Origin of the sequence: Streptomyces sp. NPDC059897, assembly GCF_042730865.1 — a bacterium.
Taxonomy (GTDB): Bacteria; Actinomycetota; Actinomycetes; order Streptomycetales; family Streptomycetaceae; genus Streptomyces.
Genome location: NZ_JBHWKQ010000027.1, coordinates 55,967 through 104,706 on the forward strand (window position 1 = coordinate 55,967; position 48,740 = coordinate 104,706).

The 48,740-nt window shown below is 71.9% G+C and carries 44 protein-coding genes (1 of these 44 cut by a window edge); 25 read left to right on the top strand and 19 right to left on the bottom strand.

The window, feature by feature from the left end; translation table 11 throughout:
* The 6 genes from ACFV9W_RS26605 to ACFV9W_RS26630 form a co-directional block, all read left to right on the top strand.
* A protein-coding gene (locus tag ACFV9W_RS26605; RefSeq protein WP_385765218.1) for an IclR family transcriptional regulator crosses the window boundary here: on the top strand, positions 1 to 604 show its 3' portion. Its footprint begins 203 nt before the window's first position; 604 of the gene's 807 nt are visible here — the last part of the coding sequence; its start codon lies beyond the left edge, outside the window; its stop codon occupies positions 602 to 604.
* 76 nt (positions 605 to 680) lie between these two features.
* Positions 681 to 1,553 carry an alpha/beta fold hydrolase gene (locus tag ACFV9W_RS26610; RefSeq protein WP_385765220.1) on the top strand — a complete coding sequence of 291 codons (873 nt, stop codon included), beginning with the start codon at positions 681 to 683 and terminating at the stop codon, positions 1,551 to 1,553.
* Between the two features lie 117 nt (positions 1,554 to 1,670).
* Positions 1,671 to 2,453, top strand: a complete 783-nt coding sequence (locus ACFV9W_RS26615; RefSeq protein WP_385765222.1) for an IclR family transcriptional regulator — start codon at positions 1,671 to 1,673, stop codon at positions 2,451 to 2,453.
* A 183-nt stretch (positions 2,454 to 2,636) separates the two neighbouring features.
* A complete protein-coding gene (locus tag ACFV9W_RS26620) occupies positions 2,637 to 4,697 on the top strand; it encodes an FAD-dependent oxidoreductase (protein ID WP_385765224.1) in 2,061 nt (686 codons plus the stop codon).
* A 20-nt stretch (positions 4,698 to 4,717) separates the two neighbouring features.
* Entirely contained in the window at positions 4,718 to 5,977 is a 1,260-nt protein-coding gene (locus ACFV9W_RS26625; RefSeq protein ID WP_385765226.1) for an SRPBCC family protein, read from the top strand.
* A complete protein-coding gene (locus ACFV9W_RS26630; protein WP_385765228.1) occupies positions 5,974 to 7,002 on the top strand; it encodes a 2Fe-2S iron-sulfur cluster-binding protein in 1,029 nt (342 codons plus the stop codon). The genes ACFV9W_RS26625 and ACFV9W_RS26630 overlap by 4 nt, the downstream gene beginning before the upstream one ends.
* A gap of 30 nt (positions 7,003 to 7,032) precedes the next feature.
* On the opposite strand, the gene ACFV9W_RS26635 is transcribed toward ACFV9W_RS26630, so the two are convergent.
* Positions 7,033 to 7,407 carry a cupin domain-containing protein gene (locus ACFV9W_RS26635; protein ID WP_385765230.1) on the bottom strand — a complete coding sequence of 125 codons (375 nt, stop codon included), beginning with the start codon at positions 7,405 to 7,407 and terminating at the stop codon, positions 7,033 to 7,035.
* Positions 7,408 to 7,480: 73 nt separating this feature from the next.
* Between ACFV9W_RS26635 and ACFV9W_RS26640 the strand changes: the two genes are divergently transcribed.
* Both ACFV9W_RS26640 and ACFV9W_RS26645 read left to right on the top strand, forming a co-directional pair.
* Positions 7,481 to 7,954: a MarR family winged helix-turn-helix transcriptional regulator gene (locus tag ACFV9W_RS26640; protein WP_385765232.1), complete on the top strand. Its 474-nt coding sequence runs from the start codon at positions 7,481 to 7,483 to the stop codon at positions 7,952 to 7,954.
* Between the two features lie 136 nt (positions 7,955 to 8,090).
* Positions 8,091 to 8,825: a hypothetical protein gene (locus ACFV9W_RS26645; RefSeq protein ID WP_385765234.1), complete on the top strand. Its 735-nt coding sequence runs from the start codon at positions 8,091 to 8,093 to the stop codon at positions 8,823 to 8,825.
* 22 nt (positions 8,826 to 8,847) lie between these two features.
* Here ACFV9W_RS26645 and ACFV9W_RS26650 read toward each other — a convergent pair whose 3' ends face one another.
* Genes ACFV9W_RS26650 through ACFV9W_RS26665 form a run of 4 tightly spaced genes read right to left on the bottom strand, consistent with a single transcriptional unit; the run spans position 8,848 to position 12,987 of the window.
* Positions 8,848 to 10,326: a sialate:H+ symport family MFS transporter gene (locus tag ACFV9W_RS26650; protein ID WP_385765236.1), complete on the bottom strand. Its 1,479-nt coding sequence runs from the start codon at positions 10,324 to 10,326 to the stop codon at positions 8,848 to 8,850.
* A gap of 59 nt (positions 10,327 to 10,385) precedes the next feature.
* Complete coding sequence (locus ACFV9W_RS26655) at positions 10,386 to 11,081, bottom strand: N-acetylmannosamine-6-phosphate 2-epimerase (RefSeq protein WP_385765238.1); 696 nt, start codon at positions 11,079 to 11,081, stop codon at positions 10,386 to 10,388.
* The gene (locus ACFV9W_RS26660) at positions 11,081 to 12,031 is read right to left on the bottom strand and encodes an ROK family protein (RefSeq protein ID WP_385765240.1); all 951 of its coding nucleotides are present in this window, start codon (positions 12,029 to 12,031) and stop codon (positions 11,081 to 11,083) included. Before ACFV9W_RS26660 ends, ACFV9W_RS26655 begins: the two co-directional genes overlap by 1 nt.
* The gene (locus tag ACFV9W_RS26665; RefSeq protein ID WP_385765242.1) at positions 12,028 to 12,987 is read right to left on the bottom strand and encodes a dihydrodipicolinate synthase family protein; all 960 of its coding nucleotides are present in this window, start codon (positions 12,985 to 12,987) and stop codon (positions 12,028 to 12,030) included. The genes ACFV9W_RS26660 and ACFV9W_RS26665 overlap by 4 nt, the downstream gene beginning before the upstream one ends.
* Positions 12,988 to 13,182: 195 nt before the next feature.
* Between ACFV9W_RS26665 and ACFV9W_RS26670 the strand changes: the two genes are divergently transcribed.
* On the top strand, positions 13,183 to 13,899 hold the full coding sequence (locus tag ACFV9W_RS26670) for a FadR/GntR family transcriptional regulator (protein WP_385765244.1): 717 nt from the start codon (positions 13,183 to 13,185) through the stop codon (positions 13,897 to 13,899).
* Between the two features lie 13 nt (positions 13,900 to 13,912).
* Here the strand turns inward: ACFV9W_RS26670 and ACFV9W_RS26675 are convergent, their stop codons facing one another.
* Both ACFV9W_RS26675 and ACFV9W_RS26680 read right to left on the bottom strand, forming a co-directional pair.
* On the bottom strand, positions 13,913 to 14,785 hold the full coding sequence (locus ACFV9W_RS26675; protein ID WP_385765246.1) for an oxaloacetate decarboxylase: 873 nt from the start codon (positions 14,783 to 14,785) through the stop codon (positions 13,913 to 13,915).
* Positions 14,786 to 14,821: 36 nt separating this feature from the next.
* Positions 14,822 to 15,757: an MBL fold metallo-hydrolase gene (locus ACFV9W_RS26680; protein ID WP_385765248.1), complete on the bottom strand. Its 936-nt coding sequence runs from the start codon at positions 15,755 to 15,757 to the stop codon at positions 14,822 to 14,824.
* 131 nt (positions 15,758 to 15,888) lie between these two features.
* Here ACFV9W_RS26680 and ACFV9W_RS26685 point away from each other — a divergent pair, with 131 nt between their 5' ends.
* The 3 genes from ACFV9W_RS26685 to ACFV9W_RS26695 are packed head-to-tail and all read left to right on the top strand — an operon-like array spanning position 15,889 to position 18,052.
* Positions 15,889 to 16,059, top strand: coding sequence for a hypothetical protein (locus ACFV9W_RS26685; protein ID WP_385765250.1), 171 nt, complete (start codon positions 15,889 to 15,891; stop codon positions 16,057 to 16,059).
* Positions 16,046 to 17,437, top strand: coding sequence for an amidase (locus ACFV9W_RS26690; protein ID WP_385765252.1), 1,392 nt, complete (start codon positions 16,046 to 16,048; stop codon positions 17,435 to 17,437). Before ACFV9W_RS26685 ends, ACFV9W_RS26690 begins: the two co-directional genes overlap by 14 nt.
* Positions 17,438 to 17,485: 48 nt before the next feature.
* Complete coding sequence (locus tag ACFV9W_RS26695; protein WP_385765254.1) at positions 17,486 to 18,052, top strand: TetR/AcrR family transcriptional regulator; 567 nt, start codon at positions 17,486 to 17,488, stop codon at positions 18,050 to 18,052.
* A gap of 93 nt (positions 18,053 to 18,145) precedes the next feature.
* Here the strand turns inward: ACFV9W_RS26695 and ACFV9W_RS26700 are convergent, their stop codons facing one another.
* The 3 genes from ACFV9W_RS26700 to ACFV9W_RS26710 all read right to left on the bottom strand — a co-directional run bounded on the left by ACFV9W_RS26700 (position 18,146) and on the right by ACFV9W_RS26710 (position 21,661).
* Positions 18,146 to 18,574 (bottom strand): hypothetical protein, encoded by a 429-nt coding sequence (locus ACFV9W_RS26700; RefSeq protein WP_385765256.1) that lies wholly within the window; start codon positions 18,572 to 18,574, stop codon positions 18,146 to 18,148.
* 9 nt (positions 18,575 to 18,583) lie between these two features.
* A complete protein-coding gene (locus tag ACFV9W_RS26705) occupies positions 18,584 to 20,881 on the bottom strand; it encodes a hypothetical protein (protein WP_385765258.1) in 2,298 nt (765 codons plus the stop codon).
* A 198-nt stretch (positions 20,882 to 21,079) separates the two neighbouring features.
* On the bottom strand, positions 21,080 to 21,661 hold the full coding sequence (locus tag ACFV9W_RS26710; protein WP_385765260.1) for a TIGR00730 family Rossman fold protein: 582 nt from the start codon (positions 21,659 to 21,661) through the stop codon (positions 21,080 to 21,082).
* Between the two features lie 367 nt (positions 21,662 to 22,028).
* Here ACFV9W_RS26710 and ACFV9W_RS26715 point away from each other — a divergent pair, with 367 nt between their 5' ends.
* The 11 genes from ACFV9W_RS26715 to ACFV9W_RS26765 all read left to right on the top strand — a co-directional run bounded on the left by ACFV9W_RS26715 (position 22,029) and on the right by ACFV9W_RS26765 (position 33,547).
* Positions 22,029 to 22,232: a cold-shock protein gene (locus ACFV9W_RS26715; protein WP_385765262.1), complete on the top strand. Its 204-nt coding sequence runs from the start codon at positions 22,029 to 22,031 to the stop codon at positions 22,230 to 22,232.
* Between the two features lie 202 nt (positions 22,233 to 22,434).
* Entirely contained in the window at positions 22,435 to 23,874 is a 1,440-nt protein-coding gene (locus ACFV9W_RS26720) for a DEAD/DEAH box helicase (RefSeq protein ID WP_385765308.1), read from the top strand.
* A gap of 45 nt (positions 23,875 to 23,919) precedes the next feature.
* The gene (locus ACFV9W_RS26725; RefSeq protein ID WP_385765264.1) at positions 23,920 to 24,231 is read left to right on the top strand and encodes a CBS domain-containing protein; all 312 of its coding nucleotides are present in this window, start codon (positions 23,920 to 23,922) and stop codon (positions 24,229 to 24,231) included.
* A gap of 49 nt (positions 24,232 to 24,280) precedes the next feature.
* Positions 24,281 to 24,592 (top strand): SCO5918 family protein, encoded by a 312-nt coding sequence (locus tag ACFV9W_RS26730; RefSeq protein WP_385765266.1) that lies wholly within the window; start codon positions 24,281 to 24,283, stop codon positions 24,590 to 24,592.
* 362 nt (positions 24,593 to 24,954) lie between these two features.
* Positions 24,955 to 27,282, top strand: coding sequence for a penicillin acylase family protein (locus tag ACFV9W_RS26735; RefSeq protein WP_385765268.1), 2,328 nt, complete (start codon positions 24,955 to 24,957; stop codon positions 27,280 to 27,282).
* Between the two features lie 189 nt (positions 27,283 to 27,471).
* Complete coding sequence (locus ACFV9W_RS26740) at positions 27,472 to 28,860, top strand: DUF1932 domain-containing protein (RefSeq protein ID WP_385765270.1); 1,389 nt, start codon at positions 27,472 to 27,474, stop codon at positions 28,858 to 28,860.
* Positions 28,857 to 30,194 carry a TRAP transporter large permease subunit gene (locus ACFV9W_RS26745; RefSeq protein ID WP_385765272.1) on the top strand — a complete coding sequence of 446 codons (1,338 nt, stop codon included), beginning with the start codon at positions 28,857 to 28,859 and terminating at the stop codon, positions 30,192 to 30,194. Before ACFV9W_RS26740 ends, ACFV9W_RS26745 begins: the two co-directional genes overlap by 4 nt.
* Positions 30,195 to 30,228: 34 nt before the next feature.
* Positions 30,229 to 30,510, top strand: coding sequence for a hypothetical protein (locus tag ACFV9W_RS26750; protein WP_385765274.1), 282 nt, complete (start codon positions 30,229 to 30,231; stop codon positions 30,508 to 30,510).
* Between the two features lie 94 nt (positions 30,511 to 30,604).
* Entirely contained in the window at positions 30,605 to 31,357 is a 753-nt protein-coding gene (locus tag ACFV9W_RS26755; RefSeq protein ID WP_385765276.1) for an IclR family transcriptional regulator, read from the top strand.
* Between the two features lie 17 nt (positions 31,358 to 31,374).
* The gene (locus ACFV9W_RS26760; protein WP_385765278.1) at positions 31,375 to 32,346 is read left to right on the top strand and encodes a cyclase family protein; all 972 of its coding nucleotides are present in this window, start codon (positions 31,375 to 31,377) and stop codon (positions 32,344 to 32,346) included.
* 190 nt (positions 32,347 to 32,536) lie between these two features.
* Positions 32,537 to 33,547, top strand: coding sequence for a mechanosensitive ion channel family protein (locus ACFV9W_RS26765; RefSeq protein ID WP_385765280.1), 1,011 nt, complete (start codon positions 32,537 to 32,539; stop codon positions 33,545 to 33,547).
* Positions 33,548 to 33,600: 53 nt separating this feature from the next.
* Here the strand turns inward: ACFV9W_RS26765 and ACFV9W_RS26770 are convergent, their stop codons facing one another.
* Positions 33,601 to 34,461 carry an arylamine N-acetyltransferase gene (locus ACFV9W_RS26770; protein ID WP_385765282.1) on the bottom strand — a complete coding sequence of 287 codons (861 nt, stop codon included), beginning with the start codon at positions 34,459 to 34,461 and terminating at the stop codon, positions 33,601 to 33,603.
* Positions 34,462 to 34,528: 67 nt separating this feature from the next.
* The gene (locus ACFV9W_RS26775; RefSeq protein WP_385765284.1) at positions 34,529 to 34,651 is read right to left on the bottom strand and encodes a hypothetical protein; all 123 of its coding nucleotides are present in this window, start codon (positions 34,649 to 34,651) and stop codon (positions 34,529 to 34,531) included.
* Between the two features lie 60 nt (positions 34,652 to 34,711).
* On the opposite strand from ACFV9W_RS26775, the gene ACFV9W_RS26780 reads away from it, so the two are divergent.
* Positions 34,712 to 35,323 carry a hypothetical protein gene (locus ACFV9W_RS26780; protein WP_385765286.1) on the top strand — a complete coding sequence of 204 codons (612 nt, stop codon included), beginning with the start codon at positions 34,712 to 34,714 and terminating at the stop codon, positions 35,321 to 35,323.
* Positions 35,324 to 35,337: 14 nt separating this feature from the next.
* Here ACFV9W_RS26780 and ACFV9W_RS26785 read toward each other — a convergent pair whose 3' ends face one another.
* Complete coding sequence (locus ACFV9W_RS26785; protein ID WP_385765288.1) at positions 35,338 to 35,793, bottom strand: STAS domain-containing protein; 456 nt, start codon at positions 35,791 to 35,793, stop codon at positions 35,338 to 35,340.
* 205 nt (positions 35,794 to 35,998) lie between these two features.
* On the opposite strand from ACFV9W_RS26785, the gene ACFV9W_RS26790 reads away from it, so the two are divergent.
* Positions 35,999 to 37,228 carry a nitrate/nitrite transporter gene (locus ACFV9W_RS26790; protein WP_385765290.1) on the top strand — a complete coding sequence of 410 codons (1,230 nt, stop codon included), beginning with the start codon at positions 35,999 to 36,001 and terminating at the stop codon, positions 37,226 to 37,228.
* On the opposite strand, the gene ACFV9W_RS26795 is transcribed toward ACFV9W_RS26790, so the two are convergent.
* From ACFV9W_RS26795 to ACFV9W_RS26820, 6 genes are all read right to left on the bottom strand, one after another.
* The gene (locus ACFV9W_RS26795) at positions 37,200 to 38,579 is read right to left on the bottom strand and encodes a hypothetical protein (protein WP_385765292.1); all 1,380 of its coding nucleotides are present in this window, start codon (positions 38,577 to 38,579) and stop codon (positions 37,200 to 37,202) included. The genes ACFV9W_RS26790 and ACFV9W_RS26795 overlap by 29 nt on opposite strands.
* On the bottom strand, positions 38,576 to 43,690 hold the full coding sequence (locus tag ACFV9W_RS26800; RefSeq protein WP_385765295.1) for a hypothetical protein: 5,115 nt from the start codon (positions 43,688 to 43,690) through the stop codon (positions 38,576 to 38,578). The genes ACFV9W_RS26795 and ACFV9W_RS26800 overlap by 4 nt, the downstream gene beginning before the upstream one ends.
* Positions 43,690 to 45,765, bottom strand: coding sequence for a CHAT domain-containing protein (locus tag ACFV9W_RS26805; protein WP_385765297.1), 2,076 nt, complete (start codon positions 45,763 to 45,765; stop codon positions 43,690 to 43,692). The genes ACFV9W_RS26800 and ACFV9W_RS26805 overlap by 1 nt, the downstream gene beginning before the upstream one ends.
* Before the next feature lie 86 nt (positions 45,766 to 45,851).
* Positions 45,852 to 46,682 carry a hypothetical protein gene (locus tag ACFV9W_RS26810; RefSeq protein ID WP_385765299.1) on the bottom strand — a complete coding sequence of 277 codons (831 nt, stop codon included), beginning with the start codon at positions 46,680 to 46,682 and terminating at the stop codon, positions 45,852 to 45,854.
* 177 nt (positions 46,683 to 46,859) lie between these two features.
* On the bottom strand, positions 46,860 to 47,207 hold the full coding sequence (locus tag ACFV9W_RS26815; protein ID WP_385765301.1) for a VOC family protein: 348 nt from the start codon (positions 47,205 to 47,207) through the stop codon (positions 46,860 to 46,862).
* A gap of 124 nt (positions 47,208 to 47,331) precedes the next feature.
* Positions 47,332 to 48,597 (bottom strand): MFS transporter, encoded by a 1,266-nt coding sequence (locus tag ACFV9W_RS26820; RefSeq protein WP_385765303.1) that lies wholly within the window; start codon positions 48,595 to 48,597, stop codon positions 47,332 to 47,334.
* Positions 48,598 to 48,740 lie beyond the last annotated feature (143 nt).

The window sequence follows — 48,740 nt, forward strand, 5'->3', positions numbered from 1 at the left end:
CGGCCGTTACCGGATCGGGCACCCGCTCACCGAACTCGCCGCCGCTGCGGTCGCCGGGACCACCGACCTGTTCCTCGTCAGTCGCCCCGTCTGCCAGGAGCTGGCACAGGCCGCCGGTGACACCGTGAACGTCTCGGTCCGCGAGGGCCGGGACGTGGTCACCGTTGGACAGGTGGCCGGTGAGGCCGCGATCGCGAGCGTCGACTGGGTCGGCAGGCGCTGCCCGCTGCACGCCACCGCCGCGGGCAAGATCTTCCTCGCCCACCCGGCCCCCGACCGGCACGGACGGCTGCCCGCGGAACCGCCGAACGGGGAGGCGCTGGAGCGGTACACCCCGCACACCATCACCGTCCAGGAGCACCTCGCGGCGGACCTCGCGACCGTACGCGAACGGGGCTACGCCGTCTCGTTCGAGGAGCACGAGATCGGCCTGGTGTCCCTGGCCGCGCCGGTCCACGCCCTCGACGACACGGTCGTCGCCGCCGTGACCCTCTCAGGGCCGGCCTTCCGCATCCGCGAGGACACCGTCCCCGGCCTGGCCGGGCAACTCCTCGCGGCGGCCGAGCGGATCTCCTGGCGGCGGGGGCAGGTCAAGCGGGGCTGAGGGGGAGGGATCGGCGCAAGGGGTGTGAGTGGATGCGCGGATCCGTGGGACACGTGGGGGAAGGAGGGAGAACTGCATGCGACACCTCACCACCCGGGTCGGCGGAATCGAGACCTTCTACCGGGAGAGCGGCCCCCACGACGCGCCGGTGGTCCTGCTGCCGCACGGCTATCCGGGGTCGTCGTTCGTGTACCGGCACCTGATGGCCGAGCTGGGCGACCGCTGGCGGCTCGTCGCCCCCGATCTGCCCGGTTTCGGGTACAGCGGTACCCCCGCACCGGACGAGTTCGGGTACACCTTCGACGCCTACGCCGACTTTCTGTACGACTTCGCCAAGGCCCTGGACCTGCGGCGGTATGTGATCTGGCTGCACGACTACGGGTCCCAGTTCGGCCTGCGGCTCGCGATGCGCGAACCGGACCGGGTGGCCGGACTGATCATCCAGAACGGGGACATCTACGAGGACGAGTTCGGGCCCAAGTACGACGCCCTGCGGCGCTTCTGGGCCGAACCGGGACCCGAGTCGCGTCGCGGGATCGCCGCGAACGTCACGCTGGAGGGCTTCCGCGACGAGTTCGCCGGAGAGCTCCCCGAGCACGTCGCGGACCGGGTACCGCCCGACCTGTGGACGCTGCACTGGGCGCTGATGCGGGACCCCGACCGGGTGGCGAACCTGGTCCGGCTCCTCGAGGACCAGCCGAGCACGCTGGCGTGGTTCGAAAGCCAGCGGGCCTACCTCCGCGACCAGCGGCCCGAGACGCTCATCGTGTGGGGCCCGCACGACGGGTACATGCCCGAGGCCGCCGCCCGCGCCTATCACCGCGACCTCCCCGAGGCCGAGCTGCACCTGCTCGACGGCGGGCACTGGCTGCTGGAGACCCACCTCGACGAGGTGGTCCCCCTGGTCCGCGACTTCCTCGGCCGCGTTCTCCCGGGCCCCAAGGACTGAGCACCCGAGGCCTGAGCCCCAAGGACTGAGCCCGCGAGGGCGGGGACGCCTGCCGTGTCCGCGCCCGGCCGCGATCGCCACCGGTGTGCGCAGGCGCTTCCTGGATAGGCTCCCCGTATGAGCAGCAAAGGTCGCGCGCGGGACACGTCGGTGCAGTCGGTGGACCGGGCGGTGTCGATCCTCCAAGTGCTGGCCGTGCAGGGCCCGTCCGGCGTCACGGAGATCGCCGACGCCCTGGACATCCACAAGTCGACCGTCTACCGGCTGCTCGCCACGCTGGAGTCGCGCGGCCTCGTCGAGCAGGACAGCGAGCGCGGCAGCTACCGGATCGGCTACACCGTCGTCGAGCTCGCGGGCGGCGCGACCAAGGGCAACGACCTGTCGCTGCTGAGCCGTCCTGTCTGCCAGGAGCTGGCCGCGGCCGTCGGTGAGACGGTGAACGTGGCGGTCTACGACGGCGAGGCCGTCATCAGCATCGACCAGGTGCTCGGCAACGCGGCCATCACCAGCATCGACTGGGTCGGCAAGCGCACGCCCCTGCACGCGACGTCGGCGGGCAAGGTCTTCCTGGCGCACATGGCGCAGCCGGAGGCCGCCGAGATCCTCGAGCGGCCGCTGGAGGAATTCACGCCGCACACCATCACGGACCCGGCGCTCCTGAAGGAGCAGTTGCAGGGCGTGCGTGAGCTGGGCTACGGCGTCATCAGCGAGGAGCTGGAGATCGGGCTCGCCTCGCTGTCCGCCCCCATCAGGTCGTTGAACGGCGAGGTCATCGCCACCGTGACGGTCTCCGGACCGACGTTCCGGATCAACGACCACACGATCTCCGGGCTCGCCGAACAGCTGGTGGCGGCCGGCGAGAAGATCTCGTGGCGCAAGGGCTCCATCCGGCGCGGCTGATTACGCAACGGTAGGGGTTGACGACGGGCTTTCGCGCGCCGCACATTTGTCTCGCATCGCGTTGTTGTTTCATATCGCGAAACGGGACGTGGCGACGCCGTCGTCACGCAGCCATCCCCGTTGCCCCTCCCACGTGTCATCACATCCGGGCCACAGAGCTTCCCTGCCTCCCTTGGAGCTGTCGTGCGCGCACCGAACACGAACCTGGATCCCCTGCTCCAGCCCTTCCGGCTGAAGCACCTCACCCTGCGCAACCGGGTGGTCAGCACGTCCCACGAGCCCGCCTTCGGCGAGGACGGACTGCCCAAGGACCGCTACCGCGCCTACCACCTGGAGAAGGCCCGCGGCGGCGTCGGCCTGACGATGATCGGCGGTTCCGCGGTCGTCTCCCCGGACAGCCCGCCCTCCTTCGGCAACCTGCTGCTCCACCGCGACGAGATCGTGCCCTGGCTGCGCCTGCTCGCCGACGACGTGCACGCGGCGGGCGCCGCCGTCATGTGTCAGGTCACCCACCTCGGGCGCCGCACCAGCAACTACACGGGGGACTGGCTCCCGGTGGTCGCCGCTTCCCCGCTGCGCGAGCCCGCCCACCGCGCGTTCCCCAAGGCCGCCGAGCACTGGGACCTGGACCGGATCGTCGCCGACTACGCCGCCGCGGCCGTGCGCTGCAAGGAAGGCGGCCTGGACGGCATCGAGTTGCAGTCCTACGGCCACTTCCTCGACGGCTTCCTCTCCCCGGCGACCAACCACCGCGACGACGAGTACGGCGGCGACCTGGAACACCGGATGGCCTTCCCCCGCCGCGTGATCCGCGCGGTGCGCGAGGCGGTCGGCCCCGAGTTCGTCGTCGGCATCCGCATGTCCCTGGACGAGGACCTGCCCGGCGGCCTCACCCTCGCCGAAGGCCTCGCCGCAGCCGGGCAGTTCACCGCCGACGGCATCGATTTCATCAGCGCGATCCACGGCACCATCGAGTCCGACGCCTCGCTGTCGAGGACGATCCCCTCGATGGGCACCCCGCTCGGCCCCTTCCTCGACTTCACCGGCGAGATCCGCCGTCGCCTCGACATCCCCGTCATGCACGCCGCCCGCATCGCCGACCCCGCCACCGCCCGGCACGCCCTGCGCGAAGGCCTCCTCGACCTCGTCGGCATGACCCGCGCGCAGATCGCCGACCCGCACCTCGTCGCCAAGATCCGCTCGGGCGACGAGGACCGCATCCGCCCCTGCGTCGGGGCGAGTTACTGCCTGGACGCGATCTACGACTCCGGGGACACCAAGTGCATCCACAACCCGGCCACCGGCCGTGAACTCCAGATCCCGCACACCGTCCCGCCTTCAACGGGGCCGAAACGCCGGGCAGTTGTCGTCGGCGGCGGCCCCGCGGGCCTGGAGGCGGCCCGGGTCCTCGCCGAACGCGGCCACGACGTCGTGCTGTTCGAGGCTGGCGACCAGGCGGGCGGGCAGATCCGGCTCGCCGCACAGAATCCCCGCCGCCAGGACCTCCTCGGCATCGTCGACTGGCGCGTCGCCGAGTGCAAACACCTCGGCGTCGACCTGCGCCTCGGCACGTACGCCGAAGCCTCCGACGTGCTCGCCGAACACCCCGACCTCGTCGTCGTCGCCACCGGCGGCCTCCCCAACCGCTCCTTCCTCACCACCGGGGAGGGGCTCGTCGCGGACACCTGGGACGTGATGTCCGGCTCGCTGCGCCCGCGCGCCGGCAGCGAGACCCTGATCTACGACGACCACGGCGGCCACCCGGCCATGGACGCCGCGGAACTCCTCGCCACACACGGCGCCCGCCTGGAGTACGTGACACCGGAACGCACGCTCGCCCCCGACGTCGGCGGCATGAACTCACCCGCGTACCTCCGGGCGTTCACCGAGCACGACGTCACCGTCACGCTCGCCCGGCGCCTGCGGTCCGTGCGCAGGGGCGGGGGCGGCCGGCTCGTGGCGACCCTGTTCAGCGAGTACACCGGCACCGAGACCGAACGCGCCGTCGACCACGTCGTCGTCGAGCACGGCACCCTCCCCAACGACGAGCTGTACACCGACCTGCTGCCCGCCTCCCGCAACCTCGGCGAGGTCGACCACCGAGCCCTCCTCGCCCGCGAGCCACAGGCCGTCGTCCGCAACCCGGCGGGCCACTACCAGCTGTTCCGCATCGGCGACGCGGTCAACAGCCGCAACATCCACGCCGCCGTGTACGACGCGCTGCGCCTGTGCCTGCCCGTCTGACGAGTCTTCGGAGCGACATCATGACCGTGCACGCCTCCTCCGACACCAGCCCCGCCGAGCTCGTCGCCCGCCGCGCCGCGGGCCACAGCCTCGAAGCCCCCTTCTACGTCAGCGACGCGTTCTTCCACCTCGACGTCGACGCCGTCTTCGCCCGCAGCTGGATCTTCGCCGCCGCAGAGGCCGAACTCCCCGAACCCGGCGACTACATCACGCTCACCGTCGGCCCCTACTCCGTCATCGTCGTCCGCGACGACGACGAGGAGGTGCGGGCCTTCCACAATGTGTGCCGCCACCGGGGCGCCCGCATCCTCAACGACGAGCGCGGCTCCGTCGGCAACATCGTCTGCGGCTACCACCACTGGACGTACGGCGTGGACGGACAGCTGCTGCACGCGGAATCGCAGCCGCCCGACTTCGACCGCTCGTGCTTCGGCCTGCGCTCCGTCCACCTGCGCACGGTCGCAGGACTCGTCTTCGTGTCGCTCGCGGCCGAACCGCCCACCGACTTCGACGAGTTCGCCGCACACGTCGAGCCCTACCTCGCGCCGCACGACCTGGCACGCGCCAAGGTGGCCGCGCAGATCGACCTCGTCGAGCACGGCAACTGGAAACTCACCATGGAGAACAACCGCGAGTGCTACCACTGCGCGGGCCACCCCGAACTCCAGCGCTGCTACTTCCCGCTCTACAACTTCACCGAGGACGAGGTCCCGCCGGGCATGCGGGCCACCTTCGAGCGCTTCCAGAAGGCAGACGCCGAGGCCCGCGCCACGTACGAGTCCCTCGGCCTGCCCTACGCCACCATTGAGGAACTGGACTCCCGCCCCACCGGCTTCCGTATCCAGCGCGAACCGCTCGACCTCGCGGGGGAGTCCTTCACGCCCGACGGCAAGGCCGCCGTACGCCGCCTGCTCGCCGACTTCCCGACGGCGCGCCTCGGTCACCTCGGCCTCCACCTGCAGCCCAACGCCTGGTTCCACTTCTCGGCGGACCACGCGGTGCTGTTCTCCGTCGTCCCGCTCGCCGCGGACCGCACCCTCGTACGCACCACATGGCTCGTGCACGCGGACGCCGAGGAGGGCGTCGACTACGACCTCGACACCCTGACCGGGGTGTGGGTGGCCACCAACGAACAGGACGCGGTCTTCGTCTCCCGGGCCCAACTGGGCGTGAGCAGCCCCGCGTACGCACCGGGCCCCTACAGCCCGACCGAATCCCAGGTCGAGTCCTTCGTCACCTGGTACATCACCCGGCTCAAGGCGCACATGGAGGGGCCATGACGACCGCGACGCTGACGGCGGCGGGGTCCCCGCCCGCCTGGGCCGACAGCCTGCTGGTGTGCCGGCAGGTGCACGACGTGACGGCGGACGTGCGGACCTTCGTGCTCGCGCCCACCGAACCGCGGCTCTTCCGCCACGACCCCGGCCAGTTCCTCACCCTCTGCCTGGACATCGACGGCGAGCCCGTCGAGCGCTGCTACACCCTCTCCTCGGCGCCCACCCGCCCCGACCTCGCCACCATCACCGTGAAACGCGTCCCCGGCGGCCACGTGTCGAACTGGCTGCACGACCACCTGACACCCGGCGGCACGGTGTGGGCGCGCGGCCCCCTCGGCCGGTTCACGATCAACCAGCACCCCGCCCCGAAGTACCTGTTCCTCTCGGCGGGCAGCGGCGTCACCCCGCTCATGTCGATGACCCGCACGCTGTACGACCTGGCCCACCCCGTCGACGTCGTGTTCATGCACAGCGCCCGCACCTTCGACGACATCATCTTCCGCCGCGAACTGGACTTCATCGCCGCCGCGTCCCCCAACTTCCGGATCCGCCACCTCCTCGACGACCACGGCGAGCAACTGAACGCCCAGGTGCTGCGCGCCGAGGCTCCCGACCTGGCGGAACGCGAAGTCTTCACCTGCGGCCCGGCCGGCTACATGCGGGCGGTACGAGAGATGCTCACCTCCGATGGCTTCGACATGACCCACCACCATGAGGAGAGCTTCACCTTCGAGCCACCGGTGACCCCCGTCGCCGAGCCCGGTACCGGCTTCAAGGTCCAACTGGCCCGCACCGGACGCACCATCGAGTGCGACGCGGACACCCCCGTCCTGTCGGCCGCGGCCCGCGAGGGCATCACGCTCCCCGCGTCCTGCGCGCAGGGCATGTGCGGCACCTGCAAGACGACCCTCCTGTCCGGCACGGTCGACATGCGGCACGCGGGCGGCATCCGCCCCCGTGAGATCACCAACAACAAGATCCTGCTGTGCTGTTCGACGCCGCGGGAGGACCTGGTGATCGACGTGTAGCGCCCGTCACCGCGGCCGTCACGGCGGCCGTCACTCGGCCCAGGGGAGCGGGATCCTGTCCTCGCTGCCGGGCAGCATCGCCCTGCCACCGACCGCCATGGCGACCAGCGCCTGGGCCGGCCCGCCCGCCGCCTTCACCTGCCGCACGACCCCGGCGGGCAGGACGACGGCCTGCCCGGCAGTCGCCCGCTCCACCTTGCCCTCCACGTCCACCTCGAACTCGCCGCCCAACGGCATCCAGACCTGCTCGCGGTCGATGATGTGCACCGGCGTGGCGGAATCGGCGTTCAACTCCACCCGCCACGTACTGACTTCGGTACTGCCCTGGCTGGGGGCCGCGAGACCGAACATCGCCCCGGCCGGGCTCTGGGTCGTCCGCTGCGCACTTTCACTGATCACGTTCATGACGTCTCCTATGTAAAGTGGCTTTACTCGCGCCGAGTAAAGCCACTTTATTCAGTTGTGTCAAGATGAGGACATGGAGACCAACGACCCCCTCGAGCGCACCGAACTGACCTTCCTGCTCGGGATGGCGTTCCAGTTGGTCCTCACCGAGTTCGTGAGCCGCGTGGACGCGGCCGGCTACTCCGACCTGCGTCCTGTGCACGGACTGGTCTTCCAGATGCTGAAGGACTCCGGCGCGACCAGCAGCGAGCTCGCCGAGGGCCTCGGAGTCACCAAGCAGGCCGCGGGCCAGATCATCGACGACCTGGAGAAGCGGGGATACGTCGAACGGCGGCCGCACCCCGCGGGCGGCCGCCGCAAACTCGTCGTCCTGACCGACAAGGCCACGGAGCACCTCGCCGTGGCGGGGCGCATCCTGCACGACCTGGAGGGACAGCTGGCCGAGCGTCTCCGGGCGGCCGGGCGGGAGCTGCCGCGGGCCGAACTCGCCGCCATCGTCCGTACGTTGGCGGGCGACGCGATTCCGCCGTTGCGGCCGGTGTGGTGAACGATTCCGAGCAGCACGAACGCGCCGCCCCCGTTCAACCGGGGAGCGGCAGGACGTTGAGTAAAAGGCAGTAGTGGGAGGAACCGGGGTACCTGGGGAGCGTGGCGCCACCCATCAGCGGATCGCGCCCTGTTTCATGGCCCGCATGTTTGGCACCGCCGTACACGAAGAACACCCGCCCACACCTCAGGAGCAGTCCCTCGACCGCAAGGGCGGTCCCGGACACACGCTCCTGATGGCGCTCGCCCTCGCGATCCCCACCGTGAAGGTCGCCTACACGGTGGGCGGCGGGGAGCCCGCCCGTGATGTGTTCGTCGGGATGGAGCTGGGCAACTGGCCGGACGTGCTCATCGGCATGCTGCTCACCGAGCCCGCCCTCGGCTCGGTGTTCGGCGTCGTCGTGTCCCGCGTCGTCTTCGCCCTCTTCGCCGCTCGCGGGTCCGTGCCGAAGGGGAGCGGGGTGGCGCAGGCGGCGCGGCGGGTGGCGCTCACCCTCGTCAATCCCGTCGCCGTCGGGATCATCGCCGCCTGCTTCTACGGTCCGTGGTGGGGGCTCGGCACCGGGGTCGTGGCGTACGCGCTGCGGCTGGGGGTCGTCGGCGGACACCGGTGGGAACAGGGTCTTTCGCTGTTGCTGACCGTGGTCGTGCTGCCGCTGCTCGCCTTCGGCTCGGCCCTCGACGGGAAGGCGTGGACGTCGGTTCTGGAGTGCCAGGTACAGGAAGGGACGCGGAACACGCCCCAGCGCCTCATCGAACTCGGCCGCAAGGGCAACGGTGTCGTCGGCTGGAGCCTGGACACCGAGGAGGTCGTGAACGGCGCCGGGTGCGTGGACACCGGAAGCCTGCGGGTGCGCAGCGCCTGGTGGTGACCGGCGCTGCGCACCCGGTACGTCAGGCCTTGCTGCCCGCCCCGTTCGGCTGCGGCGTGTCCGCCACCGGCGCCGCAAGGTCGACCGCCAGGTGGTCGTGCGTGGCGTCCGGGTTCGTCAGGCGGTTCAGGCGGGCCGGGACGTCGAGGCCGACCAGGGCCACGACGATGATCGTGCCCGCGAAGGTGAGGACGGCCAGGGCCCGGCCCAGTGGCATCCCGTCGGCCAGTGAGGCGCCCAGGACCGGGGCCACCGCACCGCCGAGCGCACCGACGTTGTAGGTGAAGCCGAGGGCGGCCGCCCGGTTCTCGGTGGGGAAGTGGCCGCCGATGTAGCGCGGCAGCAGACCGGAGATGCCGAAGCTGAGCCCCTGCAGGACGAACAGGAGCGCGCCCAGCAGGAGCAGGTTGTCCTTGACCGCGAACACCGGGAAGACGAACACCATCGACGCGATCAGGGTGAGCGCGTACGCCTTCTTCGTGCCGATCCAGTCCCCGACGAACCCGGCGAGCCAACAGCCCGCCATCGTCCCGAAGCCCGCGAAGAACATCGCGTTGCTGACCTGGCCGGGGGAGTAGCCGAGGTCCGACTTGAGGTACGTCGGCAGCAGCGCCTGGATGGGCCAGGTGTAGAGGAACGCGAAGAACACCGTCACGGTCATCGCCACGTACAGAGTCCAGTTGCGGCGCCCGCCCAGCTGCGCGGCGAGCGCGATGAGCCCGACACCCGCGACGACGGACAGTACGGGCACGTACCCCGACCCGACGGGGGTGAACACGGCGAACAAAGAGATCGTCGCCGCGACCGCCAGAACGGTGTTGGCCGTGGCCCGGGCCGTCGTCGCGAACAGTGGGCGGAAGGGGTTGGGCTTGGTTGCCCGCTGCTCGACCGTCTCGCTCCACTCGGCGGCCTCCGGCAGCGCCCGGCGCAGCCACAGGGCCACCACGATCGGGAGGATCCCGATGTAGAACATCCACCGCCAGCCCAGAGCCGGCACCACCCATTTGTAGACCTCGGCGGCCAGCACCGAACCGACCGAGAAGCCGGAGATCAGGAACCCGCTCGCCCGGTTGCGCAGGCGCGCCGGCCAGCTCTCCATCGCGTACGTGGCGCTGGCGCTGTACTCGCCCGCCATCCCCATACCGATGGCGAGCCGGGCCACGAACAGGCTGGTGTAGTCCCAGGCGAAACCGCAGGCGAAGGTGCCCAGGGAGTAGAGCAGGATGCTGACCACCATCGACAGTTTGCGGCCGTAGCGGTCGCCGAGGGCGCCGAGCACGGCGCCGCCGATCCACCGGGTGATGAACGCGGCGGACACCAGGCTGGCGCCCTCCACCGTGCTCAGCCCGAAGTCGTCACTGATCTCCGTGAGGACGAGGGTGATCAGGACGAAGTCGAAACCGTCCAGGACGTAGCCGACCCAGGCGGCGAAGAACGACTTCCACTGGGTACCGGTCACCTCGCGGTACCAGGGACGTGTGTCGTGGGATGCAGTGCGCACGATGTCTCCATGATGTCGGACCGCCTCGGCATTGAGCACGGGCCGCGGGCGGTGATGTGTCAGCGCTGGGTGAGTCCCGCGACGAATTGGCCGGTCAGGGCGGTGGGAGCGGTGATGGCTGTGCCGACCACGACGCTGTGGGCGCCGCACGCGAGGGCGCGCGCGGCCTCCTGCGGGGTACGGATGCGGCCCTCGGCGACCACCGGGATGTCGACGGCTGCGGCGAGCGCGGCGACGAGGTCGAGGTCCGGGCCGTCCTGCGGCGGCGTGCCGGGGACGTAGCCGGAGAGCGTGGTGGACACCAGGTCGGCTCCCTCGGCGGCCGCGGTGACACCTTCGTCGTACGTCGACACGTCGGCCATGACGAGGGCGCCCGCCGCGTGCACCGCCTCGGCCGCCGCGGCGAAGGTGCCGCCGTCGGGGCGGGGGCGGTCGGTGGCGTCCATCGCGACGACATCCGCCCCCGCCTCGGCGATCGCCAGGGCGTGCCGGACGGACGGCGTGATGTAGACGCCGGTGTCGCCGTCCTTCCACAGGCCGATCAGCGGCAGGTCGACCGACGCACGGATGGCGGCCACCACCTCGGGTTCGTTGGCGCGAATGGCGGCCGCGCCGCCCGCGGCGGCGGACCGTGCCAGGCGAACGAGGGTGGTGGTCTCGCGCATCGGGTCGCCGGGCGGGGCCTGGCAGGACACGATCAGCCGGCCCGAGAGGGCTGCGGCGAGAGCGGCGGAGGAGGGAGGGATGGTGGTCATCACAGGCTCTGCTTCTGGTGTCGGGGTTGGTGGAGGGGTGCGGTCGCGGTGAGCGCGGCGGCGCCGAGCACGGCCGCGTCCGCGCCGTTCCTCGGCCCCTCCGGCTTCAAGTGGCGTAGCAGCGGCAGGAGTTCACCGGCGAACGCGCGGTCCAGTGCGTCCCGGTACAGCGGTCCGATCCGCGGCACGCCGCCGGCGATCACGACACGGTCGGGGCCGAGCGCGTTGGCGAGCCCGCCGAGGGTGCGCCCGGTCGCCGTCGCGCCGATGATGATTGCGCGGGCCGCGTCGTCGTCCCCCTCCGCCGCGCGTTCGGCGACGGTCTGCAGTCGGTCGACGGTGCGCCCCGTGAGCCGCTCGTACAGTGCCGTGATTCCCGGCCCCGAGGCGACGGCCTCCAGATGCCCGCTCGCGCCGCAGGTGCACGGAAGGCCCGCGGCCTCGGGGCTCGGCAGATGCCCGATGTGCCCCGCCACGCCCGCGACCCCGTGCAGCATGCGGCCGTCCGTGGCGACCGCGCCCCCGACGCCCGTGCCGACGGCGACGAACAACAGCGTCCCGGCGCCGCCGAGCGCGGCGAGTTCGGGTGCGGCCGTGGCCCGCACGTCGTTGTCGCAGGCGACCGGGAGTCCCGTGCGGTCCGCGAGGCCGGCGGCGAGCGCGGTGCCCGCCCACCCGCGGATCGTGTCGGTGGAGGCAGTCACCGTGCCCGTACGGGGGTCGATGACACCTGCGGCGGCGACACCGACGGCCACTGCGCCTTGGTCGACGGCCCGTGCCGCCTCGCCGAGCGCGTCGAGGACGGCAACGGGCCCCTCGGCGGAGGGGGTCGGCCTGGTGTGGCGGTCGAGTACGGACCCGTCCGGGCCCACCAGAGCGGCGTCGATCTTCGTGCCGCCCAGGTCGAGCCCGATCACGGGACCGGACACGGGAAGGGGGTCGGTACTCATCGGACCGGCGCGAGCCCGGCGGCCCGCAGGCGCACGGCGATGCTCTCGACGGACGGCGCGCCCAGCTGGATCTGCGGGAACGCGGTGTCGCCGTTGTCGATGACACCGAGCAGCCGCAGCGCGCCCTTGAAGGAACCGAGCGCCGACGAACTGCGCCCCATGTCCACCTCGGGCCCGACGTCGACGATGCCGAACAGCTCGACGAGCCGCTCCTGTTCCTTGGCCGCCAGGTCCCAGTCACCGGCGCGGGCGGCCTCATAGAGACGTACGTACGCGGCCGGATCCACGTTCCCGATGCCCGGCACGACACCGTCGACGCCGGCCAACAGGGCCGCGTCCACAGTGAGTTCGGAGCCGGTGAGGATGCTGAAGTCCGGCGCGGGGCCCGACTTCCTGCCGTGCCGGCCGCCCAGCTCGACGATCAGGCGGCGCAGTCCGCCCTCGTCTCCGCTGCTGTCCTTGATGCCCGCCAGCGTGCCGTCCTGCGCCAACTCCCGCAGCAGCGCGGTGGACAGCTTGCTGTGCACTGACACCGGCAGGTCGTATGCGAACAACGGCAGATCGACACGCGCGCGGATGCGCCGGAAGTGCCGGGCGATCTCCAGGGGGTGCGTGCGCGTGTAGAACGGCGCGGTGGCCACGAGCCCGTCGGCGCCCAGCTCCGCCGCCTTCGCGGCGTGGTCGAGGACGCGCGGCGTGGTGGTGTCGATGACACCGGCGAGTACCGGCACCCGGCCCGCCGCGGCGCGCACCACCGTCTCCAGGGCCGTGCCGCGCTGCGCGTCGGTGAGGTAGGCGACCTCGCTCGTCGAGCCCAGGGCGAAGAGTCCGTGCACGCCGCCGTCGACGAGGTGCTCGACGAGCCGGGACAGAGAGGCGGTGTCGATGTCGCCGTGCGCGTCGAGCGGCGTGCAGACGGGCGGGACGATCCCGCGAAGAGGGCTGGTGAGAGGCATTGCGGTGCTCCAGTGCTGCTGCGGAGGCGCGGCCAGTGACCGGCCACGAGGTAAGACGTAAGATGTCTTACGTCAGGCGTCACCATAGACTCAGCTGGGCGCCACAGGTCAAGAGCGTCGTACGTCACACCCGGGAACCATGCCGGGAAAGCAACACCGGGTCGTCACGTCCCGGCCGATCGGAAGGAGTCGTCGGTGGCCCGCTCCACGCTGACCGCGGACGTGCAGGAGAGCATCAAGCAGCTGATCCTGGAGCGCGGTCTCGCGCCGGGCAGTCCGCTGCCGCCCGAGGGTGAGCTGGCGGAGCTCTTCGACGTCAGCCGGGTCTCACTGCGCGAGGCCCTGAAGGCGCTGCAGGCCCTTCAGGTCATCGAGATCCGGCGCGGCTCCGGCACCTTCGTGGGTTCGCTCTCCCTCGACCCCTTCGTCAAGGGCCTCGCCTTCCGTGCGGCCGTGCGACACCGCAACGGCGAGCCGAGCCTGTACGAACTCATGCGCGTGCGCGAGGCGTTGGAGGCCGGGCTGATCGAGAGCGTGGCGGTGTCCCTGCCCGAGGAGGACCTCGAGGCCCTGCGGGGGATCGTCGCGGAAATGGAGAAGGAGGCGGAGACGGGGCGCGTCGCGCGGGCCACGGACCGCGCCTTCCACGTGGCGCTGTACCGCTCCCTCGACAATTACCTGCTCAGTGAGGTGCTCGACGCGTTCTGGGCGGCCATGGACCAGGTCCGTGACGACATCGGCGACAGCCACCAGGTGGGTGCCGTCACCGCCGCCCACCACAAGGCGATCGTGGAGGCCCTGGCCGCGGCGGACGGGCCCCGCGCGGCGGCGGCGATGCGCACGCATTTCGACGGGATCCGGGAGCGGCTCGCACCGGGCGGCGTGGCCGCGGCCGTCCGCCCGGTGGACTGAATCGGGCGTCCGGTCAGTCTCGGGGCCCCGCCCCCTTGTCGTACCGGCCCCGCAGGTCCTCCCAGAATCCGAGCCCCACGGAGTCGAACAGCCCGCGCACCGGCGGCTGTCCCGCGGTGTCGAGGTCGCCGGTCGCCGCGCGGGCCAGGGCGTCGCGCATCGCGGCGGCGGCGCTGCCCACGTTGAGGAGCGGCATGATGACCAGCGCGTATCCGGCCTCGCGCAGCACGTCGAGGCCCGCTTCGGGTGTCTTGCCGCCGGGGACGAGGTTGAAGAGCGCGGGCGCGGCGACCTCGGACGGCACCCGCCGCACCTCCTCCAATGACTGCGGTGCCTCTACGAACACCATGTCGGCGCCCGCCTCGACGTACCGGTTGACCCGCCGCACGGCCTCGTCGAAGCCGTGCGTGGCCCGGCAGTCGGTGCGGGCGATGAGGACGGTGCCCGGATCGCGGCGCGCCTCGGCCGCCGCCTCGATCTTCGCGGCGAACTCCCCGGCGTCCACCACGCGCCTCTCGTCGAGGTGTCCGCAGCGCTTGGGGAACTCCTGGTCCTCCAGCTGGATCGCGGCGACCCCGGCCCGCTCGTACAGCTGGACGGTCCGGTAGGTGTGCGTGATGTCGCCGAACCCGGTGTCCGCGTCGGCGATCAGCGGGATGTCCAACACCCCTGCCAGCAACCCGGCCTGACGGACCATCTCGGTCTGCGTGGCGAGCCCGATGTCCGGCAGCCCGTTCGCGGCGGCCACGGCCGCGCCCGACATGTAGGCGGCGCGGAATCCGGCGCCCGCCGTCAGGGACGCCGACAACCCGTCGTACACACCTGGCGCGAGCACCGCCGACCGCTCCCGCAGGATCTCCCGCAGCCGATTGCGCGTGTCCGTCATGAGTCTGCCTCCACCGGGTTGGTTCCTCGTTCGAGATCAGTTCCCTATTCGACCCTTCGAGGGGCCGTCGGGGGAAGTGGGCGAGTGCGGGCCGGCCGGGACGGGGGAGAGTCGGTAGGTGCCGTCGTGGGTGACGACGCTGCCCGCCGTGGGCGGGGCGAAGTGGGTGCCCAGGACGAGTGTGTCCGTGCCGGCGAGTGAAGCGAGCAGCGCCCGGCGCGTGCGCTCGGACGCCTCCGGGTCGATGTCCACGCAGGCGCCGATGGCGGGGTGGGAGAACTGTACGGGGTGGTGGACGCAGTCACCCGTGATGAACGCCGTCGCCCCGTGGTCGGCGAGTTCGACGGCGACGTGGCCCGGGGTGTGTCCCGGCGTGGGGAGCAGCCGCAGGCCGGGGGTGACGGTGAGCCCCTCGGCGGGGACGTCGACGAGGTCGAGCAGCCCTGCCTCCTCCACCGGGAGCACGGAGTCCCGGAACATCTGCTCGCGCGCCTCGTCCATGTCGTACGCGGCCCAGAACTCGCGCTCCGTGCGGGAGACCAGGTAGCGGGCGCGCGGGAAGGTGGTCACCCATGCGCCGTCCACGTTCCGGGTGTTCCAGCCGACGTGGTCCGCGTGCAGGTGGGTGAGGATCACCAGGTCGACCGATTCCGGTGGGAAGCCGGCGGCGGTCAGGGTCTCCAGGTAGTCGGTCCGCAGGTCGTGCCAGGCGGGGTTGGCCCGCACCTTGCCGTTCCCGATGCCGGTGTCGACGAGGACGCGCAGGTCGCCGACGATGCAGGCGAAGGTGTGGCTGTCGAGGCGGAGGGCGCCGTCGGCGTCGGCGAAGTGGGGGTGCAGCCAGTCCTGTTCGGCGACGAGGCCCGGGGTGGCGCCGGGCAGCAGCCACGGGCCGGTGGCGGGCGGCAGGGGTGTCTCGTCGATGCGATGGACGGTGATGTCACCGACGGTCCAGGAGGGGGTGGTGGTCATGCGACGGCTCCTCAGAAGTGGCGGTGGGTGGCGGTGGACACTAAAAGCCATTCGTTTGCGTTAGTGGACCGTAGGGGCTACGGTCCACTAACGCAAATGGTTAGCGTTTGGAGTGCAAGGGAGAACCGTTCATGTCCGATGCCGAGCGGCACGCCGCCGCCGTCGCGGCCACCGCCGAACACATCCGCTCCGTCGTCTCGGTCCTGCGGGAGCTGGACTTCGGGGACACCCCGCCCGCCCTCGCCCACCGCGCGGAACAGCTGCGGTCGCCGGAACAGGAGAAGCCCGTTGCAGCCGTATGAGATGTCCTTGAGCGAAGCCGCCGATGCGATCGGGGAACGGCGTTTGTCGCCCGTCGAGTTGGCGGATTCCGTCCTGAGCCGCATCGCGGAGACGGAACCGGGCCTCGGGGCCTACGTCACCGTCACCGCCGACCGCGCCCGTGACGCGGCACGCGCGGCCGAACGCGAGATCGCGGCCGGTCACCGCCGCGGGCCGCTGCACGGCATCCCCATGGGGCTCAAGGACATGATCGACGTGGCGGGGCTGCCGACGACGGCCAGCTCCCGGGTGCGGGCCGGTCATCGCGCGCAGGCCGACAGTACGGTCGCCGCCCGCCTGGCGTCGGCCGGTGCCGTGCTGCTGGGCAAGACGCACACCCACGAGTTCGCCTACGGCCTCATCACCCCGCAGACCCGCAACGCCTGGGACGCCGACCGGGTCGCAGGCGGCTCCAGCGGCGGCTCCGCCGTGGCCGTCGCCTCGGGCATGGCGACCTTCGCGCTGGGCACCGACACCGGCGGTTCGATCCGGGTGCCCGCCGCCCTCAACGGCGTCGTCGGGCTGAAGCCGACCTACGGTCTTGTTCCCCGCCGGGGTGTCACCGCCCTGTCCTGGTCGCTGGACCACGTCGGCCCGATCACCCGCACCGTCGAGGACGCGGCGCTGGTCCTGAACGTGCTGGCCGGCCACGATCCGCACGACCCGGCCTCGCTCCAGGTGGCACCGACGGACCACCGGCCCGGTGCGGACGGACGCCTCACAGGGCTGCGGGTCGGGGTGCCGCGCACCTACTACTTCGACCACGTCCAGCCCGAAGTGCAGGCCGAAGTCCGGCGCGCGATCGACCAGTTGGCGGAGCTCGGTGCCCAACTCGTCGAGATCGACATCCCGATGACCCGCTACGTGCAGGCCACGCAGTGGGGGCTGATGGTCCCCGAGGCGACCGCGAACCACGAGCGCACCCTGCGTACGGTCCCCGAGCTGTACCAGGCGGACGTCCGCACCCTCCTCGAAGCGGGCGAGTCGATGCCCGCCGGGGACTACCTGCGTGCCCTGCGCTCGCGGACGCTCATGCGCGAGGAGTGGGCCCGGGTGCTGCGACAGGTCGACGTGGTCGCCGCGCCCTCGGTCCCGGCGACCGCCGTCGAGTCCTCCCAGGAGACGATCACCTGGCCCGACGGCACGGTGGAAGCGGTGTCCGACGCCTACGTACGTCTGTCGGCCCCGGCCAACATCACCGGGCTGCCGTCCCTGTCCGTCCCGGTCGGCCACGACACGGCCGGACTGCCGATCGGCATGCAGCTGCTCGGCCGCCCCCTCGGCGAGCGGACCCTGCTGCGGGTCGGACACACCTACGAGCGGACCCGCCCCGCGCGCACGCTCGCGCAAGCGGCGTGAGCGAGCGCGACCCCGTAGACGCAATGATTTCGCTTTAACATGGGAGTCATGAGCAGGCAGATGGCACGCCCCGGCGGGCGCAGCGCCCGGGTCCAGGCGTCCGTGCACGAGGCCGTCCGCGCACTCGCCGCCGAGGTGGGCAGGGACGCGGTGACGGTGCCGATGGTCGCCCAGCGCGCGGGCGTGACACCGTCGACGATCTACCGCCGCTGGGGAGACCTCCAGGCGCTCCTGTCCGACGTGGCGGTCGAGCGGCTGCGGCCCGACACGGAGCCGCAGGACCACGGCACCCTCTCCGCGGACCTGACGGCCTGGGCCGAGCAGTTCCTCGACGAGATGGCCGCACCCGCGGGGCGCGCCTACATCCGCGACGCGCTGCTCGGCGACCCGGACGGCAGCAACGCGGGCCAGTGCTCCGCCTACGCCGCGGAACAGATCGACGTCGTCCTCGCCCGCGCGCAGGGACGCGGCGAGCGGACACCCGACGTCGAGACCGTCATGGACCGCGTCGTCGCACCCCTCATGTACCGGATCCTCTTCCGCCCGGACGGCATCGACGCCGCGTACGCCCGCCGCCTGACGAGGGAGACGCTCGCAGCGGCCGGCCCTTGCTGACGTAGTGGTCGGTGTACGTCGATCCGGGGGCGCAGTCCTCGAAGTACCGCTTCTCGTCGGGCGTGTTGGAGTCGGGACCGTGTCCGGCATCGGTCACGCGGTGCCTTCGCTGCCGAAGCGGCGGCGGAACTCCTCCGCGAGGGTGCCGCCGGCCGCCGTCACCAGCTGGCCGACCACCGGGTGGATGACGAGGCTGGTGACGGCGCCCGCGAGTGCGGGGAGGTGGCGGGCGAACCAACGGCGCACGTACTCCATGGTGGAGAGGTCGGGTTCCGGCGCGGTCGCGGACTCCTCCAGCTCGTCGAGGAGTTCCCCGGCCCGCTCCGGGGCATCGTCGGGCAGCAGCGCCCGTACGCGGGCGAACTCGGCGCGCAGCTCGGCCAGTTGCTGCTCGCTCACGGCGGAGGGGACGGCGGGCCCCTCCACCCGGGAGACGGTGTTGTCGCGGCCGACGACCACCTGGCCGGACACACCGCCCTCGGTCCGGATCTCGTAGCGGTCGCCGCCTGGTGTGTGGGACATGGGCTCTCCTCAGTCGATGCCCGGAGTGGGCTCCGGGGATGGTTCCGTGTCGGTAGGGGTCGGAGAGGGCGTCGGTGGGGGCGGCGGGACGGGAGAGACCGGGCCGGTGGGCGCGGTGACGGCCGACCCGGTCACCTGCATCGTCACGTCCTGCTGCCCCGCGTCGTCGGGCATGGTGACCAGCGCCTTGTGCGGGCCCGGCTTCTTGGGGGCGAAGGTGACCCGGAAGACGCAGTCGTTCGAGCCGGCCGGGGGCGGGCACGAGGTCAGTGCGGTCCTCCAGTTGGCGGGGTCGCTGGACTTCAGGGCCTGCTCGTTGTCGCACTTGAGCCACGAGGTGAAGTGGACGGTCTCGGTCCGCGTGGCGCCGACCTTGACGACGCCGAAGTCCCGTGCGGGCAGCCCGACCGGCGGGCAGTCGCCCGAGTTCGGCAGCGGCGTGCCGCCGCGCGGGCCTGTGGGAGTCGTGGTCGCGGGGGACGGCTGCTGCGTCGGGCTCTGGCTCGGGCTCGTGGCCGACCCGGTGGGGCTCGCGCTCAGTGAGTGGGTGCCCAACGAGGAGGTGGGCTTGGGCAGGGGGATGGCGCCCGGCGGAGCGCCTCCGGCGAGAGTGGCGGCGCCGAACGCCACGCCTGCTGCCGTCAGCGCGCCACCGACACCGACACCGACGGGATGGGCCGCGACGACATGCTGCACGGAGTGGCGCGCCCGGTGCAGGCCCCAGCCGCGGGGGTGCGGCATTCCGGCGCCGACCGGGTCGGGACCGCCCGCGCCGACCGGGTCGGGACCGCCCGCGCCGGGCTGGGCGGCCGGACCGCCGCCCTGGCCGGGACCCGGCACCCCCTGGCCACCGAGCCCGCCACCCCCGCCGCCCGCCTGTGCCGCCGCGTAGCCGATACCTCCGCCACCGCCCACGAGTCCCGAGGACGCCGTGCTCAGCGCGACGACCCGGACGTGCACCTCGTGGGCGAAGTACGACTCGTCCGCCACGGCGCCCAGGAACTGCGCCGCCGCCCTGCCGTAGCGCAGGACCTGACCCCACACGCCCCAGCGCAGCGAGAGCGCGAGCAGCGGAGCCGCGGCCCGCGCGAGGTCCCGCACGCCCCGGTGGTCCTCGATCATGGCCAGATTCCCGAGGACCCGCCGGATCGCCGCGGCCTCGGCGCACGCCTCCTGTCGGGTGGCGCGGGTCCGCAGCCAGTGGGTGAGGGCGGGCGCGAGCTGGGCGGCGCCGGGCAGCGCCCCGGACTGCTGGGCGACGAGCACCGCGAACGGCCCGCAGGGGCAGAGGTCGTCCCCGTCGGCCTCGACCAGGCGCAGCGCGGTGAGTTCGGCGAGCGCCGCCGGATCGGGGCGCACCCCGAGCGCCGACAGCAGGACGGGGGACGAGGGCAGCGGGGCGAGGGTGCACAGCGGTCGCAGCAGCCCGACCGCCCGTTCCGACAGGCGGGCCGCGGTGCCGACGGCGAGGGCGGTGTCGTCGACCGGGAAGAATCCGGGTGGCCAGGGCGGGCCGCCGTGGGCACCCCGTCGCTGCGCGGCGTTGAACGCGGCGGCGGCCTGCAGGATGGTCTGCGGGTGCCCGTGGACGGCCGCGATCAGGTGCCGTGCGGCGTCGGCCGCGGGCCCCGCCGGCCAGTGCCCCACCTCCCGGGCCAGCAGCTCGAACGCATGCCGTTCCTGCAGTCCCTCCAGACGCAACGGTCGGGCATCGGGCCGCTCGACGCGGTCCACGGCGGCCGTGAGCAGCCCGCACCCGGGTGTCGCCTCGATCAGCGAGCCCAGGTCATCGGGGGAGACCTGGAGGTCGTCGACGACCAGCACCATGCGCAGGGCGCCCAACAGCTGCCGCAGAGTGGCCGGTTCGGGTTTGTAGCCCTCGACGGGGCGGCCGTCGGGAAGCTCGTAACAGGCCTGGAAGATCTCCTGGAGCAGGTCCTCCGCAGTCCTGTCGGCGGCGTGCAGATGGAGGACCGACCGCCCCAGCGCGAGCTGCTCGGCGGCGCAGCGGCGCAACAGCGCGCTCTTTCCGATGCCGGGCGGCCCGAAGACCTGCACCCGCCGTCCAGCCCCCAACCAGCCGCCGATCGCCGCCAGTTCACTGTCCCGGCCGAGCGGCGCCTCGCGCTGCCCGCGCAGCGCGGAGCCGCCCGGATACGGACGCGTCCGAAGCCGCAACTGTGGTGGACCCTCGGGCCGGTAGGCGACGTACGCGCCCTGTTCGGCGTTGATGACGACGTTGTTGCGGCCGACGACGACCTGCCCGTTCAGTTCCCCGCGTACGTCGACCCTGCCCACATCCCCCATGGGCTCGTCCTTCCCCCGTTGCGCCTTGACAGCGTTCTACGCCGACCGGGCGCCCCCTTCAAGGCAGTTACGGCAGATAGGGGCAAGGGGTGGAAATTGGGGTGGAAGTGGGGGAGGGGGGGGCTGGTCGGCCGGTGTCCGCGCGTGCCTCGGGCCGGCCGGTTGTCGAAGGCTCTCGCCGGGCGACTGCCGGGCCGACTAGCGAAGGCTCTCCCCGTGTGCGGGCTCCGGGCTGTTGCGCAGCCGCTCCTCCAGCGCCTCCAGCAGGCCGGGCAGATCGGGGGCGACGGCGAGGTCGTCCAGCGTGGCCGCGGGGAGCAGGCCGGAGTCCGCGATGCCGCGCAGGGCGCCCAGCAGGGGCGACCAGAAGCCCCCGGCGTCCAGGAAGCCGACGGGCTTGGCGTGGAAGCCGAGCTGGCGCCAGGACCACACCTCGAAGATCTCCTCCAGCGTGCCGAGACCCCCGGGCAGGGCGACGAAGGCGTCGGCGTGGTCGGCCATCAGCGCCTTCCGCTCGTGCATCGAATCGCACATGAGCAGCCGCGTCACACCCTCGTGCGCCCACTCCCGCTCGACCATGCTGCGCGGCATGACACCGATGACCTCGCCGCCGGCGCGCAGGGTGCTGTCGGCGATGGCGCCCATCAGGCCGCGCCGGCCGCCGCCGTAGACGAGCCCGATTCCGCGCCGGGCCAGCTCCGCGCCCACATGGACGGCCAGTTCGGTGTGTGCCGGGTCGATTCCGTCGGACGAGGCGAGGAAGACGGCGAGGCGGCGCATGGTGATCTCCGGGTCGGCAGCGGCGGACGTTCTGGTCTACCACGGGCGCGGTGCGGCGGACCCGCCGAACCCTGTACTTCGAGTGACTCAATATCTGTGTCCGCGCGATGAGAATTTCGTCGACCGTGTAGTGAGGGTTTTTGCCGGGGCGGGAAAAGTGGATTTCCGTGGTGGGTGCATCCTGATCTTGCGTGCTACTGTCGTTCCTAGTTGCAGTTGTGGTTCCCAAGACTTCAAGTGCTCCTGACCTGCTCTTGCAGGTGGGAGCGCTCGTGTATTTCCGGTCATTTCCGGTCGGGGCAATCATCGCGGCGACACGGTGTTCGCACGGTGCGGATTCCGATGTACTGCCCCAAGGAGATATGACATGGCTACTGGAACCGTGAAGTGGTTCAACTCGGAAAAGGGCTTCGGCTTCATCGAGCAGGACGGCGGCGGCGCTGACGTCTTCGCCCACTTCTCGAACATCGCCGCCCAGGGCTTCCGTGAGCTGCTCGAGGGCCAGAAGGTGTCCTTCGACATCGCCCAGGGCCAGAAGGGCCCGACGGCCGAGAACATCGTAGTGGCCTGACACTGACGCGTACTGTGCAGCTGGGGCCCGCATCCTTCGGGGTGCGGGCCCCAGCTGTATTCCAGCATCCGGGCCCGCGTGGGTTTCCGCCGGTCGGCTCTGCCTGCAATAGCAATCGGTCCATACTTGTAATTCTCCATGCCGCTCATCGCTGCGGGAATTCCTTGATATGCGCCGCATCGAGGAAGGTTCCCGCATGAGCATGAACCGCACACGTACGAACGACCGTTCCGCCCGTAACCGCCACGGTCGTCCCTTTGCCGGAAAGAGCGGCGGCCGCTCCGGCGGTCACGGCCGCCGGCCCGCCGCGGTACAGGGCGAGTTCGCGCTCCCCGCGACGGTCACCGCCGCGCTGCCCGCCGTCGAGAGCTTCGCCGACCTCGGCATGCCCGCGCAGTTGCTGGCCGAGCTCGGCAGGCAGGGGGTCAGCGTGCCGTTCCCGATTCAGGGCGCGACGCTGCCGAACTCCCTGGTCGGCCGGGACGTCCTCGGACGCGGGCGCACCGGCTCCGGCAAGACCCTGGCGTTCGGCCTCGCGCTGCTCGCCCGCACCGCCGGACAGCGCGCCGAGCCCCGACGTCCCCTGGGGCTGGTCCTCGTACCGACGCGCGAGCTGGCCCAGCAGGTGACGGACGCGCTCACGCCGTACGCCCGCGCCCTCAGGCTGCGGTTGGCCACGGTGGTGGGCGGAATGTCGATCGGCAGGCAGGCCAGTGCGCTGCGGGGCGGCGCCGAGATCGTCGTCGCGACCCCGGGGCGGCTCAAGGACCTCATCGACCGTGGCGACTGCCGCCTCGACCAGGTCGGCATCACCGTGCTCGACGAGGCCGACCAGATGGCCGACATGGGGTTCATGCCGCAGGTCACCGCGCTGCTCGACCAGGTGCGTCCGGAGGGGCAGCGGATGCTGTTCTCCGCCACCCTGGACCGCAATGTGGACCTGCTGGTGCGCCGCTACCTGAGCGACCCGGTCGTGCACTCGGTCGACCCGTCGGCCGGTGCGGTCACGACGATGGAGCACCACGTCCTGCACGTGCACGGCGCCGACAAGCATGCCGCCACCACGCAGATCGCCGCCCGCGACGGCCGCGTGATCATGTTCCTCGACACCAAGCACGCCGTCGACCGGCTCACCCAGGACCTGCTCAACAGCGGGGTGCGGGCCGCCGCGCTGCACGGCGGCAAGTCCCAGCCGCAGCGCACTCGTACGCTGACGCAGTTCAAGGCCGGGGACGTCAGCGTGCTGGTCGCGACCAATGTCGCGGCGCGCGGCATTCACGTCGACAACCTGGACCTCGTCGTCAACGTCGACCCGCCGACCGACCACAAGGACTACCTCCACCGGGGCGGGCGCACCGCTCGCGCCGGTGAGTCCGGCAGCGTCGTCACACTCGTCACCCCGAACCAGCGCCGGGCCATGGTCCGCCTCATGTCGGACGCGGGAATCCGCCCGCAGACCACTCCGGTCCGCTCGGGCGACGAGGCCCTGCACCGGATCACCGGCGCCCAGGCCCCGTCCGGCGTCCCGGTCGTCATCGCAGCCCCGGCGGCCGAACGCCCCAGGCGCGGCGGCTCCTCCCGAGGCCGCCGCCGTCCCGCTTCCGCACCCCGGCGCGCCCCCGCCCGCAAGCCCGCCGCGTAGCAACTACGCGATCAGCAAGCCGACCCATCTCTGCAGGAGGCACCTTTGACGCTGGTTCAGACGCAGTCCCGCCCCGCGACCGCCGGCTCCGTGCACCGACAGGTGACCGAATCGGTCGACAGGGCCGGTCCCCGGGTCCGTGTCGACATGAGCGTCGAGGTGGCGCTGTCCGTCATGGCCGCCGCCCGGACAGACCGGCTGGTCGTCTGCGATCAGGACGACCAGGGCATCGGCCTGGTCACCCGGGCCGGCCTCACCGCCGCCCGCGACGGCTCCGCGTACACGGACCGCGTCTGCCTGCGCGACCTCCTCGACGAGCAGGGCACGGCATCGCCGGCCTTCGCTCTTTCCCGTTGAACCCGTCCCTCTCCGGCCGAACCGTTCTTCCCTACCCCTGTGAGGACCCATGCGCTGCGTCATCGCCCGCTTCCCGTTCGATCTCACCAAGAACGGCGTGCTGGAATCGATGAAGGGCATCAAGCCCGAACCGACCACTGGTGAGACCGTGACCATCGGTCGCCGCCAGTACCCCGTCAAGCAGGTCGGCCAGGTCGTCACCCGCCAGGACCGCCGCGACTTCACCGCCGCCGAGGTCCTGCGGGCCATGACCAAGCTCGGCTTCACCTGCCACACCGCCGCCCCCGAGCCGGCGCCCGCGCCCGTCCTCGACCCGCTGGAGCGGGCCTCCGCGATGCTCGGCACCACCACGCCCGTCTGAACCGGCGCGCAGGGGTGCTGACCCCTGGATGATGACAGTGGGGCCCGACCGGCACGACGGTCGGGCCCCACTGTCATCCAGGGATCGGGTGGGCGAAGGAACTGAACACCGCATCAGTAGGACCGGCGTGCCGCGAGGCGGTCCACGGTCAATATGAACGAAACGACACACCCCTCGTCCCGCGTTCCGCTTCCTCCTAGCCTCATGGCGTCCGTGCAAAGGATCTTCCGCGCACTGATGCGCGGTGGTGTGCCGGGCAGTTGACCGACGAGGAGGTTGGTGTGGCGAATGCCGGGCAAGCGCGATTCTCCAGACGACAGGTACTGGCGGCGACGGCCGCCGGAGCGGCCGGGGCCGGTGTGATGGCTCCGACCGCGGGTGCGGCGGGCGCGGCTCCCGCCGCCGCGCGGGACTACCGGGTGCCGGGCCTGCGGGCCCCGGTCGAGCTGATCGAGGACCGCTACGGCGTACCGCACATCTACGCCGCCAACGAGCACGACGTCTTCCTCGCCCAGGGCTTCAACGCCGCCCGCGAGCGCCTCTTCCAGATCGACCTGTGGCGCAGGCGGGGCCTCGGCGAACTCTCCGCCGTACTGGGCCCCGACCACGTGGCACAGGACCGGGCCACCCGCCTGTTCCTGTACCGGGGTGACATGGACGTCGAGTGGGCGCGCTACGCCGAGGACGCGCGGGCCATCGCGACACGGTTCACCGCCGGGATCAACGCCTACGTCGACTGGCTGGACGCCCACCCCGACCAACTCCCGGAGGAATTCCGCCTCCTCGGCTACCGGCCGGCCCGCTGGCGGCCCGAGGACGTCGTCCGTATCCGCAGTCACGGCCTGACCCGCAACCTGACCAGCGAGGTCAAGCGCGCCCAGGTCGCCTGCGCCGCCGGGGTGGACGCCGACCTGGTGCGCCAGGGGCTGCAACCGGACCACAAGGCGACCGTGCCGGACGGCTTCGACCCGTGCCTGCTCCCCGACGACGTGCTCAAGGTCTTCGAACTCGCCACCCAGGAAGTCGAGTTCAAGGAAGGGGCGATCCGGCAGGCCGTGGTGCGTGACGCCACCACCGAGGGCAGCAACAACTGGGTGATCGGCGGCGGGCGCACCGCCACCGGACGCCCGATCCTCGCCAACGACCCGCACCGCTCCTACTCGGCGCCGTCCCTGCGCTACCTCGCGCACCTGAGCGCCCCCGGCCTCGACGTCATCGGCGCGGGGGAGCCCGCCCTCCCTGGCATCTCCATCGGGCACAACGGCACCGTCGCCTTCGGCCTCACCATCTTCCCGATGGACCAAGAGGACCTGTACGTATACGAGTTGGACCCCGACGATCGCACCCGCTACCGGTACCAGGGCGACTGGGAGCCGATGAAGGTGCTGCGCGAGCGGATCCCCGTCGCGGGCCAGGACGACCACCCCGCCGAGCTGAGCTTCACCCGGCACGGCCCCGTGATCCACGTCGACGAGGAGCACGACCTCGCCTACGCGGTGCGCACCGCGTGGCTGGAGCCGGGCACGTCACCGTACTTCGGCAGCGTCGCCTACATGCGGGCCCGCAACTACCGCGAGTTCACCGAGGCCATGCGCAACTGGGGCGCCCCGACGGAGAACCAGGTCTACGCCGACGTCGACGGCAACATCGGCTGGGTCCCCGGCGGCCTCGCGCCCAAGCGCGTCGGGTACGACGGGCTGCTCCCGGTGCCCGGCGACGGCCGCTGCGAGTGGGACGGCTTCCACTCGGGCGACGACCTGCCGCGGACCCTCAACCCGGCCGCCGGCTTCATCGCCACCGCCAACCAGTTCAACCTGCCACCCGACTACCAGGACATGGGGCTCGGCTACGAGTGGACCAACCCCTTCCGGCACCAGCGGATCGTCGAGGTCCTCTCGGAGCAGCACCGGCACACCGTCGCCGACTCGCAGAAGCTGCAGCACGACCAACTGTCCATCCCCGCACGCCGGTTGACCGCCCTCCTGTCCCGGCTGCGGAGCAGCGAACCCGACCGCCGCCGCGCCTTGCGTCTGCTGGCCGACTGGGACGCCGTCGAATCGCCCGAATCCGCCCCGGCTGCCCTGTTCGAGGTGTGGCTCTCCCGGCACCTGGGCCCCGGCTTCGTAAGGGCCGCGGTGCCGAAGGCCGCCGAGCTGATCGAGGACGCCGACACCCTCGTCCTGCTCGGCGAGTTGGAGAAACCGGGCCGGTGGCTGAAGGATGCGGCGGCCCGCGACCGGCTGCTGCTCGACACCCTCGGGACGGCCTACGCCGAGGTGCGGAAGCTGCTGGGTGACGACGAGCGCGCGTGGCAGTGGGGCAAGCTGCACCACAGCCTCTTCCAGCACCCGGCGTCCGCGGCGCTCAGCGAGGCGGACCGGGCCCGCTTCGACGTCGGCCCGATGCCGAGCGGCGGCTCCCCGGACACGGTCAACGCGGCGACGTACCGCACCAGCGACTTCCTGCACACCAGCGGCCCGTCCTTCCGGGTCGTCATGGACGTCGGCGACTGGGACTCGTCGGTCGCGGTCAACACACCCGGCCAGTCCGGCGACCCGGACGACCCGCACTACCGCGACCTGGCCCAACCGTGGCTCAAGGGCGAGTACTTCCCGCTGGCCTACACCCGCGCGGCGGTCGAGAGGATCGCGGAGCGCCGCGTACGGCTGCTCCCTGCCGAAGGGAACTGAGCCTCCGCAGACACCACCCGAACCACCTGCCGCAGGGCCGAGCCAGTCTCGGCCCTGCGGCCTTTTGGTGTGTCCCAACGCCGCCCCTTTTGATCGATCATTCGTCAGCTCTTGACGTGCTCGTCATGCCCAAGCAACATCCTCCTGCGCACAGTGATAGCACTTATCATTCTATGAGAAGGAGTTCAGGTGAAGGCAGGGATCATCGGTCTGGGTGAAGCGGGCGCGCTCTATGCGGCCGGGTTCGTGGAACAGGGCTGGCAGGTCGTCGGCTTCGACCCGGTCGACGTGCCCACGCCGGACGGCGTCGAGCGAGCGGCGACACTTGAGGAAGCCGTGCGGGACTGCTCTCTCGTGCTGGGACTGACCGGCGCCAAGGCCGCGCTCGCCGTGGCCGAGGAGGCCGCCGCGCATCTGCCCGCGACCGCGGTCTACGCGGACATGAACGCCGCCGCCCCGGAGTTGAAGAGGAGGATCGCCGCGGCCGTCGGAGCCGCCTCGTCCGCGGTGTTCGCCGATGTGTCGGTGATCGGCTCCGTACCGAAGTACCGCCACCGCACCGCGCTCATGGCCAGCGGGGCGGGCGCCTCGGCGATCGCCGAGCACTTCGGCGCGCTGGGCGCACCCGTCGAGGTCCTCGGGGACGACCCCGGTGCCGCATCCGCCCGCAAGCTGCTGCGCAGCCTGTTCATGAAGGGGCTCGGCGCCGTCATCGTCGAGGCCGTGGACGCGGGGCGCGCCGCCGGTGACGAGGCATGGGTCAGGCAGCAGGTCGCGTCGGAGCTCGCGGACGGCGACGCCACGCTGGAGCGGCTCTACGAGGGGACCATCAAGCACGGCGAGCGGCGGGCCCGCGAGGTGGCCGCCGCGGCCGACCTCGTCGGTGAACTCGGCCTCGACGCGCGCCTCGCCGACGCCATCGGCCACGTGCACACCTTGGCCGCACGCCCCGAAGGACTGCGCGACACCTCACGTGTCACCGCCGAACTGCTCGCCGGATACGAGGGCCTCGCGACGGCGAACATCGGCGACGCCACCGACCGCCTCGGTCTCCTCGACTCCGGCATCAGCGCCCTGTGGACCGGCGCCCGGACCGTCGGCCGCGCCCTCACCGTATGGACCCGGGCCGGTGACAACCAGGCGCTGCACCAGGCCATCAAGATCGCCCAGCCGGGTGACATCATGGTCGTCAATGGGCAGGGGGACGTGTCCCGTGCCCTGGTCGGAGAGCTGATCGCCGAGCGCGCCCGAGCCCGTGGCGTGGTCGGCATGGTGCTCGACGGCGCCGCGCGCGACGTCGAGGTGCTCGCCGAGATGGGCTTCCCCGTCTGGGCGCGCGCGGTCACTCCGGCGGGCCCCTACAAGTTCGGTCCCGGCCATGTCGGGGTCCCGGTCGCCGTCGGCGGAGTCGTCTGCACACCCGGGGACCTCGTCGCGGCCGACAGCGACGGCGTGGCCGTCGTCCCCGCCGAGCGTGCGGCGACGGTACTGGCCGCCGCCCGCGAGGTGGAGGCCGAAGAGGCGCGCCGGCGCACCGACATCCGCGCCGCCGCGGCCACCCCAGGAGGAACATCGTGATCGCCGTATGGGCACTGGGCTGCTACATCGCGGCCATCATCGTGTGGAACGCCGTCCTCAAGCGGAACATCGGCGAGGCTCTCATCGTCGGCTTCCTCGTCACCGGCCTGTTCGCCGGCGGCGACATCGCCCATGTGATGTGGCACGGCCTGGTCGAGGCGATGCAGGAGGAGGTCACCTTCGCGGCCCTCGCCTTCGTCTTCATGAGCTATCTGCTGGCCCGCACCCCGGTCCTCGACCACCTCCTGGGCATCCTCAACTCGGTGCTCGGCAGGCTCCGCGGCGGCCCGATCTACACCTCGACCGTTGCGGCCGGTCTCTTCGGGGCCATCGCGCACGTCGGAGCCGCGGTGACCGCGGCGGTCGGCTCGGTCACCATCCCGTGGATGAAGAGGTCGAACGTCAGCGGTGAACTCGCGGCCACCGTCGCCGCGGGCGGCGCCGGCATGGGTGTCACCTTCCCGTTCAGCTCGACCATGTTCATCCTCATGGGCTCGGCGGGCGTCGCCTCGGTGGCCACCACCGACGACATCGTGCTGCCGCTCGCCATCGGCGGCCTGTGGTGTCTCGGCTACCGGCTGGTCGCGGCGTTCGTCATGGTGCGCCGCCACAAGGTGCAGCCCATCGACCGCGGCGACCTGCTGCCCCTGCGGACCAGCCTCGGCGCCGGCTGGACCAGCCTCTTCCTGTTCCTGGCGATGGCGATCCCGCTGGTGCTGACCAAGGGGCCCGTCGGTGCCGCGCTCGACGGCTACGTAGGCCTCGAACTGTCGGACGCGATCAGCCTCATCACCTGGATACCCGTCCTCCTGATCGCCACCGTTCTCGTCCTCGGGCGGCGCCACCTGCCGCGCTCGGGCCGCGAGTGGTGGAACGTGCTCGGCGGCGCCGCCCCGCACTTCGGTGTCATCGGCGTCACGATCGTCGCGGCGTTCTCCGCCTCCAACGTCCTCGGCGAACTCGGACTGCCCGCGCAGCTGACCGCGCTGCTCGCCGGGGTGGAGGCACCGAAGTGGGTCATGGCACTGATCGTCGGGGTCCTCGTCGTCGGCGTGGCCATCCCGCTGACCGCCTCCGCGACCATGGCCGCCATCGGACCCGTCGCCGTCACCTCGCTGGTCGGCGCCGGAGTGCCCCCGGCCACCGCCTGTGTCGCGGTGCTCATCTTCGCGTCCACCGAGGGAGCCTCACCCCCGTCCGGGGCTCCCATCTACGTCGCCAGCGGCATCGCCGGCATCGACCCGGCCCGCACCTTCCTGCCACTGGCGACTTACTACTGCGTCCCCATCCTGCTCGTCGGCGCCGCGGTGGCCACCGGCGTCCTCCCCGTCTGACCGCACCCGACCCGCCCGAACCGGAGGCCCGCTCATGACCCAACGACTCCTGCAAACGCTCTTCCGGCTGAGCATCGTCGTCTTCCTTGCCGGTGGCGCCGTGACCGTCGTCGGCCAGGCACTCGGCCTGGTCCTGGGCGACGCCGCCTGGGTGGAAGGCGTCGCCGCCGACGCCGGACCGGCCACCTGTATCGCGGCGAGCATCAGCGGCATGCTCTCCTTCGCCCTCTCGTACCGGACGCAGGACGCCGAGCGGCAGGACGACGCGAACGGTTCGGAGGCGTCCCGGCCCGCCGCGTCCGCCACCACGCACTGACCGGCAAGTGGCTCCTGAAGCACGGCACGTGCTCGCGGACTGATAAGTCTTATCGGGTCCGTGCGTGCCGACCGACCAGCCAGGAGCCGCCATCATGCCCGCCGAGTCCTCCTCCACCATGCGCTCCCTCGACCGGGCCTTCGACGTCCTGGGCGTACTGGAGGACAGCCGCCAGCCCCTGCGCCTGAGCGAGGTCGCCCGCCGCGCGGGCCTGCACGTCGCCACCGCCCAGCGGATCCTCAACGTGCTCGTCGACCGCGGCTACGCGGCCAGGGAGGACACCGGCTACACCGCGGGCCCGGCCTCCCTCGCCACCGCCCACGCCTTCCTGGTCACCAACCGGCTCAGCCAGGTCGCCCTCCCCGTCCTGCAGGAACTCGCCGCCACCACCCACCTGGCGGCCAGCCTGTTCGTACGCGTCGGCTCGTCCCGCGTGCTGATCGCACGCGTCGAGGGCCGCAACCCGCTGCGCTACCAGCTCCCCATCGGGGAGAAGATGCCGCTCCACCTCGGAGCGGGCAAGGCACTGGCCGCCTGGCTCCCGGAACCGGAACTCGACACCTTCATCAAGGAAACCGCCCCGTTCACCCGGATCTCCGGCGAACAGGTCACCGCGGAGGAACTCGCGGCCGACCTGCGCCGGGTCCGGGAGGACGGCCACGCCCTCTCGCTGAGCGAACGCGTCCTCGGGGTCGCGGCCGTCAGCGCCCCGATCAGCACCCCCGAGGAAGTGCTCGGCGCCCTGAGCGTCACCGGCTCCAGCACCGAACTCACCGAGGACGACCACCCGCACCTCATCAGCGAGGTACGCCGGGCAGCCGACGCCATCGCGGCCCGCTGCCCCTGACAGAAAGCCCACAGCCCGTGCCACTGCCCACGTACCAGGAACTCACGGAGCGCACCGACGCACCGGCCGGCTCCAGCTGGCACCTCTTCCCGACGACCCCGGAACGCGGCATGGCCAACTTCTCGGGCCCGCACCAGATACGCCGCGCCACCGACTGCGTCCGCCGGGGCGCCGCCTTCAACCTCGATCACGCCCTGAACGCCTTCGACCCGCCCATGGCCAAGTCCCGTGGTGTGCCGCACCACCACATCACCGCCAAGCACGAGCAGGCGCGCGACGACTCGCTCGACAACTTCCACCTCCAGGCCAGCACCCAGATCGACGGCCTGCGGCACCGCCGCGCCTCGGGCCACGGCTTCTACAACGGGGTCCCCGACACCGACATCGCGGTCGGAACGGCTTCCCTGGGTGTGCAGTTGTGGGCCGAGGAGCCGCTGGCCGGGCGCGGCCTCGTGATCGACGTGGCGGGGCTGCTGCACGACCGCGGCACACCCCTGGACCACAGCGCGGGCCCGGCGCTCTCAACGGCCCTGCTCGACGAGGCACTGGCGGCGCAGGGGTGTGCCGTCGAACCCGGCGACCTGGTCCTCGTCCACACCGGTTGGGCCGAGTGGTTCCTGTCCGCGAGCCCGGAGCAGCGAGCGGCCACTCGTGCCCAGCGCCGCGCCACCGGCTTCGCGCAGAGCCGCGAGTTCGCCGCGTGGTGCTGGGACCACCGCATCGCACTCATGGCCACCGACACCTTCGCGGTCGAGGTCCTCCCGGTCGCGGCCGACAGTGACTTCCTGGACAGCGCGCCCGAGGACGCGGGCATGATGCACCAGGAGCTCATCGCCAAACTCGGCCTGCCGCTGGGGGAGTTGTGGAACCTCACCGCCCTCGCCCACGACAGCCGTCAACACGGCGTCTGGGACTGCCTGTTGACGGTCAAGCCGCTCAACCTCGTGGGCGGCGTGGGCTCCCCGGCGAACGCCACCGCGCTGCGATAGCCGCGCCGCCCGAGCGCCCGCCCCGCGTGGGCGAGGTGTTCACGAGAGGGCACCGGCCCACCGCATTCCACGTGGTGTCTCCACATTCGTGGCGGGCGCTTTGACCTCGGCGGAGACCGCTCAATAGGTTTCGGGCGCCGAGTACTTCCTCGCGTACACCCATGCCCTGCCACGAAACGGAGCTTTCCCCGTGTCATCCCTTGACGCGTTCACGTCCCACGCGCTCAGCAGCGAAAACCCGGTGACCAGCGCCCCCGAGTGGCTGCGGGACAACCTCGGCACGTTCGTCGGTGTTCCGCTGCGCATCCTGCTGATCGTGCTCGGCGCCGTACTGGTGCGGGCGCTCGCCCAGCGGGCCATCACCCGGACCGTGACCAGGGTCCTGCAAACCAACGAGCACGACAGCGAGCCGCGGCGCACCACGCGCGGTCCCGCCGTGCTGCAGCGTGATGCCTCCCGCGCGCAGGAGCGGCGCGAGCAGCGGGCCCGCACCATCGGCTCGGTGCTCAGCAGCATCGTGACCATCGTCATCTCGGTCATGGGCCTGGCCATGATCCTCGACCAGATCGGCATCGCGCTCGGCCCGCTGCTCGCCAGCGCCGGTGTCGTGGGTCTGGCGATCGGCTTCGGCGCGCAGAGCCTCGTCGCCGACTACCTGGCCGGAATGCTCATCATGATCGAGGACCAGTACGGCGTCGGTGACTCGGTCGACCTCGGCGAGGCCATCGGCGAGGTCGAGCACGTCGGCCTCCGCCTCACCCAGGTCCGCGACCTCAACGGCGGCCTGTGGCACATCCGCAACGGCGAGATCATGCGGGTCCGCAACGACAGCCAGGAGTGGGCGCGCGCGGTGCTCGACGTGTCGGTGGCCTACGACTCCAACCTGGAGAAGGTCTTCGCCGTGCTGGAGGAGACCGGCATGTCCCTGCGCTCGGACCACGAATACGAGGGTGTCCTGCTCGAGGACCCGTCGGTGTGGGGTGTGCAGTCCATCGAGGCCGACGGCATCGTGGTCCGGCTCGTCGTGAAGACCGCGCCGCTGAAGCAGTGGGCGGTCACTCGTGAGCTGCGCCGCCGGGCCAAGGAGGCCCTCGACGCCGCCGGCATCGAACTGCCCTTCCCGCAGCGCGCGGTGTGGGTGCGGGGCGCCAAGGACGCCGACGCGCAGGACGGCCGCGCGGAGGTTCCGATGTCCCGCTGACGGACATCCGGCCTCGACCCGGGCGGGCCCCCGCCCGGGTCAAGGCCGTGGGACTACGGGGCCGGGCTCCGGGCGGCGTCGAGTTCCGTCAGCCGTGCCACCAGGAGAGCGGACTCCTCGGGATCCATGCGGATGTCGAATACGTCGTCCAGCAGTTTGGGCACCTCGTGCGGGAGCACGGTCTGGGTCACCGGCTCCTGCCCCGGTCGCTCCGTCTTCCACGCCAGTGCGTCGAGTGTGTCGTACCGGTCCGTGCGCAGCCGCTGGGTGAACGGACGGGTGACGAAGGGCGAGCGCTCGTGCGTGGACACGAAGTGGTTCCCGAGCGTGTAGTCGATGGGGTACTGCGGGTTCTCGATGAAGACCTGCCGCACCGTCCAGCCCTCAGGCCCCTCGCCCCGCTGGTGCACCGCCCAGCCCTCCGCGCCGTGGGTGATGACCTGCCACCGCAGCAGGTACGGCCACGGCCCGCCCTCGCTGCGAGCGCCGTCGACCAGCTCGATGGGCTCCAGGGGACTCGCGCCGAAACCGATGTCGACCAGCCAGCGCCTGTCGTCGAGGTCCACGATCAGCATCGCGTGGGTCGGCGGACGGGGCGTGGTGGAGTCCGCGCCGATCTGCACCCGCGCGGAGACGGCGGTGAACCGGAAGCCGAGCGCCTCCAGCGCGGCGGCGAACAGCACGGTGTGCTCGTAGCAGTACCCGCCCCGGCCCCTGCGCACCAACTTGTCCTGGACCGACGGCACATCGATCCGCACCTCGCGGTACAGGAACGAATCGTAGGTGTCCCACCGCAGGGCCAGCACATGCGCGCGCTGCAGCGCCCGCAACGTCGCCAGGGTGGGCGCACGGTCTCCCGTGTACTCCAGGCGGGCGAGATAGGCGTCCAGGTCGAGTTGCTCGCTGCTCCACATGTGAGGGACAACCCCGGCGGACTCGACGCCTATTCCGGGCAGCACACCCGAACCGTGCCCGGCAGGTTCACCCCTTCAGCATCCGCTCGCTCAGCTCCCACAGCCGCCGCGCGGAGTCGGGGTCGAGGGAGTGGGACATGGCGTCGGCCGGGACGCTTTCGGCGGTCAGCGGGCGTTCCTCGTCGCCCACCGGTGTGACCCGCTGGCGCGCCGCCCGCCCGGGGCGACGGCCGGACCGAAGACTGGCGGGATGACTTCGCGCCCCTCCTCCGCCCGGTTCCTGCGGCGTGCCGCCCTGGTCGCCGCCACCGCGCTGACGACCGCCCTGTCCGCCACTCTCGTCGCCGCGCCCGCGGCGTCGGCAGCGCCCTGCGCCGACGGCTCCTGCGGCGGCGCCGCCGTCGTCGCCCCGCTGTCCCAGGAGCCGCCCGCCGTCGGCGCGTGCACGAGCCCGGAACCCGTGGTGTGCGAGATCCGCAGCTCCACGCCCGAGGAGCGGGTGGAGCAGCGCGACATCCGCATGCGGTACCTCGACCTCATCGGCGACATGGACCGCGTGCGGTGCGCGATGCGCGCCGAGGGGCACACCCCCGAGGAGATCGCCCGCCGCCTGGTCGACATGCGCAACGACGCCAAGGAGATCACCCGGGCGGGGATGACACCGGAGGAGGTCCGGGTCCTCGAAGCGCGCAACATGGTGAAGTACGGCAATCCACTTGGCCCCACGGCCGACCAGCTCCACGCCAAGTACGGCTCCTGGGAGAAGGTCGCCGACGCCGCCACCCGCACCAGCCGTGCCGTCGACGGCGAACTCGGCCTGGCGTACCTGCCCTGCCCCTGCGACGTGCCCGCCGCGGCCTGACCTCCGGGGGCCGTTCAGCGGCCCCCGTCCCCGTCCGCCGCGCATGCCGCCGGGGGCGCGGCGGCGTCTTCGGTGTCGTGTGCGGGCGGTGGCCAGGCGGGGCGGTGGTGCCAGGGCAGGACCTCCAGGGCTCCGCTCACGGTGGAGTGGGAGGGGAGCAGGTCGTTGCTCGCGGTCTGGGTGAGCAGATCGGACAGCCGTCGGCCGGGGCCGGCCAGCAGGAGCAGGCCTTCTCGGCGCTGCAGCAGCCAGCGGGCGGCGAGCAGGCAGTTGAGGCCGCGCGAGTCGCAGAACGTCAGCGCCGTGACGTCCAGCACCAGATGCCGGTGCCCCGACAGCACACGGGTTCCGATCGAACGAAGGAAGAACTGCTCGCAGTTCTGGTCGAGCTCCCCGCTCACGCGCAGCACAGCGCAGTGCTCGCACCGCGCCAGCTCGGTGACGGACAGGCGGCCGGCCTGCGTGGACATCGTGCCTCCTGGAGTCGTACGGATACGACGTCTCTTCCTCGCTTGCCCCGGACCGTCCCGCGTACGCGCGGAAGTACATCAATGAGCGCAGTCTTGCCGGAGGCGTGCGCCGTATCAATGACGGTGCATCAAGTCACGGGTGTGCAACGGGAGGTGGTGGGTAGGTAGGTGCTCCGCCCGACCGGCAAGGGGAGCTGGTGAAGGCGTGAGTCGCGACGGACACCGCGCCGGGGAGGCGACCCGGATGGCGCCCGGCGTCGCGCTGGCCGTGGTCGCGGCGAGCACGCTGCTGTCGATGAGCGTGTGGTTCTCCGCGTCGTTCGTGCTGCCGCAGTTGAAGCGGGAGTGGGGGCTGAGCCCCGGTTCCGGTGCGCTGTTGACCGTCGCCGTGCAACTCGGCTTCGTCGTGGGCGCGGTGTCGTCCGCGATGTCCGGCCTTGCAGACCGGGTGGCGAACCGCCTGTTGATGTGCGGTGGCGCGCTGGGCGCCGCCGTGGCCAATCTCGGGGTGCTGCTCGCCGACGGGCTGTGGCCGGCCGTCGCCCTGCGGCTCGCCACCGGGTTCTTCCTCGCGGCGGTGTATCCGCCCGCGCTCAAGGAGACCGCGACCTGGTTCCGTGCCGGACGGGGCAAGGCCCTGGGGGTCATGATCGGCGCGCTCACCGTCGGCTCGGCACTGCCCCACGCCGTGAACGCCGCGGGCGGCGTGGACTGGCACCTCGTCATCGCGGTGACCTCGCTGATGGGCGCGTGCGGGGGAGCGCTCGCCCTGGCCCTGCGCTCGCCCGGCCCCTACCCGTTCCCGCGGCGCCGGGTCACCGTCGGCGGCGCCCTGCGCTCGCTGCGCAACCGCGATGTCGTGCTCGCCGACCTCGGGTACGTGGGGCACATGTGGGAGCTGTACGCGATGTGGGGCACGGTGGCGTCGCTGCTGGCCGGCGTTCCGCTGGTGGCTGAGTCGAGCCGGACCGACGCGCTGGCCTCCACCTTCGCCTTCGTGTGCATCGGGGTCGGCGCGATCGGGTGCCTCGTGGGCGGGGTGCTCGGCGACCGGTGGGGGCGTGCCTCCGCCGCCCGGATCTGCCTCGTGTGTTCCGGTGGGGCGGCGCTGCTGCTCGCCGCCGGTGTCGACGCGATGCCGTCGGGCCTGGTCATCGCGGTGTGTGTCTTCTGGGGGTTCTGGGTGGTGGCCGACTCCGCCCAGTTCTCGGCACTGGTCACCGAACGGGCCGACCCCGACTACGTGGGCGGGGCGCTGTCGTTGCAGCTCGCGCTCGGCTACTCCACCACCGCGCTCACGTTGTGGGGCGTTCCCGTCCTGGTCGAGCACACCTCGTGGCGGGTCGCGCTGCTGGTGCTCGCGGTGGGGCCCGCCGTGGGCGTGGCGGCCATGAGCCGGTCGATCGTCAGGGACCGGCGCGCGGCGTCGGCCTGAGGCCCGTCCGCCTCTCCGTCCTCTCCGTCCTCCCCGTCTTCCCCGTCTTCCCCGTCTTCCCCGTCTTCCCCGTCCTCTCCGTCCTCTCCGTCCTCTCCGTCCGATCGTCCGGTTCCACCGCTCGTAGGGCGCGCAGTAGGTGATCTCCTGTCGAGGTGTCCCGCCCGCCGTTCGCCGCGCCGGACGGGGCTTCGGCACGTGGTCCCTCGGGTCGCAGCGCAAGGGCCTCGGCAACCGCCCGGGCGCCGACGCGGCGTGCCCGGTACTCCGCCGGGTTCGTCAGGAACGCCAGCGCCGCCGCGGCGAACACCTCGGGCACACGAGTGAGGCCGGACGCAATGCCCGCCAGCAGACGGCCCGCGTGCAGCCGGTCGGCCGATGCCGAGGGAAGCAGGTCCGGGAGGCGGCGGGAGCCGAGCTGCGGGTAGCCGTCATCGAGGAGGGCCCGTGCCACCCTCGTCGAGGCGGCGTCGCTGCCGTCCACCGGCGCGGGCCACACTTTCGGGGGTTCCTGGCCGGTCAGCTCCACGACGGCGCAGCAGATCCGGAGACGGGTGTCGAGCGGCGGATGCGGCCCCAACTCCTGGGTTTCTCCTGCCGGTTCGGGCTCCAACGCGCCCAACACATCGGCGAGCATCGCGGGGTACGCCACCCCGCATGCAACGCTCGCGCACACGTCCGCGAACACCTCGCCGCACCACGCCTCGGGCAGCGGCGTGCCCGCGAGCCGCGCGGCGATCGTCTCCGTCAGGCCGAAGTCGTCCTCGATGTGATGGCCGGCCTCATGCGCGACGGTCAGCATGGCGGGCACGTGCGAGCCGTAGTACCAGGGCACGTCGATCACGGGGAACGGCAGGCTGCGTACCAGCTGGACGCCCGCGCGCGTGTGCATGCCGCCGCGCGGCAGCAGATCGCGGTACTGCCCGCCGCGCCGGTGTGCCCGCGGCGCCGGATCCCGGCTGAACGACACGAGTGGCGGTTCCTTGTGCCGGGCGTTCCCCGCCCCTTCCGCCGCCTCCAACGGGCCCTTGTAACACGCCCAGGCCAGTTCGTCCGCCGCGTCGAGACACCCCCGGTACTCGTCGAGCCTGCGCAGCGCGAACTTCGACCGGAAGTAGTCCCAGACGTGGTGCAGATCCAGGACCAGCACGTGCAGGCCCGCCGCTCCGGAGCCGGCGGCGAGCTCGGCGCGCGCCGACGCGACACCCTCGGCCAACATGGCCTCCACCGCGCGGAGTTGACTCTGGTGCTTCTCCAGCGGCGCCTGCGCCCCGCATGTCAGCCGCCGCCAGGCGGTCAGTTCGTCGTCCAGCCCATCGAGCAGCGACTCCAGCTCCGCCGACCGTGTCACGACTGACCCATCGGGCGGCGCAGCAGCGCGGAGGACGCCGCGTACAGCGCCGTCGCCCGCAGCGCGTCCTCGTCCGTCTCGAACGTCGTGCCCCGGTCCTTCCCGCCGTCACGGACCACGGTGCGCATGCCGCGTACCGCGTGCGCAACGGCGGCCTCGTCGGACAGCGCCCGATAGAAGGCGAGCATGTGCTCGAGGCCGCTCTCCGGGAACAGCCCCGTGCACACGATCGCGGGGCAGTCACCGAGCCGGAACAGCTGCGCCGCGAAGAGATTGCGCAGCGCCAGCTGGACGTGGAGGTCCACCTCGGAGCCCGGGCACGGCGGATCGAGCACGACCAGCGGCGTGCTCCCCGGCGCGAACCCGGCCAGCCAGCGCGACAGTTGACTCGGGAACAGGTCGGAGCCGCGGGCCTTGCTCTCCAAGCGGCGGGTGTGGCCGGGCGGCGAGAAGTCGACGTACGGCATGCCGTCGCGCTGGCGCAGCGGGGCGGCGATGTGCAGGACATCGGTGCCGTCCGGAGGTGATGTCACCCGCGCGGTGAGGTCGGTCACCGAGTCCACCACGACCAGCTTGACCGGGAACCGGTGCTGCTGCGGGTGGAGTCGGCGCTGCCAGTACGACAGCGGCACCATCCGCTCCTCCTGCTTCGTGCTGAACACCAGGACCTTGCGCGGGCCCGGCTCGCGGGTCTCGTCCCGTTGCAGGACGCGCCTGGTCTCCGGGCCGACGAGGGGCCGCCCCGCCGTCGCGCCCCCGGGCTGTATCCGGTTCAGCGCCTTGCGGGTCTCCGGCCCCACGAGGCCGTCCACGTCGAGGCGCAGACCGAACCGCCGGTTGAGCCGGAGCTGCAGCCAGCGCACATCCATGCGGCGGGCAGCGGAGGGCAGCATGCGGTACATCACCGGCTGCTCGTCGTCGCCCGCCGCGTCCAGCGCGTGCTGCAGCGTCATCTCCCAGGGCAGCGCGTGCGCCGTCGGGTCCTCGGACTCCAGCCGGGCGAACCGCAGCCTGCGCAGCGTGGACTTGCTCAGGGCGGCGCGCAGCAGCCACTCGTCGGCGTGCCAGGCCGCCAGCTTCGCCGGGTGGGGCGAGGCCTCGTCGTCCACCGGGTCGATGTCCGGACGACGGCGAAGCGCCAGCGGACGCTCGCCCGGCCAGTCCTGGAAGAGACGCAGCTCGTCCTGCCGGTCCACATCGCGCATCACCGGCCAGCTCAGGCTGAACAGCAGGTCCTCGATCCGCTCCGGCACGCCGTCGACCTGGATGCGCCGCGCGCAGTCGGTCAGCGTCTGCGGGAGGCTGTGCTGCACGATGCCGGTGTGCGAGGCCAGCGCGACCGCCCGGTGGAACGCCTGAACGGCCGCGGTGCGATCCGGCTCGATCCCGGCGAGCAGCACCAGCGCGGCGAGCGCCAGCCGGGCGTGCGGAACACGCGGCGCGCCGCTCGGCACGGTACGGGGCTGCTCCCACGGCACCCGGCGCAGCAGCCGGACGGCCAACTCGCGTCGGCCGAGCCGGGCCGCGATGCGCCCGCACCGCCACACGATGAGCCGGTTCTCGCCCGCCCCCTCGACGAGGCTCGCCACCGCCCGTTCGAGGCGGTCCTGATCGGCGCCGCCGACCTGGGCGATCAGCAGCCTGGCCAGCGCCTGGTCGGGGTTCCCGCAGTCGTCCGTCATCTCGTAGAAGGGGCGCAGCAGCGGCCACGGCACCCGGTTCTCCAGGGCCGGGTTGTCGACCAGGTCGCGCAGGGTGGCGAGGCGTGCCTGCGCGGGCCGCACCTCGCCGAGTGCCTGCTCCAACTGCCGTAGCTGCTCCTCGGGGTTCTGGTCATCGGTCAGCGCCGCGATACGGCACAGCACCTGCAAGGGACGTACCAGCGCGGGCAGTTCCCCGTACGGCATCGGCAGGCCCTCGACGGACGTCACCCCCTGCGTGCGCTTGGCCCACTCGCGGGCCAGCAGATGCAGGCGCAGCGCGAACTCCGGTTCCTGGCCCGGGGATTCCTTGGGTTCAAGGAGGCGGTGCGCGGAGGTGAGGTCCATGCTGTCGCGCAGCAGGAAACGGGCGAACAGATAGTGGCATTCGGGCTCGCCCGTCAGATAGCCGAGTTCGGACCACAGTCCCGCCGCGCTCGTGAACCAGTCGTCGGCGTCGGACAGTTCCTGGAGCTCCCCGAAGGCCACGCCGCGCAGCTGGGCGTTCTGCGCGAGGTGCCGGTAGCGCTCGGCGCCCTGCAATTGTCCCGCGGCGACGTCCGCACGGTGGATCGCGGTGAGCACGGGCTCCTCCCGCCCCAGCAGCAACTGCGCCTTCGCCTGGAGCCGTGCCTTGTCCGCCTGCTCCGAAGGCGTCGTCACCCGCGCGGCGTCGAGCACGGCCAGGGCCTGCTGCGGGCGCCGGCAGCGCAGCAGCAGCCCGGCCCGCTGGGCGACGGCCTGGAACGTGGGCTGACCGGCCTTCTCCAGCAGCTCGGCGGCCTGCGCGTACAGCTCGATGGCGCGGCCGACGTCGCCCATCAAGCGGCGCTGCGCCGCCTCCGCCGACGCGGCGGTCGCCGCGACGACCCGCTGGTCGATCTCCCGGGCGAAGACGAGGACCTGATGGTAGGCCGCCGCCGTGTCCTGGGAGCGCAGCAGGCGCAGTTGCGCGGCGCGGATGCTCAGCGCCCACAGCCGCTCGAGCGAGGGGAGTTCCCCGCGGGACAGTACGTGCGCGTCGAGCAGGTGCACGGCGTCCCCGGCGTTCCCGCCGAGGCCCAGCATCGCGGCCCGTACGACGTCCTCGCGCACCGAGTGCGGCCGGTCCTGCGGGCTGACGCCGCCCTGCGCGTACAGCTCCTCGGACCGCGTCAGATGCAGCTCGATGTCCGCCCACACATGGTCGTGCGCCTCCGAGGGGGTGCCCTCGGCCATGGCCTCGCGGAACTGGGCGTAGGCGATGTTGAGATGGGCCTCGGCCATCAGCGAGAACGTGATGACGGTGCCGCCGCGCACCTGGCGCGGGACGTCGCGTTCCACGTACTCGTCGCCGAGGATCTCCTCGGCGAGACCGCGCAGTTGGTCGGTGTGTCCGCCGGCCCAGGCGCGCTCCATCGCCGAGCGCCAGCGGCGGGGCGCCCGCGGGTCCCGCATCTGGAAGCGGTGGTAGAGGGATTCGCGCAGATACCAGGCCCAGTTCTCCGGATCGGCCTCGCCGGCGTCTGCGGCCCGCCGCTCGAAGATCCGGGCGAAGTCCCGGTGCAGTTCGGTGAAGACGTTCTTGTCGGAGATCAGGTCGCGCATCGGGCCGAGCACCACGCTGTGGAAGACCACGGACTCCTCGTCGCCCGCGACCTCGCTGATCCACGAGGAGCCGCCCGCGTACTGGAGCAGCTTGCACCAGGCGTCGTCGAGGCGTTCGCGGTCCGGCGGCGGGACGGGCGGGAAGACCGTCCCCTCGTCGTGCAGTTGATGCGCGTCGGTCAGCGGGTCGTCCGCCGCCTGCGCGGGCCCGGCGGTCATCCGCTTCTGGAGGTGGGGCCGCAGGATGTCGTGGACGTGCTCGCGGCGCAGCCGCCGCGGGATCACCCCGTAGCGCACCAGCCACAGCACGACCGGGTCCTCGATGCGCCGCAGTACACGCTTGACGAGGTAGCGGATCAGCGGGTCGCGCAGGCTGCCCAGTTCCTCCGCCGTGACATCGGGGTTCTGGTCGGTGACGTCCGCGAACAGCGCGAGATGGAAGGGCATGCCGTCGCTGCGGCGCACGATGATGTCCCGCAGTTCAGGGTGCCGGACATCGCGCACGTCGCGCAGATAGCGGTCCGCCTCGTCGGGGGTGAACTGCACCACCTGTACGTTCTCGTAGTCGCCCAGCGAGGCGAGCGCCCGGCCGTGCCGGATGCTCAGGTCCGGGCGGCCGGACAGGATCAGGCGCAGCGCAGGGCAGGCGCGCACGGTCTCGCCCAGGAGGCGCAGCAGGCCGTCCGTGTGCGAGGCGCTGCGCAGCACGACCTCCTCCAGCGTGTCCACCACGAGGAGCACGGGCCGCTCCGTGCCGAAGCTCTTGTTGAACCGCGAGGTGAACGCCTCGACGACCTCGCGCTCGATGCGGCTCTCGTCCTGCGACCGGATGCCGCGGGCCGCCTCCGCGGCCGAGCGCGAGGTGGGGCGGCGCAGCAGGGAACGGTACGCGGCGTACTTGTCGAGACCGGTGAACACCCGCTGCGGCAACCGCAGTTCGAGCTGCTCGGCCGCCTCCAGGAGCAGCAGCCAGGGCCAGTGCGCCGCGTTCAGCGGATCGATGACGTCGAAGTCGATCCGGGCGCAGTTGATGTCAGCCTCCGCGGTGACCGCCTTGCGGGACACCAGCCAGCGCAGCTGCATCGTCTTGCCGGTGCCGCCCGTGCCGTGCATCTGCCACACCCGCGGCCCCTGCGCCGACAGCAGCCGCCTGGCCCGCTCCCACAGCCCGTCCGGTTCGAGGAACTGCGCGCAGCGGGCGTAGTCGGCGGCCCAGTACGTGCGGGCCCGCAGAAGTCCGGCACGGTCCTCGGCCAGCCTGAGCAGCGGTCGCGGGGCGATCGCGGCCCGGTCCGGGTCCCTCAGTACGTCGACGAGGTCCTGGCAGCGGGTGAAGTCACGCGCGGTGTCGCTGGTGAGGAACAGGTCGTCGAAGAGCGCGGCGGCGTCCTCCGGGTCGGCGAGCATCAGGTGCCGCAGCTGCTCGGCAGGCCTGCCCCGCGAGGCCCAGTGCTCGCTCAGCAGCCGTTCCAGTTCGACGAGTCGCTTGGGGTACGAAGGCCAGGTGCCCTCCTCCAGCCAGGGGGCCAGATAGGCGGGGCGGTCCGCGTCCGGCACCTGGTAGCACATCCGGTGACCGGGAACCTCCTCCACGGCGCCGCGCTCCAGCAGGGCCGTGAGGCCGACCGGTGCGCCGCCCACGAAGTCCCGGACCACCGCGTACGTCTCCTCGTCGAAGAGCCGCGCGACGGCCGCGGCCCGGAGGGTGTCGGTCCACTCCGGGGGCAGCAGGGCCCGCCGGATGTCGTCCAGGGCCTCGCCCTGGCCGAGCCGGCCCACGAGTTGGCTGAACGCGGCCGCCAGTCGCTCGTCCGGATCGGACATCAGCCCGCCTCCTCCATGCCGTCGACGCCGCCCAGCGCGAGCCATGTGTCCAGGACCCGCTGGTACACCCCGACGTGGAACGACTGCTGATTGCCCTTCAGACCGTTCATGCCGTCCAGGAGCGCCTCGAAGTCCTGGAAGCTCTGGCGCCGCAGAACCCTGTTCGCGTGCCGCTGGCGCTCCCAGAACTCCCTGGCGAGACGCTTGTAGTCGGGCTGCTGGAGGTCGGTGAGGACCACGGGGGAGCCCTCCATGAACTTCTGCAGATGCCGGAAGCCCGGCCAGCTCTGGGGCGCCACGGCCAGGATGCGCAGCGGGAAGTCGCCGCCGCCCTCCTGCACGGGGCCGAGCAGCAACGGCAGGAGGGCATCGCTGAACTCGGACTCGCTGATCCGCTGGACGCTGTCGATGGCCAGCAGATGCGGGCGGCGCCGGGCCACGGCGCGGCTCCGCAGGGTGTTGAGGAAGGCCTGGAAGATCTCGGCCCTGCGCGCCTCGGCGTGCCGGTCGGCATCCACGCTGAAGGAGTGGCCGAGGTCGAACGCGGGCGACGGCATCCCCTCCGCCCACCGCTGGCCGCCCTGCGCGGCGAGGTTGAGCACCTGGTTGAACCGGGCGAACTCCGTGACGTGCATGGCACTGGGCTGACGCTTGTCGTCCGTGCACGCCTCGCGCAGCGCCCGCAGCACGGCCAGCCAGTCCAGGGTCACCGGTTCGTCGCCGTCGCCCCGGCCCGCGTAGTCGGCGAGGTCGGCGTACGTGACGTCCTCACCGCGCAGCATGCAGGTGAGCAGACACCATTTGGCGAGCCACGTCTTGCCGGACTTCTGCCGTGCGGAGGTGATGGCGAGCAGCCGGTCCGGCGGGGCCGTGTCCTGCGGCGGTTCCCACCAGCCGGTGCGGCGTTCCTTGGCCCGCCCCACGAACATCGCGAGCTCCGTGAACGGCCAGCTCTTGTTCAGCCGGGTCAGTTCGGGCTCCGGGTGGCCGAACTTAACCCGCACCACGTCGCGCGGGTCCTCCACGCCGCACTGGAGGACCGGCAGCGCCCACGAAGGGCCGTCCGAGTCGTCGATGTGCAGGTGGTTGCGGGCCGCGGTGACGGCCGCGTCGATCGACTGGGCGCCGGCCAGGTCCTGGTACAGCGAATGGGAGAACTCGGCGGCGGCCGACGACTCGATGTCCGCCTGCATGGACACCACCGCCAAGGAGCCCCGCTCGAGACACGTCTCGACCAGATCCGCGAAGTCGGCCGCCGGGGCGTGCGCGAGGCGGCAGGCGTTGAGCACCACGAGCCGCGGCTTCCAGGAGACGTAGAGGTGATCCATCTGTTCGGGGCCGAGCGTCCAGCTCTCCTCCGGTGCCTCCCAGCGCGGGTCCTGGGGGCCGCTCGCGGGCTGCGCGACATTGAAGTGGAGCCTTCCCACGTCCCCCTCGACCGCGCGCATGCCGTGCCCGATGAAGTGCAGCACGTGCGGGCGGACATGGGTCACCTCCGCGATCAGCTCACGCAGGCTCGGGCCGTCGATCACCTCGGTGTGCACCCGGCCGGGCAGCTGGGTGAGCGCCGCGCCGATCATCGCCAGCTCCTGGTCGGCGAGGAGACGGCGGTCGCCCGGATTGCACACCACCAGGAGCACCCGCAGGGGCCCCTGCTCCGGAGGGTTGTCGGCGGAGGGCCCCACGCGGCGCCCGCGGCGCAGCAGCACGAGGTTGTTGCGCGACCACGCCTGCCGCCTGTCGCGCATCAACTCCCAGGGCAACCGGGCCAGTTCGGGGCAATCGATGTCCACCCTGACGTGCAGCGGGTCCTTCTCGGACGCCCCGGCCTGCAACTCCGCCCAGCGGCCCGCGGGCGCCGCGTCGAACACCGCGCGGTACAGGCGAAGCCCGACCTCCGTCCGCTGCTGCGGGGGCGCCCCGGACTCGAGCGCCGCGGTGAACGCCGAGGCCCTGACACCGGTCGGATCGTGGGCGACCGCCACCAGCTCGTCGCCCAGCTCCCACTCGAACTCACTTGTATTCGTGTGCAGTTGGACCCGGTCGTCAGTGATGCGAATAACTGCGTCGGTCATTGCAGGCCCCCCGAGGGTCTTGCGTGTGCCGTGTGCCGTGTGCCGTGTGCCGTGTGCCGTGTGTGCGTGTGCCTGGTGGCTCGGGCCTAGAGCCGTTCCCCCGACTCCAGGCGTTCCAAGTGGTCCGATTGCTCTACGTTTTCGACGACCGCCCCCGCGTCGTCGCGGGCCTCGTCCAGCAGGAGCGTGGGCACGGGCCCCGCGGCGAGACCACGGCCGGGTTGCGGCGTGCCGTACTCCTCCCGGACGCGCCTCAGCCACGTCCCGCGCACCCGCAGGACCCGATAACAGGGGGTGAGATCCGTCCCGGTCCAGTTCAGGCCCAGCCGGCTCGACGCGCTGAAGGCGGCTCGGCCGGCGAGGTCGACCAGCTGCAACGGCCCCGGCCCGACCGTGCCTTCGAGCCGCAGCTCGGCGCTGGCGCCGCCCTTGTCGGCGATGAGGACGGTCCCGGCGCGGGCACCGACCACGTCGGACACGACGAGCAGATCCGGGTCCCAGTCACCCCGCCACAGCCGCCGCACCAGGCAGTCGGCCAGCCCGGCGAGGTCCGCGAGGCCCGACTGTTCGAGACCGGTGTAGACGATCAGGGCGCTGTGCTCGTCCCGGAACTCCACCAGCGCACCGGCCTCGGCCGCCGCCACCGACGAGAACCCCTGCGCCGCGACGCCCGCGGCCTTGAACCGTACGGCGACCGTGCCCCCGGCGTTGTACGTGATGTCACCCGGAGCCCCCACCGGGCCCCGCTTCGCCTCGATGCCCCGGTCGGCGAGGCTGCCCGCGGGGACCGAGCCGCGGCGGTGCAGTTTGCGCACCTCGCCGACCTCGACGCGCTCCGTCAACGGCCACGCCAGCCACCAGCCGCGGTAGACGTCCCCGAGCGCCTTCCGGTACGCCTCGTATGAACCCTTGGCCATAGCCGCTCCCCCCTTGCCCCCGTGAGAACGCGGCACCTTTTTTGGAGGCTAGCAGCGGTTCCGCTCCCGGGCGCCGGGCCGAACGGCCCCTGCTTCCGGGGGACCCGGACCCCGTACGAAGACGGCGGTACGCGGACGGGACGGGGAGCGTAAGGGGACCGCTCGGCCGGGCCGTCGTCAGGTCACCGGGTTCTCCAGCAGCGTGACCCGGTTGCCGTCCGGGTCGGTCACGGCGGCGAACCGGGAGCGGACCCCGCCGGTCTGTACGGGGCCCGCGGTCAGGCCGCGCTCCGCGAGCCGGGCCAGGGCCTCGTCCAGGTCGGGCACCTCCAGGTTGAGCAGGGTCGACCCGGCACGCTCGGGATCCACGAAGACCTGGAGCCAACCGTCGGAGGTGAGGTGCCAGTCGGCCAGGGACGGCATCGGCCGGGTGTCGGGCGCCCGCCCCAGCAGGCGTTCGTACCAGGTCACCGCGGTGTCGATGTCCCTTACCGGCGCGACCATCAGCACACGCGCGATCTTCATGGGTGACCAGCCTCCTCGATGCGGAGCGTGTTTTTCCCTGTCGCTGTTGCAGACCCCTATGGAACACCGATCTCATCGCCGCCGCCGTGGGAGGCGCCCGCGCCCCACCGCCCAGCAGCACGAGCTAGCAGTCCGACAGAGTGCCCCGGTTCTTGTCCCGCCGCGTGTCCTGGGTCGTCTCCGTGGTGCCTTCCGCGTGGGGAGGCGACGGGGGAGTGGCCGGACCGCCCCCGGTGCGCAGTGTCACGACCGCCGCGACCGCAGTCGCCGCCGCCATCAGCAGGAAACCGAAGGAGAAGGTGGCCACCTGGGCGGCGAGGCCCAGCAGGAGCGAGCCGAGGCCGGTGCCCGCGTCGAAGCCGATGTTCCAGGCGACGGAGGTGGTGTGCCGGTGCTCCGTGCCCGCGCGGTTCAGCGCCTGTACGAGGGTGACACTCTGCAGTCCTCCGTACGCCGCCCCCAGCAGCAGGAGTCCGCCCAGCAGGCCGGGGAGGACGGCAGGACCGGAACGGACGGCCCAGGCGACGAGGCAGAGCCCCGCGCACGCCGCGAGCAGCAGGCCGAAGTTGAGCGGCCGGGCGCTGAACCGGTCCGCGAGCACGCCGCAGCTCCACCGGGTCACCGCCGCGGTCGCCGTGAAGGTGACCAGCGCCCCGGCGGCCGCTGCCGGGGAACCGGCGAACTGCGGGGTGAAGGTGAGGATCGCACCGCCGGCCACGGTCACGAGCAGTAGCAGGACCACCGGCATCAGGATGCGCCGCAGCGTGGCCGCCGTCGCCGTCCGGGGAGCGGAGGGGCCGGGCGCGGGTGTGTCGGCGTCGAGGGCGCGTCCCAGGGCGGGGGTGAACGGCAGGGCGAGCACCGGGAGGATGCCGCACGCGAGGATCGCGGGCAGGGCGAACGCCGCGACCAGGGCAGGCGCCGCCGGGGTCAGCACCACCTGGGGCAGCGCGATCGACAGGCCGTACAGGCCGATGGCCGCACCCTGCCGGCCGGCCGGAGCCAGGGCCGCCACGGCTGTGGCCCCGCACACGGTCATGATGCCGAAGCCCGCCCCGCGCAGCGCCGTGGTGGCGAGGATCGGCCACAGGTTGTCGCTGAGCGCCTGCAGCGGCGCGGGCAGGCCGAGCAGCAGGGCGCCGAGCGCGAACGTCCGCGCCCAGCCCAGCTTGCGGAGCGTGGCTTTGACGCACAGCTGGGAGACGACCGTCATGGCCATCAGGACCGCGGTGACGAGCCCGGCACCGAACTCGTCGGCCCCTCCGTCGAGCGCCCACTGCGGGGACACGGGCAGCAGCAGCGCGAACCCCGAGAAGCAGAAGAGCACCACCACCATCAGGGGCGGGACGCCGCGCGACCGTATGACGGAGGGTGTCGTTCCTTCAGCCATGCAACTCAGTCCTCTTTTCCGTCGGCTTGGCGGGCCAAAGGACGAGCTTAGTAGTGCTTCGTTAGGTCTGTTCGTTGAGGCTGATCAGGAGCATGTTGGATGTGTGGACGCACATGAAGTGAACCGTCTGCGGGCGGAGTTGG

What these genes read in the sequence shown, in the direction of transcription:
- ACFV9W_RS26610 (WP_385765220.1), top strand. Translation starts at nt 681, where the DNA reads ATGCGACACCTCACCACCCGGGTCGGCGGAATCGAGACCTTCTACCGG.
- ACFV9W_RS26615 (WP_385765222.1), top strand. Translation starts at nt 1,671, where the DNA reads ATGAGCAGCAAAGGTCGCGCGCGGGACACGTCGGTGCAGTCGGTGGAC.
- ACFV9W_RS26625 (WP_385765226.1), top strand. Translation starts at nt 4,718, where the DNA reads ATGACCGTGCACGCCTCCTCCGACACCAGCCCCGCCGAGCTCGTCGCC.
- ACFV9W_RS26630 (WP_385765228.1), top strand. Translation starts at nt 5,974, where the DNA reads ATGACGACCGCGACGCTGACGGCGGCGGGGTCCCCGCCCGCCTGGGCC.
- ACFV9W_RS26635 (WP_385765230.1), bottom strand. Translation starts at nt 7,407, where the DNA reads ATGAACGTGATCAGTGAAAGTGCGCAGCGGACGACCCAGAGCCCGGCC.
- ACFV9W_RS26640 (WP_385765232.1), top strand. Translation starts at nt 7,481, where the DNA reads ATGGAGACCAACGACCCCCTCGAGCGCACCGAACTGACCTTCCTGCTC.
- ACFV9W_RS26645 (WP_385765234.1), top strand. Translation starts at nt 8,091, where the DNA reads ATGGCCCGCATGTTTGGCACCGCCGTACACGAAGAACACCCGCCCACA.
- ACFV9W_RS26655 (WP_385765238.1), bottom strand. Translation starts at nt 11,081, where the DNA reads ATGACCACCATCCCTCCCTCCTCCGCCGCTCTCGCCGCAGCCCTCTCG.
- ACFV9W_RS26660 (WP_385765240.1), bottom strand. Translation starts at nt 12,031, where the DNA reads ATGAGTACCGACCCCCTTCCCGTGTCCGGTCCCGTGATCGGGCTCGAC.
- ACFV9W_RS26665 (WP_385765242.1), bottom strand. Translation starts at nt 12,987, where the DNA reads ATGCCTCTCACCAGCCCTCTTCGCGGGATCGTCCCGCCCGTCTGCACG.
- ACFV9W_RS26675 (WP_385765246.1), bottom strand. Translation starts at nt 14,785, where the DNA reads ATGACGGACACGCGCAATCGGCTGCGGGAGATCCTGCGGGAGCGGTCG.
- ACFV9W_RS26680 (WP_385765248.1), bottom strand. Translation starts at nt 15,757, where the DNA reads ATGACCACCACCCCCTCCTGGACCGTCGGTGACATCACCGTCCATCGC.
- ACFV9W_RS26685 (WP_385765250.1), top strand. Translation starts at nt 15,889, where the DNA reads ATGTCCGATGCCGAGCGGCACGCCGCCGCCGTCGCGGCCACCGCCGAA.
- ACFV9W_RS26695 (WP_385765254.1), top strand. Translation starts at nt 17,486, where the DNA reads ATGAGCAGGCAGATGGCACGCCCCGGCGGGCGCAGCGCCCGGGTCCAG.
- ACFV9W_RS26700 (WP_385765256.1), bottom strand. Translation starts at nt 18,574, where the DNA reads ATGTCCCACACACCAGGCGGCGACCGCTACGAGATCCGGACCGAGGGC.
- ACFV9W_RS26705 (WP_385765258.1), bottom strand. Translation starts at nt 20,881, where the DNA reads ATGGGGGATGTGGGCAGGGTCGACGTACGCGGGGAACTGAACGGGCAG.
- ACFV9W_RS26710 (WP_385765260.1), bottom strand. Translation starts at nt 21,661, where the DNA reads ATGCGCCGCCTCGCCGTCTTCCTCGCCTCGTCCGACGGAATCGACCCG.
- ACFV9W_RS26715 (WP_385765262.1), top strand. Translation starts at nt 22,029, where the DNA reads ATGGCTACTGGAACCGTGAAGTGGTTCAACTCGGAAAAGGGCTTCGGC.
- ACFV9W_RS26720 (WP_385765308.1), top strand. Translation starts at nt 22,435, where the DNA reads ATGAACCGCACACGTACGAACGACCGTTCCGCCCGTAACCGCCACGGT.
- ACFV9W_RS26730 (WP_385765266.1), top strand. Translation starts at nt 24,281, where the DNA reads ATGCGCTGCGTCATCGCCCGCTTCCCGTTCGATCTCACCAAGAACGGC.
- ACFV9W_RS26735 (WP_385765268.1), top strand. Translation starts at nt 24,955, where the DNA reads ATGGCTCCGACCGCGGGTGCGGCGGGCGCGGCTCCCGCCGCCGCGCGG.
- ACFV9W_RS26750 (WP_385765274.1), top strand. Translation starts at nt 30,229, where the DNA reads ATGACCCAACGACTCCTGCAAACGCTCTTCCGGCTGAGCATCGTCGTC.
- ACFV9W_RS26755 (WP_385765276.1), top strand. Translation starts at nt 30,605, where the DNA reads ATGCCCGCCGAGTCCTCCTCCACCATGCGCTCCCTCGACCGGGCCTTC.
- ACFV9W_RS26770 (WP_385765282.1), bottom strand. Translation starts at nt 34,461, where the DNA reads ATGTGGAGCAGCGAGCAACTCGACCTGGACGCCTATCTCGCCCGCCTG.
- ACFV9W_RS26780 (WP_385765286.1), top strand. Translation starts at nt 34,712, where the DNA reads ATGACTTCGCGCCCCTCCTCCGCCCGGTTCCTGCGGCGTGCCGCCCTG.
- ACFV9W_RS26785 (WP_385765288.1), bottom strand. Translation starts at nt 35,793, where the DNA reads ATGTCCACGCAGGCCGGCCGCCTGTCCGTCACCGAGCTGGCGCGGTGC.
- ACFV9W_RS26800 (WP_385765295.1), bottom strand. Translation starts at nt 43,690, where the DNA reads ATGTCCGATCCGGACGAGCGACTGGCGGCCGCGTTCAGCCAACTCGTG.
- ACFV9W_RS26805 (WP_385765297.1), bottom strand. Translation starts at nt 45,765, where the DNA reads ATGACCGACGCAGTTATTCGCATCACTGACGACCGGGTCCAACTGCAC.
- ACFV9W_RS26810 (WP_385765299.1), bottom strand. Translation starts at nt 46,682, where the DNA reads ATGGCCAAGGGTTCATACGAGGCGTACCGGAAGGCGCTCGGGGACGTC.
- ACFV9W_RS26815 (WP_385765301.1), bottom strand. Translation starts at nt 47,207, where the DNA reads ATGAAGATCGCGCGTGTGCTGATGGTCGCGCCGGTAAGGGACATCGAC.
- ACFV9W_RS26820 (WP_385765303.1), bottom strand. Translation starts at nt 48,597, where the DNA reads ATGGCTGAAGGAACGACACCCTCCGTCATACGGTCGCGCGGCGTCCCG.